Here is a 55,436-nt window from a genome sequence, read left to right as displayed (position 1 = left end):
TGATCGTCGAGGCCGAGTTCGCGCAGGGCGCCGATCTGGGCGGTGCCGAGAGCAGGGCGGGGGCGGGACAGCTCGGCGGCGGCGTCGATGATCGCGCTCCAGCGGTCATCGTGACCGTCGGCCAGCGGGGCGAGCTGCGCGGCGATCCAGTCGGCGTCGCGCGCGAGCGCGGCGGCGAGCAGGGAGTCGACGTCGGCTTCCCGCTTGGAGAAGCCGGCGGCCTTGCGCGCATGCACGGAGGCGCAGTAGATGCAGTCGTTGACCTTGCTGGTGACGGCTGCGGCGAGTTCGCGCTCGGCCTTGGGCAGGCCGTCTCGAGGCAGGAAGATCGCATTGTCGAGCTCGCTGCGGGCTCGCGTGATGCCGGGGGTCAGGGAGAGCATCCGGAAGTAGACGCTGTTCACGCTGGCCTTGGACGCGAAGGAGTCTCGCTGCTGATCCGTCAGCTCGTCCTCGGCGGGGACCTCGATCCACGGCTCCCACAGGAGCTGGTCGCGGGTGAAGGCGGCGGGGCGGGTGCGCCCGGTGGGGGTGGTGCCGCCCTGCGCGGCGGCCCGGCCGCGGGATCGCGGGGTGCGGGCCGGGGCATCGGCCGACGGGACGTCGATCCCCTGCAGCGCGGCGAGGCCGGCGACCAGCCGCTGGAGGTAGCTCTCGAAGGACACCAGCTGGCTGATCAGCACCACGGTGCGGGAGTCGTGGCCGACGGCCGCAAGCTGCTGCTGGTCGGCGAGGGTGGCGAGCGCTGGCGAGATCGAGAGCAGGTCCACCTGGTCACGCAGCGCGGCGAGCGCGGGATCGCTGGTGAGCGGGTCGGCGGCAGTCAGCTCCGGGGAGGCGCCCTGGGCCCGGTGCCAGTCGGCGAGCACACCGCTGCCCTGCCAGTCCGCGGCGACCGCGGCGAGCGCGTGCAGCACGGGAGCAGAGAGCACCTGGGGTTCGCGGTAGAGCGCGTCATAGGCGCCGCGGGTCTGGGAGAGGACCTCCGGGCGCAGCGACTCCAGCGCCCCGCTCGCCTCGGCGGCTCCGGTGAGGACCGCATCGAGGATCTGGTGGGCGTCGTAGGACTGCTGCTGCTCGGACATCCTGCCATCTTATGCGCCACCTAAGCTGACCTAAGGGTCCTGGTGGTGTGGAAGCAGTCACGCCCGAGGTCGCGCGGTATCCTCGCCGTGAGCTCGTGCGCCATGTGCACGGCGATCGAGGAGGACCATGGCGCCCACGATGAAGGAGGTCGCGGCGCGAGCAGGCGTGTCGACGAAGACCGTCTCCCGCGTCGTGAATGACCATCCGAGCATCAGCGATGCGGTGCGCGAACGGGTGCGTCGGGCCATCGACGAGCTCGACTGGACACCCAACGCCCATGCGCGCTCCCTGCGCACCGGACGCACCGGACTGATCGGTCTGTCCCTGGTGGATCTCAAGGCCCCGACCACGGCGGGTCTGGCCCAGGCACTGGTCGTCGAGGCCGAGCGGCAGGGGCTGCGCCTCTCGATCGAGCCCTCCCGTGGGCGGCCCGAGCGGATCGCGCAGACCTTCGCCTCCCGGGGCGCCCTCTTCGACGCAGTGCTCCACATCGGCCCTCTTCCCCTTGGCTGCGAGGCTCCGCCCTTCGACCCGGACCGGCCCATCATCGGCCTGTGCACGGCCTCGACCGCAGAGGCGGAGCATCCCGCCGCACTGGATGCGATCGACAGCGATGACGCGGGCGCGGCGCGCTCCCTCACCCGGCACCTGCAGCGGGTCCACCATCACGACGTGGTGCTGCTCGGTCGCGAGGCGGAGCTGCCCGATGCCTTCCTCGACGAGCTCATCCGCGCCTTCCCCGGCGCGCCCGTGCTCCGGCCCGAGATCCGCCCCGGTTCCCGCTCCACCCACCTCGCCGATCGCGCGGCCGGCCGGGAGCTGGCCGCGCGCGCCCTCGAGCGGCACCCCTGGGTGCGAGCGCTGATCTGCGCCGATGACGAGCTCGCGATCGGGGCGCTCTCGCTGCTGCGGGAGCGCGGCCTCGACATCCCGGCCCAGGTCGCGCTGACCGGCTACGGCAATATCGACGATGGGCACTTCTCCACCCCCTCACTTACCACGGTCGACCTCGATCTGCCGGAGATCGCCCGGCTCGCCGTCGAGCTGATCTCCCGGCGCACCAGCGGGGACCGCAGCTCCCCGCAGCGCATCGTGGTGCCGACCACCCTGATCCGTGCGGAGTCTACCCTCGGTGCGAGCACTGCTGAGCATCGGTGGCGGAGATGATGCGCGTGACCCTCGCGGATGTCGCCGCGGCCGCAGGGGTCTCCACGGCGACCGTCTCGCATGTGCTGCGCTCAGCCGAGCGCAACGACGGCACGATCCGGGTCTCCTCGAGCACCCGGGAGACGGTGCATCGCGTGGCCGGGGAGCTGGGATATGTCCCCTCGGCCGCAGGACGCGGACTGGCACTGGGTGCCGTCGAGCGCATCGCGATCATGGTGCCCAACCTGGTCCAGCCGTACTTCGCCAGGATGGCCGAGGCGCTGATCCTTGCACTCGAGGAGCGCGGCCTGAGCACCACCCTGCGGCTCGCCCGCGATGCGGAGGCGGAGCGGGATGCGCTGCTGGGTGTCACCACGCGGGACGTCGCCGGCCTGATCGTGTGCCCGCACTTCCTCTCCGAGGAGCTCCTCGACGGCGCCTCCCCGGCACTGCCGACGGTGCAGGTGGGAGGCCTGCCCACCCCGGGGATCGATGCCGTGGTCATGGGAGAACGGGAGGGCTTCCTCACGGCGACCAGGCATCTGCTGGACCTGGGCCGACGGCGGATCGCCTATGTGGCCGACCCCTGGCTGCCCTCCCATGAGGGGCCCCGCTATCGCGGATATCTCGAGGCCCATACCGAGCGGGGACTCGAGGTGGACCCCGCGCTGGCCATCCAGGGCACGGACTGGGACCGTCGCGAGACCGGGCTGGAGGCGATGGTCGGCCTGCTGCGCTCGGGCGCTCCGTTCGATGCGGTCATGTGCATCAACGACGCGGCGGCCGTCGGTGCGATGCGCGCCGCCTCGCTCGCGGGCCTGCGGATCCCGCAGGACGTCGCCTTCACCGGCTTCGACAACACCGAGGAGGCCGCCTACACCACGCCGCCTCTGACCTCGGTGGACCCGGGCGTGCCGGAGATGGCGCAGCGGGCCGTCGCGATGCTGATCGCACGGCTGGAGGGCGAGGATGGTCCCGCGCGGCGTGAGAGCGCACCGCTCGAGCTGATCGTCCGTTCCTCCACCGGCGGCTGACTCCGCTCCAGCACTCCTCGGCCGACGTCATGCGGCGGGACGGTATTTCCAACGTTGTGTCCTCTCTTGACATCGCTTAATCGAGCACTCAGGATGGCCTGCATCACATCTCGATGAGGAGTTTCTCTGTGCCTGCCCTTCCCTCGCGCTCCACCCGTCCGGCTCCGGCACTCCCCCGCGCCCAGCGCCAGCAGGGACTCCGCCCGCTGGACCTCTCCGAGGTCGTGCTGAACCCGCGAGGCAGCCTCGGCGCCTGGCAGGAGCTGAACGCCTCCGCGACCATCCCCCACTGCATCGCGCAGCTCGAGAGCTCCGGGGTGATCGACAACTTCCGGCGGCTGATCGGGGAATCCGGCGCGGAGCATCGCGGCTTCGTCTTCGCCGACTCGGACCTCTTTAAGGTCATCGAAGCCGTCGCCTGGGAGATCGGCCGCTCCGGCACCACCGCGCATGACATCTGGCTCGACGAGATGATCGCGCTGATCGCCCGCACCCAGGAGCCCAGCGGCTATCTGCACACCTGGATCCAGGGCGTGCACCCGGAGAAGAAGTTCGCGGAGCTGCACTGGACGCACGAGCTGTACGTGCTGGGCCATTGGCTGCAGGCGGGCATCGCCCTGGCCCGCACCGACGGGCGCACGGACCTGCTCGACCTCGCGGTGCGCTTCGTGGACCTGGTGGAGCGTCGCTTCGGACCCGGCCGGGAGGATGGCATCCCGGGTCACCCCGAGATCGAGACCGCCCTGGTCGAGCTGTTCCGCCACACCGGCGAGCAGCGCCATCTGGACCTCGCCCAGCACCTGGTGGACCAGCGCGGGCGCGACATCCTCCCCGGCGGGGGCTTCGGCTCCCACTACTTCCAGGACCATCTGCCGGTGCGCGAGGCCGCGGACCCCACCGGCCATGCGGTGCGTCAGCTGTACCTGAACGCCGGCGTGAGCGATCTCTTCCTCGAGACCGGCGAGGCCGCACTGGGACAGGTCATGGACGAGCAGTGGGATCGGGTCCACACCCGCAAGATGTACCTCTCGGGGGCCTTCGGCTCGCGTCATCGCGACGAGTCCTTCGGCAACGACCACGAGCTGCCCTCGGACCGCGCCTATGCGGAGACCTGCGCGACCATCGCTGACCTCCACTGGACCTGGCGGATGATGCTCGCCGGTGACGATCCCCGCCATGGGGACGTCATCGAACGGGAGATCCACAACGCGCTGGCCGCCTCGATCGATGCCACGGGGACCCGCTTCTTCTACTCGAACCCGCTGCAGCGCAGGCCGGACCGGTTCGACGAGGAGAACGCGCCGGCCGAACGCCAGGAGTGGTACTCCTGCGCCTGCTGCCCGCCGAACATCGCGCGCACCATCGCCCAGCTCGGCGCCTACGTCGCCGCCTGGCGGCCGGGAGCGGCGGGAGCGAGCCTCGAGCTGCTCCAGCTCACCGACATGTCCGTCTCGCTCCCTGCCGAGGTGGGCGTCGGGACCCTCCACGTCGAGACCGACTATCCCGCCTCCGGAGTCCTCCGCCTGCGCCTGTCGCCGCTGAGCGCCGCTGAGGGCGCGCGACTCGGGGTGCGGATCCCGGGCTGGGTGCGCAGCGGCTCGGTCACTGCGGCCGACGGCGCGGAGCGTCCGCTGAGCGATGGAGAGCTCTCGTCCCAGCGGCTCGAGCTCGCCCTCGAGGACGTCGACGGCACGGTGCTCATCCTCGACATGCCTCCGCGCTGGACGCATTCGCACCCCCGTGTGGATGCGACCCGCGGCTGCGTAGCCCTCGAGAGGGGACCGATCGTCCACTGCGTCGAGCAGATCGATCTGCCGAGCGGCGTCGAGGTCGACGACCTGCTCGTGCCCGCCGAGACGACGGCGAGCGCGAGGGACGACGGCGGCCTCGAGATCTCGCTGCTGCACCGCTGCGACGGCGGGGAGCTCTACCGCTCCGCCGACGGCGCGCACCGCTCGGACGACCGGATCACCGTCTCCACGACGCCCTTCTCCCGCTGGGGCAATCGCGGGCCCGGAGCCATGCGCATCTGGCTGCCGCGCGAGCACTGAGCTTCACGCACTTACCCCGGGGAGGCTGATGCCTCAGCTGGTGCGCTGGCACCTGGTGCTGGGAGAGCTGGCGCTGCGACTGTTCCTGCTGCAGCTGCTGTGGGTGCTCGGCGCTCTGGCCGGCGCCGTGGTGCTCGGGGTGCTGCCGGCGACGGCAGCGCTGTGCACCGTGCTGCGCGAGGACCGGCTCGAGCAGATTGCGGAGGAGACCGGCGACCTTCCTCGCGCCCGGCCCCGGCTCTGGACCGAGTTCTGGAGCGCATGGCGCGAGGAGTTCTGGCGGGCCCACCGCCTGGGCGGAGCGCTGCTGCTGGGATGGCTGCTGCTCGCCCTGGACCGGGCGGTGCTGACCGGTGTCTCCCTGGGGTCGATCGCTCCGTTGGTGAGCGGGCTGGTGGTGGTGCTGACTGTGGTGCTGGTGCTGCTGAGCTCGGTGGTGTGGCCGCTGGCCGCCCACTTCGACGATCCCGTCGGCCGACTGCTGCGGATGGGCCTGGTGCTGCTGCTGCGGCGGCCGACGGTCGCGCTGCTCATCGCCGTTGTGCTCGCCGCTGCGATCTGGGTGGCTCAGACCGTTCCCGGCCTGATGCCGGTGCTCGGCATCGCACTGCCGGCATGGGCGGTGACGACGTTGCTGTGGCGGTCCGGCGCGATGCCGCTGCGCGCGTGATCAGCCCTCGAGCCAGCGCGGCTCCACCAGGGTGATCCGGGGACCGGCGCCCTCGATCTGGAGCAGCCGCACCAGCTCCCCGACGGCGAGCTCGCTGATCTCCACCCGGCGGGGGTCGATCTGCGGCACCGCGGCCAGCAGCGGGCTGATGTCCACGAGGTCCTCGCCGCTGAGCCCGATGAGCAGCCGGGTCTCGTCCACCAGCGCGCCGGTCGCGGCCATCGCGAACAGCACCTGACGCACCCCCGTGATGCCGAACAGGGCGGTGCGCTGATTGGGGAGCGTGATCCGCAGCGCCCGATCCGGCACCTCGGCGAGCGCTCCCCCGTCGAGCACCACCTCGAGCTGCTCCCCCTCGGCGGCGGCCTCGACGCCGGAGAGGAAGCGGGCGACATCGTTGCGGGACCGTTTGCGGCCCGGAGCGCCGAACAGCAGCAGCCGGTCGCAGCCCTCCTCGAGGGTCCGCTCCACGACCATGCGGCCGAGCATCTCGAAATCGAGGTCGACCACGGAGCCCTGCGGGAACTCCTCGGGCTTGCCGATCGTCACGAAGGGCAGCCCGGACTCGATCACCGGGGCGACGCGCTCGTCATAGCGGTCCAGCTCCATCAGGATCAGACCCTCGCACACCCCGGTGCGGACCACCCGCCGGATCCCTGCCGCCCCCTCATGCGCGGTGACCAGCAGGATGTCGTAGCCGCGCAGGCGGGCCTCGCGGGCGATCGCAGCGATGAAGACCATCAGCACGCCGTCGTCGGAGCCGGTCTCGGGGACCATCAGGCCGATCACGCCGCTGCGCCGGGAGCGCAGGGTACGGGCGCCGGAGTTCGGGTGATATCCGAGCTTCGCGATCGCCTCCTCGACCCGGCCACGGGTCTCCTCGGAGATCGGCCGGGAGCCGGTGAGCACATAGCTCACGGTGGATTGGGAGACCCCGGCCAGCCGCGCGACGTCCTGGCTCGTCGGAGCCTTCTTCCTCGCCGCCATCTTCTTCACCGCCATGCCAGGTATCCCTCCCCGGCTGTGCTCACCCGATGCTCAGCCCCGAGGTGCCAGTGTTCCATGACTGCAGCGCCGAGCTGCGCCCGTCGGCGGAGTCCAGGATCCGCGCGGCGGCCAGGGCCTCTTCGAGCAGGTCCGCGAGCTGCACGCGCGTCCCGGTGTCGGCGGAGCGCACCGCCGCCTCGACGATCGCCTGGGTCCACACATTCGCACGCACCTCGGAGTCCGGCACCGACCCGCCCCGCAGCGCCGCGCAGAACCGGTCGAGGGAGTCCTCCAACTCCCAGCGCGCCTCCGGATCCGGAGTGCGGCCGACGACAGCCTCCGCGCCGGAACGGTGGGCAGTGGGCTCGGCCTCGCCGTCCCAGAGCACGCTCCCCTGCTCGCAGCTGATCCGCCAGTCACCGTTCCAGCTGGTCTCCGCGCCCGGAGCGGCCCAGGAACCGGCGAAGGTGTGCACGGCGCCGCTGTCATAGGTGATGGTGACCGTCGCAGCGGCGTCTCCGGCGTACCAGCTCCAGGAGGGGTTGTAGGAGGTGGCGGTGACGGCCAGCGGGCTGCCGTCGATCAGCACCCGCCCGGCGTCGAAGGCGTGGATCGCCATGTCCACGATCAGCGGGTGCGCCATCTCGTCGCGGAAGCCGCCGAAGCGGGGCGCCTTGTAGAAGCGGGTGTCCACGATCCCTGCGCCGCCGAGCTCGTCGGCCAGGCGCCGCGCCTCGTGCAGGTGGGGGTTGTTGCGCCGGGACTGGGAGACCATGAACAGCTTCCCGGTGGCCTCGGCGTGGCCGGCGAGGGAGACCGCCTCGGCGAGGGTCGCGGCGCAGGGCTTCTCCCCCAGCACCGGGTATCCGGCGTGCAGGGAGTCGGCGGTCACGGCGTGGTGGGCGGCGGGGATCGTCACGTCGATGACCGCCTCCGCGCCGGAGCGCCGGGCGACCTCGAGGGCGTCGGTCCCGGTGGCGATCCCCGCCCGCTGCTCCTCGGGCACCACCTCGGACACGGCTCGTTCCGCAGCGCCCTCGAGCACATCTGCCACCCCGACCAGCCGGGCCGCGTCACTGCGCAGCACGGTGCCGATCCAGGCCCGTCCCATGCCACCGGCTCCGATCACGACGACCGGCACAGGGGCCGGTGCTGCGGCGAGGGCGTTCGTGCTCATGCGCCCTTCCCTGCGGCTGCCGCATCGCCCACGCCCTGGCCGACGGCGCCGGTGGTGAACCATTCGGTCTCATACCGGTCCAGGAAGGGCACCTCACGGTCGGCGACCGCCGGCCGGGCCCACCGCACGCTGTTGGCGATGACGCGCCGGACATCCTGGTGCTGGTAGACGGGGTAGTCCTGATCGCCAGGGCTGAAGTAGAAGATCTTGCCCTTGCCGCGACGGAAGGTGCAGCCGGAGCGGAACACCTCTCCCCCGCTGAAGGAGGAGACGAAGACCAGCTCGTCGGGCACCGGGATGTCGAAGTGCTCGCCGTACATCTCCTGCTCGGGGATGACGATCGGATGCGGCACGCCCTCGGCGATCGGGTGCGAGGGGTTCACGGTCCACACCAGCTCGCGGTCGGCCTCGTTGCGCCAGCGCAGCGTGCAGGTGGTGCCCATCAGGCGGGTGAACGGCTTGGACCAGTGGCCGGAGTGCAGGACCACCAGTCCCATGCCGGCCAGCACGTGCTTCTGGACCCGCTCTGCGACCTCGTCGGAGACCTCGTCGTGGGCCATGTGCCCCCACCAGGTGAGCACGTCGGTCTGAGCGAGGACCTCTTCGCTGAGACCGTGCTCGGGATCGTCCAGCAGGGCGAAGCTGGTGGTCACCTCCTCGCCGAGGTTCTCGACGATCCCGTCGCGGATCGCGGAGTGCATCCCCTCGGGATAGAGCTCGCGCACGCGGGCGTCGCGCTGCTCGTGGCGGTTCTCGCCCCAGACGGTGACGCGCAGGGGGCTGGTGTTCATGGGCATAGGTGTCCTTCTGTGGGTGGAGCGGAGCGAGGGGTCATCACTTGACAGCCCCGCCGGTGGCACCGGCGGCGATGTATTTCTGGGCAGCGATCATCAGGACGACCGCGGGGACCGAGGCGATGACAGCGGTCGCCATCACGGAGCTCCAGTCGGTGTCGTTCGTCCCGATGTAGTTGTAGAGCCCGAGGGTCACCGGACGGATCGTTTGGCCTGTGGTGAGCGTCAGAGCCATCAGGAAGTCGCTCCAGGCGAACAGGAACGAGAAGATCCCGGCGGTGATCAGAGAGTTCACGCTCACCGGCAGCACGATGGACCAGAACGCCCGGACGTGACCGCAGCCGTCGATCTGCGCGGCTTCCACGATCTCTTTCGGGAAGGATTCCATGAACGCTCTGATGATGAGGATCGAGAACGGGATCCCGGCGGTGGCGTCGGCCAGCACCAGCCCGGTGAGCGTATTGAGCAGCCCGAGCGAGTTGTACGCGGTGTAGAGCGCGTTGGCGATGACGATACCGGGGATCATCTGCGCGATGAGCACCACGAACAGCAGCGTGTTGCTGCCACGGATTGGGAACTGCGCCAGGGCGTAGGCACAGGGCGTCGCGATCACCAGCGATAGCACGGCCGCCCCAATCGCGACGATCATGGAGGTCACGAGATTCTGGCCCTGATCGGCGAACGCTCGGACATATCCGCTCAGGTCCGGCTGCAGGGGCAACAGCTGGATGTTGAGGCTGTTGCCTCCGGGGGCCAGGGAGGCGTTCAGCATCCAATAGATGGGGAACAGCATGATCCCGACGAACACGATCCCGAAAAACGTGCGCAGACCACGCCGGGCGGAGGAGTTGCGGGAGAGCAGCGGTCGATGCCGCGTGGGCCCCGACGGACGACGAGCATTCAGAACGGAGGTCATGGCGTCATCCCCTCTTCGCGGCGCGGGCATTGGCACGCAGATAGACGATGGAGAACAGCAAGGCGATCACGATCAGCACGTTGCCGAGCGCCGCACCCTGCCCGAAGTCGAACTCGATGAAGCTCATCTCATAGCTGCGGGTGGCGATGGTCTGGGTGGCGTTGGCGGGCCCGCCCCCGGTCAGCCCGAGGATCAGATCGATCACCTTGATCGTGTAGATGACCCCGAGCAGGAGCACCACCAGCACCACGGGACGAAGCAAGGGCAGCGTGATGTGACGGAACGCTGCCCAGCCCGTGGCGCCATCGATCTCGCCGGCCTCGTAGAGCTCCTCCGGGATCGCCTGCAGCCCGCTGTACAGCAGCACCACGTTGAAGGGGATCCCGAGCCAGATGTTGACCATCACCACGGCGATGAGCGCGGTGTCCGAGCTGGTGAGCCATGGGATGGGAGAGGAGATCACCCCGATGGCCTCGAGGAACTGGTTGAGGATTCCGCTGTCCTGCTCGAGGATCCAGCGCCAGACAGCCGCCGAGACGATCATCGGCAGCAGCCACGGCAGCAGGAGCATGGAGCGCAGCACGGCGGAGAGGGGGAAGCTCTTGCGGAAGAAGAGCGCGAGCGCCATCCCGATCATGAACTGCCCGGCGATCGACACGATCGTGAAGATCGCAGTGTTCACGAGCGCCTTGGTGAAGATCGGATCGTCGAACACCGCGAGGTAGTTCGCGAGCCCGATGAAGGGAGCCTCCCCGCTGAAGAACGTCGCGGAGGTGTACTCCTGGAAGCTCATCGTGAAGTTCTTGACGATGGGATAGCCGAAGAACAGGAGCAGGTAGAGGGCAGCCGGAGCGATGAATCCGTAGCGGACCAGCGCGGACCCGCCGGCGCGCCGCCGACGGCCGGCTGCCGGGGACCGCGCTGGTTCCGCGGTGGCGGCGAGGGTGGTCATGTCGGTCAGCCCAACGACGCGGCGGCGTCAGCGAAGGCGGTCTCCGGATCCGTGCCGTCGACGAGGACCTGCTGATAGGCGGTGTAGATCGCCTTGGCGGTGGCGGGCCATTCGGTGCCGAGCTTGCCGGTCCGGGAGCGGGCGGTGGAGACCTGCTCGACGAAGGTGGCGAGCTCGGGATGCTCGCCGGCAAAGGTCTGGGCGGCCTCGGTGTCCGCGGGAATCGTGTTGCGTGCCGTTCCCATCTTCAGCTGGTTCTCGGCGCTGACGAACTTCTGGAGCACCTCGGCGGCCTTCTTCTGCTTCTCGGTGTCGCCGGTCTGCGGGATGGTCCAGACCTCACCGCCGAGCGGGGCGACGGAGTCCTCGCCCTCGGTCGGGACCGGAATGATCGCCACGTCCCATTCGAGGTCGGGCGCATCGGTCTGCAGGCCCACGATGTTCCAGGGCCCATTGACCGCCATCGCTGCCTTTCCTGCCTTGAACTGATCGATCACGTCGCCCTGACCCCAGTTGACCACGCCCTTGGAGGCGGAGCCGTCGGCGACGAGATCCGCCCACAGCTGGGCGGCGCCGGCGACCGCAGGGGTGGCAATGTCGGTCTCGTCGCCGCCGTTGGACCACATGAACGGCAGGAACTGCCAGGTGCCCTCGTAAGTGGCGATCGCGGAGAAAGCGACGCCATAGACGTCGTCATGGGTGAGCGCCTTGGCGGTGGACTTCAGCTCGTCCCAGGTGGTCGGCGGCTCGAGCCCGGATTCGGTGAGCAGCGCCGTGTTGTAGAACAGCGCGATGGTGTTGACGGTCGGTGCCAGGCCGTAGACCTTGCCCTCAAAGGTGCCGGCGTCGAGGATCTCCTGCTTGAAGCCGCTGGTGTCGATCCCGAAGTCTTCCAGCGGGACCAGTGCTCCGGAGCTCGCGATCTCCTGGAGGTCCGGGTTGTCGAGCATCAGCAGGTCCGGGAGGGTCTTCGAGGAGCTCATCTGCAGGACCTTCTGGATGAGCTGCTCCCCGGGGACCTTCTCCCGGTTGATCGTCACCCCGACCTCGGCGGCCACCGCGTCGAGAGTCTCCTGGATGACGACATCGTCGGCCGGGGTGTTGTAGTAGTCGACGACGCGGAGCACCGTCGCATCGCCCGAGGAGGAGTCACCTCCGGAACCGCCGCAGGCGGCCAGGGAGAGCAGACCGGGCACCGCGGCCAGGGCGCCGAGTGAGCGACGGGTGATCTGTGAGGTGGCCGTGCGGGGCAGGGGGCTGACGGAATGAGCTCGGGTGGGGTTAGACATCGTCGTCTCTTCTCTCAAGAACTCGTGTCGATTCGAATCGACACCAGGTGTGGTCCTGGAATGTGGAATTGCGGTGAGGGGGCGAAGGGTCCGGCGCACCAGCTGCGGCGCGTGCACGGGGTGTGGCGTAGCTCATCATGGCCGATTTCCCAGGACCGCGCAAGGCTCTCGCGGCGACACCGCCGACCGCCTGCCCCGGACCGGATGTCGATTCGTATCGCCCGCAGGTCTCCTTCGCGATGCGCGGCAGCGACCTGCCGAGTGACGCCCGATCGTGTGGCCATATCGAAGCGCCTCGCACCTTCGCCGTAGCAGGACGGTGCTAGCGTGCCGGGGTGACCGTTCCGGATGTTCGTCCCAGCTCCCCGTCCGCCGCCGCGATCGGCTTCGATCGCGAGAAGTACATCGAGCTGCAGTCGCGGCACATCCAGCAGCGCCGCCAGGAGATCGGCGGGAAGCTGTACCTGGAGATGGGCGGCAAGCTCTTCGACGACCACCACGCCGCGCGGGTGCTGCCGGGCTTCACCCCGGACAACAAGATCGCGATGCTGCATCGGCTGAAGGACGAGCTGGAGATCCTGGTGTGCCTGAACGCCAAGGACCTCGAGCGGCAGAAGGTCCGGGCAGATCTGGGCATCTCCTATGAGGACGACATGCTGCGCCTCATCGATGTGTTCCGCGAGCACGGCTTCCTGGTGGAGAACGTGGTGCTCACCCAGCTGGAGAACTCCAACCACGTCGCACACGCGTTCATCGAGCGGCTGCAGCGGCTGGGCCTGAACGTCGCCCGGCACACCGTGATCCCCGGCTACCCGCAGGACACCGAGCGGATCGTCTCCGCGCAGGGGCTCGGGGCGAACGAGTACTCGCACACCACCCGGGACCTGATCGTGGTGACCGCGCCCGGGCCGGGCTCCGGCAAGCTCGCCACCTGCCTCTCGCAGATCTATCACGATCATGAGCGCGGGATCAGCTCGGGCTATGCGAAGTTCGAGACCTTCCCGATCTGGAACCTGCCGCTCGAGCATCCGGTGAACCTCGCCTACGAATCGGCGACGGCCGATCTCGACGACCTGAACCTCATCGACCCCTTCCACCTCGCGACCTACGGCACGCAGGTCACCAGCTACAACCGGGACGTCGAGGTGTTCCCGCTGCTGCGCACTCTGCTGGACCGGCTCACGGGCGAATCCCCTTACGCCTCCCCCACCGACATGGGGGTGAACCTCGCCGGCGACTGCATCGTGGATGACGCGGTGTGCCGCGAGGCCTCGCGCCAGGAGATCATCCGCCGCTACTACAAGGCGCTCATGCACGAGCGGATCAATGACGAGGACGACGTCGTCTCCCAGCGGATCGGGATGATCATGTCCAAGGCGGGATGCTCGCTCCGCGACCGCGCCGTCGTGGAGCCGGCGCTCGCGGTCGAGTCCCGCACCGGGGAACCGGGCGCGGCGATCCAGCTGGCCGACGGCACGATCATCGCCGGCAAGACCTCACCCCTGCTCGGCTGCTCGGCGGCGATGCTGCTGAACGCACTCAAGCACCTGGCCGGCCTCGAGGACTCCGTCCAGCTGCTCTCCCCTTCTTCGATCGAGCCGATCCAGACCCTGAAGACGGAGCATCTGGGCTCCCGCAATCCGCGCCTGCACACCGACGAGGTGCTGATCGCGCTGTCGGTCTCCGCCTCGAGCGATGAGAACGCGCGACGCGCGATCGACCAGCTGCGCAGCCTGGCCGGCTGCGATGTGCACACCACCACGATCCTGGGCACGGTCGACGAGGACATCTTCCGCAACCTCGGGATCTCGGTGACCTCCGAGCCGCGCTTCCTGCACAAGGCGCTCTACCACAAGCGCTGAGCTGCCCTGCTCGTGGAGACGTTGATCCCCGCGCGCGCTGCGGTGATGTCGTCGTTGGTGAGGACCCAGTCGATGCGCTCAGCACCCTCGAGGGGGCGCCTGGTCATCTCGAGAGGTGGGCGGCGACCACCATCCTCCGCACCCGGCACCGCATGTGTCGACGTCCGGTGCACAGTGGATCAGCTTTCGACGAGTCAGTCCTCGACGCTGCGGAGCATCCGCGCCGGGGAGCCGACCATGAGCGCCCTTGCCGGGACGTCCGTGGTCACGACCGACGCCGCTGCGATCACCGCGTCATCCCCGATGGTGACGCCGGGCAGGATCGTGACGTTCGCACCGATCCAGACGTTCCTCCCGATCACCACCGCAGAGGGGTGCAGGTCTCCGCGGCGGCTGGGGGCGAGGTCATGGTTCAGAGTGGCGATCACGGTGTTGTGGCCGATGAGGCAGTCGTCGCCGATCTCGAGCCCGCCCTGGTCCTGGAAGCGGCAACCGGCGTTGAGGAACACCCGCCTGCCCAGGCGGATGTTCTTGCCGAAGTCCGAGGTGAAGGGCGGGAAGAGGGTGACGCTCTCGTCGATCTCGCTCCCGGTGAGCTCGGTGAGCAGCTCCCGCACCCGCGCCGGTTCGTGATAGCTGCCGTTGAGCTCCCCGGTGATCCGCAGCGCCTCCTGGCTCGTCTCATGCATCAGGGCGTGCAGTGGGGAGTTCGCGGGGATGGTCTCACCCGAGTCGAGCGCGCTGAGCAGGTCGGGAAGGGTCATGGATCCAGCGTACCCAGAGGGTGCGGGACGGTGGGTCGGGAGCCGCGCGCTGCACGTACTACCGTGCTCCCATGATGTCCGCCCGTTCGTCTCGCCGCTGGCTGCGGCGAGCCCTGGTCGCCGTGCTCGTGCTGGTGATGCTCGCGGTGGTGGGCATCGTGGCATGGAGCCGGATCGGAGTGATGTCCGCGGAGCCGGCGCCATGGCGCGCCGTCGTCGAGGACCCTCGCCTCTCGCTCGCCGAGACCGACGCCTCGCTGCTCCTGCAGCCGGCGGAGTCCGGCCCCGCCCGCACCGGGCTCGTCTTCTATCCCGGGGCGAAGGTCGAGCCTGAGGCCTATGCGGCGCGACTGGCGGGCCTGGTCATCGAGCAGGGCATGACCGTGGTGATCGTGAAGCCCACGCTGAACCTGGCCCTGCTGGATCGGCGCGACTTCGACCTCTTCACCGGCTCCGCCCCGGAGGTCCGGTCCTGGCTCGTGGGCGGCCACTCGCTGGGCGGGGTGCGTGCCTGCCAGCTCGCCCCCGAGGCCGACGCCCTGGTGCTGTTCGCGGCGTACTGCGCCGATGACCTCTCCACCTCGCAGCTGCCCGTGCTGAGCATCGCGGGCAGCGAGGACGGGCTGTCCACCCCGGCGGACATCGCCGCGCACCGTGACCGCCTGCCGAGCACAGCGACCATGGTCGAGATCGACGGCGCGAGCCATGCGAGCTTCGGCGACTACGGTGCGCAGCCCGGCGATGGGACGGCGGCCCTCTCCGACCCGGAGATGAATGCCGCAGTCAACACCGCGGTGGCCGAGCTCCTCGCGGCCCGCAGCTGAGCATCGGTCCCTGCACAGAAGGACCCCTTCACGGCACCGAACTCACGACTCGATCGAGCCCAGACCGCTCCGCCTCAGCGGACGGGGACTGCCGCCGACGGGATCGCCCCGAGGCGGCCCGGCGTGAGAGAATCTCCCGGTCTGCGCGCCGGATCGGGGATATCCGGCGCGCGGCCATCACCTGACCGGTCGCCCGCCCTCGGCACACCGTGCTCTACTGGGCAGATGACAACGGATCTCTCCCACCGCCGCCGGATGACCCGCACCGAAGCATTGGGCTGGAATCCTGACTGGTCGGTCGGGGACATCCGCCTGATCGGCGAGAACTTCGATCGGGTGGAGGCGGTGGGCTTCTACCGCACCGCATCCAACGGCAGCGTCACCGCCCAGGACGCCGAAGGTCGATCGGTGATGTACCTCTACCCGGGATATGTCGAGTTCCGCAAGGGGCTGGCGCCCGAGGACCGCCCCGAGCCGGACTGGCACGGGCTGGCGCTGTCCTCCTTCCGCCCGCGGTCAGCCACGGCGGCCAAGGGCGAGGAGCGGCTCAGCTTCTGCCCGAGCTGCTTCTACGCGCTGCCGGCGACCGGGGTCTGCGACACCTGCGACTGATTCACCTCGCGCAGGGGCGGCGCCCGAAGCGCTCTTCCTCCACCTGGGTCGATAGCCTGGCAGCAGCAGCGTCGTGACGAAGCGTACGAGGAGACCTCATGCCGATCCTGCATCCCGGGTCCCCCGACTTCGCCTCCCAGGCAGAGCGGGAGGTGTGGGAGCATCTGCGCGAGCAGCTGCCGGAGAATGCAGTGCTGATCGCGGGACAGCGGGTCACGGCCGGCGGTGAGGAGATCGAGGCGGATCTGCTGGTGCTGTGGCCGGGTTTCGGGGTCGCGGTCATCGAGGTCAAGGGCGGCCGGATCTCACTGCGCGAGGGGCGCTGGTACCAGGGTGATCGCACCGGCGAGCGGGAGTTGAAGAAGTCCCCCATCGCCCAGGCACAACAGGCCAAGCATCAGATCATCGACTATCTGGGCGCCACCTCGTCGCAGAACATCGGCCGCGCCGTGCACCTGGCCGTCTTCCCGTACACGCAGCTGCCCGGGGACTGGAACGTCCCCGACGCCCCGCGCAGCCTCACCCTCGATGCGAGCGACCTGCCCCGGCTGGCTGAGCGGATCGTCCGTGCCCTCGCCTCGCACACCCGCGAGGGGTTCGAGCCGCTCGATGAGAGGCAGTGCCGTCATGCGGTGAAGATGCTGCGCCGCACCCATCAGGCGATCGAGAACCATCAGCTGCTGGCGCGCGAGATCGCCGATGAGGGCAATGCCCTGACCCGTGAGCAGGAGCGGGCGATCGCCCTGCTGCGCTTCCAGCATCGCGCCCAGATCTTGGGCGGCGCCGGTTCGGGCAAGACCCACCTGGCGATGATCAAGGCGCGTGCCCTGGCCCGCGACGGTTTCCGCACAGCCCTGCTCTGCTATTCACGGGGGCTCGCCCGCCACTTCCAGCTGCTGGCGGCGACCTGGCCGGAGGAGGAGCGGCCCGCTTATGTGGGGCTCTTCCACGACCTTCCGGTGCACTGGGGCGCGGAGTCCGAGGACGAGTTCGACGGCGCTGCCGCCACGTACTACGAGAAGCACCTCCCCCGGCGTCTCGCCGAGCTCGCGTCCGCGCAGCTCGCCGACGAGCTCTTCGACGCGATCGTCGTCGACGAGGCGCAGGACTTCGCAGACATCTGGTGGGACTCCCTGCAGCCCTGCCTGCGCAGTCCCGAGGAAGGGGTGCTGTTCGTGTTCACGGACGAGCACCAGACGGTCTTCGACCGGGAGGGTCGCGCCCCGATCACCCTGAACCCTTTCCCGCTGGATGACAATCTGCGCAACACCCGCCGCATCGCCCATACCTTCGCCCCGCTGACTCCTCTGGAGCAGAACGCCCGCATGGCGGAGGGCGCGCCCGTGCGCTTCGTCGAGGCCGATGCGCAGGAGGCGGTGGCCGCCGCGGACGATGTGGTCGAGAAGCTCATGGACGAGGGGTGGGAGCCGGGACAGATCGCGCTGCTCACCACCCGCAGCCGCCACCCGGTGCAGAAGGAGCAGATCGACCTCTATGGCTTCGACGCCTATTGGGACGGATTCTTCGCCGCGACGGAGGTGTTCTACGGGCACGTGCTCAATTTCAAGGGTCTCGAACGCCCCGTCGTGGTGCTCGCGGTGAACGGTTTCGGCTCCGCCGAACGCGCCCCGCAGCTGCTCTACGTCGGGCTCTCGCGGGCGCGGTCGCTGCTGGTCGTGGTCGGTGACGGCGGCGATATCTGGGATGCCGGCGGTGGCGTGGTCTGGGAGCGGATCAGCGGGAAGGGCTGACGCTCACAGCGAGACGATCAGCAGCGTCCCTGCGTACACGATGCCGGAGGCGATGAGCACGATCGTGGTGTAGCCGAGGATGTCGCGCATCTTCAGCCCGGCGATGGCCAGCAGCGGGATCGCCCAGAACGGCTGGATCATGTTCGTCCACTGGTCGCCGTAGGAGACGGCCATGATGGTGATCGCCGGATCCACACCGAGCTCGGCGCCGGCGCTGAGCATGATCGGCCCCTGGACCGCGAACTGCCCGCCGCCGGAGGGGACGAAGAAGTTCACCAGGCCCGCTGCGAGGAAGGCGAACAGTCCGAAGGTGGTGCTGGTGGAGATCGACACGAAGGCGTCGGAGAAGACCTGCACCAGCCCGGAGCCGACCATCATCCCCAGGATTCCGGCGTAGAGCGGGAACTGCAGCAGGATCTCACCCACGTGGGAGGCGGCGTTCTTGGTGAGGTGGATCAGCTCGAAGGGGTTCTTCACCATCAGCAGGATCAGGGCCAGGAAGGACCAGTTCACGGTGTCCAGGGTCAAGGTGCCGCCGCGGGTGAAGTGCAGCACCAGATAGACCACCAGCGCGAGACCGGTCAGCCCGGTCACCAGGCGGCTGGCATCGAGCCGGTCGGCCGGGGTGACGATCTGCTCCTGGCCGTCCTCCGCCACGTCGCGCGCGTCGATCGACAGCTCCGTGATGGGGTCGCCCTTGCGTGGGGCGACCAGGAACAGGGCGACGGCGACGAAGAGGATCGTCACCACCGCAGCGATCATGTTCCATCCGGAGAAGACCGTCTCGGACATGGGGATTGTCTGCCCGCCGAGGGACTCCGCGAGGAACGAGCCCTCGGTCGCGGCGGTGAGCGGGCCGGAGGCCGAGTAGCCCATGTGCCAGACGACGAAACCGCCGAAGCCTGCGGCCACCAGCATCGGGAAGTGCAGCTTCAACCCGCGTTCACGGCCCTGGTAGGCCACTTCGCGTGCCAGCAGACCACCCACCACCAGCCCCAGACCCCAGGTGATGAGGGACGCCACGGCGGCCACCATGAAGACGAAGACGTAAGCGGTCAGCTCGGTCTTCGGGATCGAGGCGAGGAAAGCGAGGAGCTTCCGCACCGGCCCGGTGTTCGCCTGGATGTGGCCCTTGAGCAGGATCAAGGCCATTTGGGTCATGAACGCGAGCAGTCCGGACAGCCCATCGCCCCAGTGCACCGCCAGATCGGCCGGGCCGGTGTCGGCGAGGAGCGGTCCAAGGGCCGCGACGATGAAGGTCAGGACGATCGAGAACACGGGGGCGAAGGGGATGAGCCTCTCCACCACGTGGTTCAGAGAGGGCGCGTGGCGCGCGAGATCGCCGTGACCTCCTCCCGGACGGAGCGAGTTTCGGGCGCGCTGGACTTGCGACGGACTCCTCAGGATGGTCGGGCTCTCCCGCACGACTTCGTGTCGGGGACAGGGCTCACTACTGATGTGATTCCTGCCAGCCTACGATCGAAGGCTTTGTGACGTGGAGGAATGCGCGGCCGTGGTCATGGATGCGAAGCCGTCGAGGCGGGATCGCGCCGGGGCACGAATGGCCGTCTCCGGGCCCTACGACTGAGGCTGTCCGCTTGGCGGCCGCCTCGGTCCTTCTCGAGATCGAGGATCTGTTGCTCCACTCTGTGCAGCTGGCGCATGCGGTCCCCGAGCACGACCCGATCCGTGGTGAAGAACGGCGAGACTGCCTTCGAACTCGGAGAGACGTGTGCGCTCGGATCACCGTCCTCGGTCGTGCGTTGGGCGCGCCGCACCGCGACGTAGCGGCGGGCATGCCAGAGGATCTGCACTCCGTAGGCGATGGCGGCGACCACGAGCGAAGCGGACGCCCATCCCCCGGAGAGGAGGAACAGCTGAAGACTCAGGGCGGACCACAGCACTTGGGAGAGGACGGCGATGCACCACCACCAGATCATGAAGGCCTTCTCAGACCACCCCTCGAGCACGTCGGTCATCCACGGCGTCATCACGGTGATCAGCGCAAGGAGAGTCGTGAGGAACAAGAAGATCAGATAGTGCGTGAGCATCTCCTCCGTGGCGCCCAGAAGGACTGCACTCTCGGCAAGAATCAGGGTCGGCACCAGGAGGAGCACGAGCGTTTCGGCGACGATGAGGCGGACCGCTGCCAATGGACTCGATGCTTCCTCCATCGGTGCGATGCGCCGTCTCAGTTGGTAGCAGCGCATCGTCAGCACTGCCCGGGTTCTTCTCAGCTCACTGAGCTGCGTTTCGACATCGGAGACGAAAGCGCCGATGCGCGCGGCGAGGAGAAGTCCACCCGCCATCACCGGGACGACGATGGCTGCCCGTCCGGCGCCGTTCTCGCTGCCGGTCGCGGTTCCATAAACGACGTGGACCATGATCAGCACGCATGCGAAAGCGAGGTAGAGCCCACAGAATGTGCCGATACGGCCGACGATGCGGAGCGAGAGCCGCCGATCCGTTCCGCCCTTCAAGAGCCCTGCATGGGTCTTCACCGCTGTGTCCTGGAATTCCACCGGCGTGAACGTCCCCCGGCCGGCGAGTGCGACCGCGACGAGAACCGTCGCGAAGACGCCCAGGAGCGACCAGGCGTCCTCGAGAAGCGTCGCACCCACGGCATCCGCAACAGCGAGAGCCGGCTGCCATTCCCAGGTAGGCTCTTCCCAGCCGTTCTGCAGCCCACCCATCACAAGTACTGTGAGCACGATGAAGGTGGCCGAGGAGATCAGCGCGACCGCCAGCTCGCCGAGAACCATCCGTCCGGTGCTGACATAGAGCATCTCGCCGTGCGAGAGACGGAGCTGATCACCGCTGGCCATGCATCGATCTTATGCATGCGTACACACCGCCGGCCGCACCGCACCGATGTTCGGCGCATGGCTCGTGCGGATTCCACCTCGGAGGAACGGCATCTGTGAGGCGAGATACGGGAGCCAACAGATGCATCGCCCCGGCGGCCTCGGCATCCTCGAAGCGGGCGGGGCGCAGTCGAACCTCCGGCGCGGACACGCGTATCTCCTATGTCGAACGGCTTGCTCGAGGCGAATCGCCGAGTCGGGTTCCAGGGGGATCGGAGTGTTGGTGATGGCCCGTTGCTGGGGGGTTCGGGTGAGGGTCCGCCAGATGCGTCGAGCGATCTGGTTCTTCATGCAGCGCAGGACTTCCAGCACGGTCTTTCCTTGTTCGCGGAGTCGTTCGTAGTAGCCCTTGCCCGGTCCCTCAATACGGGCCTGGGTGATGGCGACGCGGTGGATTGCACAGTTCAGCTGAAGATTCCCGCCCCTGATCAGACGGGCTCCGCCTTCTGTCTCGCCTGACGAGACCGGGATCGGAGCGCGGCCGGCGAAAATCGCGTACTTCCCCTCGTTCGCGAACCGTTCGATCCCGGCGGTCTCGGCCATGATCTTCGCGGCCGACAACTACGCGCACCCGGGGATCGCCGGCAGTACCGGCTCCGCCTCGCGGACCATGGCACACAGCCGCGCATCGAGCTCGCTGATCGAGTGGCAGCCGTTCAAGATCGGCAAGGACCATGCCCGCGATCTCCGCGACGATCCCCTCGCTCGCCTCGATCAGGTCCCCCACCTGTTCCTGGGCTGGTCGATGGATCAAACCACGTGGTGCTGGGTCGACCTCGGGATCGAGCTCGTGCAGGTGCCAGCGCAGGCGGTTGATCACCCGGGTCCGCTCCGCGACCAGGTCCTCACGACGGGCCAGGACCAGCTTGATCTCTCGTGCTTATTCGTCAGTGAAAACGGCCGGCAGATCCCCTTCACGGGCCATCGCCCGCGCGACGGCGAGGGCATCGATCGGGTCGAACTTCCGGCGGGTGCGCGCTGCTGCGCGTTGGCGAGCCATCAGCTTCGCCGGCACTTCGACCACGGGCTCTCCGTGGGCGAGGAGGTTGCGTTCGAGGAGACCGGTGAGGTGGCGACAGTCTTCCAGCCCCCACCTACGGTCCTGCTCGATGAAGGACTTCCTGGCTGATCGGTAGGCCTTTTCGTGACCGCTATGAGTCGCGCGGACAGTGATCTGCCCGATCTGCTTGCCCGCCGCGTCGACCGCGACGAAGGTGTGCGAGCTCTTATGGACGTCCGCGCCGATCAAGATCACCATGGTGACTGGCTCCCCTGTATTCGAGTGGGGGTCGAACGGTCGGGCCGGTCGGCGGACAAACCTCAGTGGGGCAGCTGCATGCTCCTATCAAGTCACGCCGGCCGGTCCTTCCCATCCGGGGACGGCAATACGCATGCAGGCCAGCTCAACGCGGAACGGCAGTCAGCGTAGAAGCTAATCACCGGATGGAAAGGATCCAACCACCGGGGGCACTCGCGGCACCACCAAGCCTCAACCTGAGGTCATCGTAGGGTCCGCACGCGGCCCGGCCCCCTCGTCCACATCACCGACACCCCGCTGGCGGCCCGTCCCCCCGCCCGCCTACAGTGGCCACCATGACCTCCTCGACTGCCGCCGATCCGATCTCCGCTCTCCGCGAGGGTGACGCCGGGCAGGTGGACGCTGCGCTGGAGATCCTCTCGCGCGTCTTCGGCTACGACTCCTTCCGCGGCGATCAGGCCGCGATCATCGAGCAGGTCGCCCGCGGCGGCGACGCGGTGGTGCTGATGCCCACCGGCGGCGGCAAGTCGCTGTGCTACCAGATCCCCTCGCTGCTGCGCGAGGGCACCGGCATCGTGGTCTCCCCGCTGATCGCCCTGATGAGCGACCAGGTCGCGGCGCTCGAAGCCGTCGGCCTCCGCGCCGCCTACCTGAACTCGACCCTCGACTTCCACGAGGCACAGGCGGTCGAGCAGCAGCTGCTGGCCGGGGAGCTGGACCTGCTGTACATGGCGCCCGAGCGACTGGTCCTCCCCCGCACCCAGGAGCTGCTGCGCCGCGCCCGGCTGGCCCTGTTCGCGATCGACGAGGCGCACTGCGTCTCCCAGTGGGGTCACGACTTCCGTCCCGACTACCTGGGTCTGTCGGTGCTCGCCGAGGCCTTCCCCGCCGTGCCGCGGATCGCGCTGACCGCGACCGCCACCGAGGCCACCCACCGCGAGCTCACCGAGCGGCTGCAGATGCAGGACGCGGAGCACTTCGTCTCCAGCTTCGACCGTCCCAACATCCAGTACCGCATCGAGCCCAAGGCCTCCCCCCGTGAGCAGCTGCTGCGGCTGATCACCACCGAGCACGAGGGCGAGTCGGGCATCGTCTACTGCCTCTCCCGCAAGAGCGTGGAGCAGACCGCCGAGGCGCTGGTCGCGCGGGGCATCCCGGCTCTGCCCTATCACGCAGGTCTCGATGCGGCGGTGCGTCAGGACCATCAGGAGCGGTTCCTGCGCGCCGACGGTCTGATCATCGTGGCGACCATCGCCTTCGGGATGGGGATCGACAAGCCCGACGTCCGCTTCGTCGCCCATCTCGACCTGCCCAAGTCCATCGAGGGCTACTACCAGGAGACCGGCCGCGCGGGCCGTGATGGGCAGCCCTCGACTGCCTGGATGGCCTACGGCCTGGGGGACGTGGTCAGTCAGCGCAAGTTCATCGACACCGGGGAGAGCAGCGAGCTTTTCAAGCGCAATGCCCGCTCGCACCTGGATGCGATGCTGGCCCTGTGCGAGACGGTCTCCTGCCGCCGGGTGCAGCTGCTGAGCTACTTCGGTCAGGAGTCGGAGTTCGAGAACTGCGGGAACTGCGACACCTGCCTGAACCCGCCGCAGACCTGGGATGCGACCGTCGCCGCGCAGAAGCTGCTCTCGGCGCTGATCCGACTGGACCGGGAACGGGGCCAGAAGTTCGGCTCCGGGCAGGTCATCGAGGTGCTCCTGGGCAGGGAGAACGAGCGCTCCAGCCAGTCCCGTCATCAGGAGCTGAGCGTCTGGGGCATCGGCAGCGAGCTCAGCGAGAAGGAATGGCGCACTGCGATCCGCCAGCTCCTGGCGCGCGGCATCGTGGATGCCGAGGGTGACTACGGAGTGCTGGTGCCCGGTTCGCAGGCCGGGCCGGTGCTGCGCAGCGAGGCCACCGTCGAGCTCGCCGTGGACCGCGCCCCGACGCGTCCCGCACGCGGAGGCAGCCGACGAGCCTCGGGCGCCTCCCGTGCGGCCGAGAGCCTCGAGCCCGCACTGCGGGAGCGCTTCGAGGCTCTGCGTGCCTGGCGCACCAGCGTCGCGAAGGAGAAGCAGATCCCGCCGTACATGGTGTTCTCCGACGCCACTCTGGTGGGGATCGTCGAAGCCCGTCCGTCGTCGGTCGCGCAGCTCGGAGCGGTCAGCGGCGTCGGCGCGAAGAAGCTCGCCGAGTACGGAGAGGATGTGCTCGAGGCGCTGCCCTCCTCGTGACGCTCGACCGCGACTCGGTATCATCGGTCCCACGGCTCCGGTGATCATCGGCGAGCGGTCGACGACTGCCTGGCATCGACCGCGCTCGAGGGCGGCTGCGGCATGGGGGCAGTGCCGGAGACCAGCTCCGATGGTTGGACCATGGTCGAGGGCATGGTGAAGCGCTCGATCTCAGAGGACACCCAGCGCACCCTCGACACGATGGAGGCCGCGCCCTCCTACGACGAGCCCACCGATGTCCAGGGCAGCAGCGTCGGCTCGGTGGAGACCACCATCGACTGCACCAAGGACGGCCAGAACGGCGTGTGCGAGATGTGGCTCGGCGGCGGGATGAGCATCCCCCACGTCGACATGGCCGATCCCTAGCGGCCTGTCACCTGGAGCTGAACGGGAGGCTCGTCCGTCCCACCCCTCGTGGACACTGGGCCCATGAGCTTCGAATGGGTGCGAGGCACCTGCCCCCGCTGCGGCGCTGACCAGGTGCTGCACCACGTGATCGGGATGCCCGTGAGGGAGGTGTATAACTCCTCCCCTGCGTGGGTGCTGTGGGAGGGATGCACCGGTCCCGGCCCGGATCGTGAGTGCCTGGGCTGCGCCCACTCCTGGTGGAGTCACGACGTCGGCTTCGCCGAGGAGGAGGACGATGAGTACCTGCCGCCCCTGCGCGTGGTCGGTGCGGTGATCATCGACCGCGACCGGACCCTCGCCGCGCGTCGTGCGCCGGGCAAGAGCGCGGCAGGGCTCTGGGAGTTCCCCGGCGGCAAGATCGAGCAGGGCGAGTCTCCGCAGCAGGCTCTGATCCGAGAGCTGCGGGAGGAGCTGGGCGTCGAGGTCGAGGTGGGCTGGCTGATCGGCCGCGGCATCGGCACGGCCGGGGACCACGAGCTGCACCTGGACTGCTACTGGGCTCGGCTGCGCGGCGCGCCGCCGACCGCGAGCACCGACCATGACGCCCTCGAGTGGCTCGCCCGCGAGCAGCTCGCCGGGCGGGAATGGGCGGAGCCTGACGTCCCGATCCTCGAGGAGATCCTGGACGGCGCCGAGCCCCGCTTCACGCCGGCCTGAGCGACCCCGTTCCTCGGCTCACGCCCTGGTGGAGCGTCCCCACTCTGCGGCGAAGGCGACGCGCCGCTTCTCCTGCTCGATCGGATCCGGCACCGGCAGCGAGGCGATGAGCTTGCGCGTGTACTCATGGGTGGGTCGCTGCAGCACGTCCGGTCCGTGGCCGTCCTCGACCAGGTCGCCGCGGAAGAGCACCCCGATGCGATGGGCGAGGGAGTCCACGACCGCCAGGTCGTGGCTGATGAACAGGGCTGCGAAGCCCAGTCGCGTCTGCAGCTCGCGGAACAGGTCCAGCACCGTCGCCTGCACCGAGACGTCCAGCGCGCTGGTCGGCTCGTCGGCGATCAGCAGCTCGGGCTCGAGCACCAGGGCGCGGGCCAGCGAGATGCGCTGGCGCTGGCCACCGGAGAGCTCATGCGGGTATCGCTCGGCGTAGGTGCCGGGCAGCTCGACCGCCTCCAGCAGGGAGCGCACCCGCTTCCCGCGCTCGACGGGGCCCAGCTGCTGCTCATGCACGATCAGCGGTTCGGCGATGCACTGCTCGATGGTCAGGTGCGGGTTGAAGGAGGTCGCCGGATCCTGGAAGACGAACCCGATCCGTCGGCGCAGGGGCTTGAAGGCCTTCTCCCGCATCCCGTTCATCTCATGCCCCAGCACGCTCAGGCTGCCGCCGGTGGTGCGCTCGAGGCCCGCGATCGCGCGGCCGATGGTGGTCTTGCCGGAGCCGGACTCCCCCACCAGCCCGTACACCTCGCCGGCGCGGATCTGGAAGTCCACCCCCTTGACCGCCCGGAATGCGGGCTTGCCCATCCGGCCCGGATACTCGATGACGAGGTCCTTCGCCACCACCACCGGCTCCGCAGCGTCGATCGCCTGCTGCTGCGCGGGCTCGAGCGCGGTCCAGGCCGAGTTCCGGCCCAGGTGCGGCACCGCGGCGAGCAGCTTCTGCGTGTACTCCTCACGAGGGCTCGCGAACAGCTCCCGCACCCCGGCCCGCTCGATGATCCGCCCGTGGTACATCACGGCGACGGAGTCGGCGAGGTCCGCGACCACGCCCATGTTGTGGGTGATCACGATGATCGAGGTGCCGTGGCTCTCCCGGATCTCTCGCAGCAGACCGAGGATCTCGGCCTGCACGGTGACGTCCAACGCAGTGGTGGGCTCGTCGGCGACGATCAGCTCGGCGCCGAGCGCGAGCGCCATCGCGATCATGATGCGCTGCTTCTGCCCGCCGGAGAACTCGTGAGGATAGCGATCGATCCGCTCGGCGGCGTCAGGGATCCCCACCGATTCGAGCGCACGGACCGCCTCGGCGCGGATCTCCTTCTTGGTGATCTTCGGGCGGTGCGCACGCAGCCCCTCGCCGAGCTGCCACCAGATGGGGAAGACCGGGTTCAGGGCGCTGCTGGGCTCCTGGAAGATCATCGAGACGTCCTCGCCGCGCAGGGCGCGCATGCGCGCGGCGGACAGCCCCACCAGATCGGTGCCCGAGACGATCACGGCGCCGGAGGACTCCGCCGTCTCCGGGAGCAGCCCCAGCACGGCGCGCGCCGTCACGGACTTCCCCGACCCGGACTCGCCGACGATCGCGAGGATCTCCCCGGGGGCGACCTCGAGGCTCACCCCGTCGACCGCGTGGACGTCCCCGGCGTCGGTCGCGAAACTGACGTCGAGACCCTGGATCGCCAGGCGCGGAGCCTGGTTCTGCGTGGCGGTCATGCCCTCACCTGCTTCTGCGCAGTCCTGCGCGGCGTGCGGCGCCGACGGCGGGTGCGCAGGCGCGGGTCGTTGAGGTCGTTGATGGACTCGCCCACGAGGGTCACACCGAGCACAGCCAGCGCGATCGCGATGCCCGGGAACATCCCGGTCCACCAGATCCCGCTGGTCGCATCGGCCATCGCACGGTTGAGGTCGTAGCCCCACTCGGAGGCGCTGGTGGGCTCGATCCCGAAGCCCAGGAACCCCAGCGCCGCCAGGGTGAGGATCGACTCCGAGGCGTTGAGCGTGAAGATCAGCGGCAGGGTGCGGGTGGCGTTGCGCAGCAGGTGCGTGCCCATGATGCGGTGATGCCCGGTGCCCACCACCTTCGCGGCCTCGACGAACGGCTCGGCCTTCAGCCGCACCACCTCGGCGCGGATCACCCGGAAGTACTGCGGGATGAACACCACGGTGATCGAGATCGCGGCGGCCGCGATCCCGCCCCAGGCGTTGGACTGCCCGCCGGAGATCACGATGGACATGACGATCGCCAGCAGCAGGGAGGGGAACGCGTAGACCGCATCGGCCACCATCACCAGCAGCCGGTCCAGCCAGCCTCCGACATATCCGGAGAGCAGCCCCAGAGCGACCCCAAGGAACAAGGAGGCGGCGACCGCGCAGGCCATCACCGCGACCGCGGTGCGGGTCCCCCAGATCACCCTCGAGAGCACATCGAAACCGGTGACGGTGGTGCCCAGCGGATGCGCGGCCGACGGCGGCTGCTGGGTGCCGAAGCGGGTCCCGTCGACTCCCGTCTCGGCGAAGCCGTAGGGCGCGAGCACCGGGGCGAACAGGGCGGTCAACAGCAGGATGCCGACCAGCACGGTGCCGGTGAGCAGCATGCCGCGCTGCAGGCCGACGCTGCTGCGCAGGTGACTGATGATCGGCAGGCGCAGGTACCAGGGGGTGCCCCGTCGGGCGGCGACGGCGCCTGCCTCAGCGGACAGGGCGGTCGCGCCGGGATCGCCCTCGCCGACGGGTTCGGGGTTCGAGAGTGTCATCGCAGTTCCTCACTCATCTCAGTACCTCACTCGTGGGTCGATGAGCGCGGCGATCACATCGACCACGAAGTTCGAGACCGCGACGATCACGGCGAGCAGCATGACGATGCCCTGTACGGCCACGTAGTCGCGGGCCTTCATGTACTCGGCAAGCATGTAGCCCAGGCCGTTCCACTCGAAGGTGGTCTCGGTGAGCACCGCACCGCCGAGCATCAGCGCGACCTGCATGCCCATCACGGTGATGATCGGGATCAGCGCCGGTCGCAGCGCATGCCGGGTGGTCAGCCGGCTCTCGGCCACGCCGCGGGAGCGCGCCGATTCGATGTACTGCATCTCCAGCGTGCCGATCATGTTCGTGCGCACCAGACGCAGGAAGATGCCGCCGGTGAGGATGCCGAGCGCCACGGCCGGCAGGATCGCGTGCCTGACCACGTCGCCCAGCAGCTCCATGTCGCCCAGCCGCAGCGCGTCGAGCAGGTAGAACGGGGTGGGGTTCAGGATCTTGCTCATGGTGATCTGCCCGCCGGTGGACAGCCTCCCCGCGACCGGCAGCCAGCCCAGGCCCACCGAGAACACGAGCTTCAGCAGCAGACCCACGAAGAACACGGGAGTGGCGTACCCGAGGATCGCGATGATCCGCAGCACCGCATCGGGCCAGCGGTCGCGGGTGCGGGCTGCGATCATCCCCAGCGGCACGCCCAGCAGCAGCGCGACCACGAGGGCGTAGACGACCAGCTCGAAGGTGGCCGCGCCATAGGTGGTCAGCACCTCGGAGACCGGCGTGTTGTCCGAGTAGGTGGTGCCGAAGTCTCCGCGCAGCACCCCGCCGAGGTAGTCGAAGTACTGCACGATGAGCGGCCGGTCATAGCCGGCGGCAGCTCGTCGCTCGGCGAGCTCTGCGGGCGTGAGACGGCCGCCGAGAGCCGCCGTGAGCGGATCCCCGGTGATCCTCATCAGGAAGAACACCATCGTCATCAGGATGAAGATGGTGGGGATGATGAGGAGGAAGCGGACCAGTATGTAGCGGCCGAGCCCGCCCCCCGACCCTCGCCTGCGCGGGCGTCGGGGGGCCTCTTCGACCTCGGGTTCGAGGGCGGTGCTCACTTCGAGATCGGCGAGATGCGGAACTTGAAGGAGGAGTCCAGGGTGACGCCCTGGACCGTTGCGGTCGAGACCGAGATCTGCGCGCCCTGCAGCAGCGGCAGGGTCGAGATCTCCTCGGCCACGAGGTCCTGGATCTCCACGAACAATGCTTCGCGCTCCGCCGGGTCCTGGGCGCCGCGCTGGGTCGAGATGAGCTCGTCGACCTTCGGGTTCGAGTAGTGGTTGACCAGGAAGTTCTCCGTGGCGAAGAACGGCGAGAGATAGTTGTCCGCATCCGAGTAGTCCGGGAACCAGCCCAGCTGGTACGCCGGGTAGACGTCGGTGGTGCGGTCCTTGGAGTACTGGACCCATTCCGTGGACTGGAGGTCGACGGCGAACAGGCCGTCGGCCTCGAGCTGGCTCTTCACCGCGGCGTACTCGTCACCGGAGGAGGCGCCGTAGTGGTCCGGGTTGTACTGGAGGCTGAGCTGCACCGGGATCTCGACGCCCGCATCCTCGAGCCGCTTCCGGGCGCGCTCGGCGTCGGGGCCGCCCGCGCCGTCACCGTAGAGGTCCTGGAACTGGGTGCCGGAGCCCGGCAGCCCCTCGGGGATGTAGGAGTACAGCGGGGTGTAGGTGCCGTTGTAGACGGTCTCCGAGATCGCGGTGCGGTCCAGCAGATCCGCGACGGCCTGGCGCACCGCCTTCGCCTTGGCCGGGTCCGGATCCTCGGTCGCCTCGCCATAGGGGTTGGTCTTGAAGTTGAACACGATGTAGCGGATCTCGCCGCCGGGGCCCTCATGGACGGTGACCCCGTCATCGGTCTGGAGGTCAGCGATGTCGGTGGCGGACAGCGAGCGCCACACGCAGTCGATGTTGCCCTCCTGGATGTCCAGCTTCATGTTGTTCTGGTCCGCGTAGTAGGACATCACCACGCTCGAGGTGGAGGGCGTGCCGAACAGGCCCTTGTAGTCGGCGAAGGCCTCGAAGGTGACCAGCTCGTTGATCTTCCAGCTGGTGATCTTGTACGGGCCGGAGAAGGCGTCGGCGGCGACGATCTCGTTGTCCGGCAGCACGGCGTCGGCGGGGAACACCTCGGCGTCGACGATCGGTCCCACGGGGCTGGTCAGCACATACGGGAAGGTCTGATCATTGGGCTCCTTGAGGTGGAACTCGACGGTGAGGTCGTCGATGATCTCGACCTTCTCGAGGTTGCCCAGCAGGCTCGAGGGTCCGTTGGGGTCCGCGATCGCGAGCTGACGGTCGAAGGTGTGCTTGACGTCCTCGGTGGTCAGCTCGTTGCCGTTGGCGAAGGTGAGGCCCTCCTGGAGAGTCACGGTGAAGACCGTGTCGCTCGTGAACTCCGCGGACTCGGCGAGATCGGGTTCCGGCCGCCCGTCCTCCGAGCCGATCGAGGTGTTCAGCAGGTAGGAGTAGCACTGGGTCCATACGGTGGAGGAGCCGTTGTCATAGGCCGCCGCGGGATCCAGGGCGGTGACCTTGTCGGTGGTGCCGACGGTCAGCTCCCCGCCGCCGCCGCCGCCTGCGTCGGAGCCGCCGGAGCCGCCGCCGTCCTCGGTGGTCTGGGCACAGGCGGTCAGCAGCACGGGCACACCGGCCATCGACAGCAGCACAGCGCGGCGCCTGGGGGTGAATGCGGCATCGAACATCGGATCCTCCTGGGGATGAGGGAGGCGCCGCGGGGGTCACGGCGTCGTGGACGGGGCCCACACATGTGACGTGGGGCACCGCTGGTTCTCTGCAACCTAACAGCGTCGCGTCGCGACACCTATGTCCCCTACCGGCATGGCGTCTCCCGTGACTGAACCGTGACCGGACCGCTCAGGCCTCGTTCCACCACCGCAGCACGCGCAGCCCCTGCAGGGTCAGCCAGGGCGAGGGATCGCCGACGGGCACGTCGACCTCGAACCAGACTGCTCCCGGGAGGACATGCTGCTGCAGCCAGGTGCAGTCGCTCTGCTGGGCGCTCCGGACCAGCTCGACCGCTTCCTGCATCCGTGGATCGCGCCGCCCGGCGAGCCGGAAGTGCTCCAGGGCGCGCAGGGCGGAGTAGATGTGTCGCGGCGGGTACAGGAAATGGTCCACCCACGGGCCGACGAGCTCACCCGTGGTGCGCCGCCGGGTCAGGTTCCGCTCGAGCAGGTACTCCTCCCCGGCCGCCCGCGCCGCGCGAGCGGCCTCGGTGCCGCCCGTGGCCTGCTCGTGGAGCAGCAGGGCCCGCAGCGCGTTGAGAGTGGAGTGGAAGCTCGCGCGTCGCGAGCCGTTCTCCCACTCGCAGTTCCATCCACCCTCCTCCCTCTGATGGGAGACGAACCAGCTCACGAGCGGCTCGACCTCGGCACCGAGCCAGAGACCGTTGGCGAGGGTCATCGCGTTGATGCAGACGTCCACCTCCCCGTCCCAATACGGCAGGGAGGCGTCGTACTCCCAGCGGGCGTGCTCGGCGAGCCGCGCCGCGGTGCCCCGCGCACGCAGCGGCGCGGCGTCCATGCCCCATTCGCGCAGGGTGGTGAGCGACCAGGTGGTCGCGGTCCACGGCTGGCCGGGTAGATCCTGGTTCGCGGGGTCCTCGAAGAAGCCGGCGGGGAAGAACGCGCCGCCGGCCCACATCCCGGTGGCCGGGTCCTGGTGGGCGAGCAGCGCGGCGCCGAACCCCTCCTGGGAGATGCGGTCGCGGGTGGACCTCCAGGTCTCCTCCGGGGCATCGAGCAGATCGCGCTCGACCTGCCAGCGCAGAGCGGGGTCGGTGTCCAGCAGCCAGGGGATGACGTCATCGGGGGTCATCACCCGATCCTCCTCGCGAACAGCCGCGCGGACAACTCCGCGCCCGGCCTAGGGTGCGCCCATGCTCCGTCCTCTCACCGCCGGGATCGTCTCCGGTCTGGTCGCCTTCACCAGTTCCTTCGTCGTGGTGCTGACCGGGTTGCACGGGGTGGGCGCCTCGGCGGAGCAGGCGGCCAGCGGGCTGCTCGCGGTGAGCGTCGGGATGGGTCTGGCCTCGATCCTGCTCGCCTCATGGACCAGGCTTCCGATCACGATCGCCTGGTCCACCCCGGGGGCCGCCCTGCTGGCGACCACCGGCGCGGTCGAGGGCGGCTGGCCCGTCGCCGTCGGCGCCTTCCTCCTGGTGGGCGCGCTGGTCGTGCTCACCGGGCTGGTGCGTCCGCTGGGACGGCTGATGGCCCGCATCCCCACCTCGATCGCACAGGCGATGCTCGCCGGGGTGCTGCTGCAGCTGTGCCTCGGCCCGGTGCTCGGGGTGGCGGCGAATCCGCTCGCGGTGGCGCCGGTGATCCTCGTGTGGGCGCTCGCCCAGCGGTTCGCCCCGCTCTGGGCCTCTCCGCTCGCCTTCGTCTCCGCTGCCGTGGTGATCGGGGCGGAGATGACGACCTCCGGTGCGAGCCTCGCGTCGATCCCGCTCCAGCCGGTGCTCGAGCTGACTGCGCCGGCGCTCACTCTCGGCGCGGTGCTGGGAATCGCGCTGCCGCTGTACCTGGTCACGATGGCCTCGCAGAACGTGCCCGGGGTCGCAGTGATGAAAGGCCTGGGCTACGAGGTGCCCTGGCGTCGCACGATGGTGGCGACCGGGCTGGGGAGCCTCGCGGCGGCCCCGGCAGGAGGCCACGGGATCAACCTGGCCGCGATCACCGCGGCGCTGGCCGCCGGTCCGGAGGCGGGCGAGGACCGGGACCGACGCTGGATCGCGAGCGTCACCTCGGGAGTGCTGCTGGTCCTGCTCGGACTCGCGGCCGCCGCCTGCGCGCAGCTGATCGCCCTGGCACCCGTGGGCGTGATCCCTGCGGTCGCGGGCCTGGCCCTGATCGCGACCTTCGTGGTCTCGCTGCGAGCCGCCCTCGAGGAGCGCTCCGAACAGCTGCCGGCCGGGGTGACGGTGCTGATCGCGGCGTCGGGCATCTCGGTGGCCGGGATCAGCGCGGCGTTCTGGGCGCTGCTGGTGGGGCTCGCGCTGCGGGCCCTGCTGCGCCCGCGCGGCCGCCGACGGCACGGCTGAGCGACGCAGCGGTCACAGCGGGTACGGGCCGAATCGCGACCAGGCCACGAACACCGAGCAGAGGGCGAGCACGATCGAGGGCAGCGCGGCACGAGGACCGTCCCCGCGGCGGATGTGCACGAGTGCGGCGAAGACCATCGTGATCGCCAGGCCCGCTGCCGCGAGCGGGACCAGCACCGTGGCGATCCCGGTCAGCGCCGGGATGATCAGCCCCAGTGCCCCGAGGATCTCGAGCACTCCGATGCCGCGGATCACGATCTGCGGGAAGTCCTCGACATAGGGCGTGCGGTTGATCTGCTGATCGCGCGTGCCGACCAGCTTCGCGATGCCCGCGCCGATGAACACCGCGGCGAGCGCGAAAGCAAGGATCCACAGGAGCAGGTTCATGGGAAGACCCTCCTTCGTCGGGGACCCTCAGTATCGCCCTGCGGCGTGTCGCGTGTCACGGTGTCGCCGCAGCGGAGGGTTCCGCGGCGGGTTCAGTCCTTCGCCCGGACCAGTCGCTCATGCCCGCTCTCCTCGAGCTCGGCGATCTCCGCATTGCCTTTGAGGAAGTCGTTGAAGGACCTGAATCCGATCGCCTTCTCGCTGAAGGAGGAGTCCATCCGACGCATGTGGGACTTCACCGCAGAAGCGTGCAGCCAGTCGCTGTCCCCGCGATCGCCGAGCTGCAGCGCGCGCTGGAGCAGCTGGGTGGCGGCCTCGCGGGGATCCTCACCCACCTCCTCGTCCTCGGCCTCTTCGGCGGCTTCAGCGGCCTCCTCCGCGGCGGCCTCGGCGGCGCGCGCCTTGGCGTCGGCGTCGGCGGAGCGCCGGGAGCGGGTGCGCTGGTTACCGCCCTCGCCACCGGCGGTGCTGGTGCTGGTGCTGTCACCGGAGCTCTGTGCAGCGGCGATCCCGCCGCCGCGCCGCGACCGCGACCGCTGCGGTGCGACGGGGCGCTCCACGCCGGGCAGGTTCTCGTAGGACTCGAACTCGTCGCAGGCGGCAGCCAGGGACTTCGCGGTGGAACCGGCCACGCCCATCGCGATCACGTAGCGGCCCAGGCGCCGGCAGCGCTGCGCGAGGGGGACGTAATCGGAGTCGCCGGCGACGATCACCACATGGGTGAGGTCCGGCATCAGGTAGAGGTCCTCGACCGTGTCCACCGCCAGGCGGATGTCCGCGCCGTTCTTCGCATAGGCCGCGGCGGGGAACAGCTGCACGAGGTCCACGGCACGGGCCACCAGCTGGCTGCGATAGATCGCGTTGACCGGGGAGGACCAGTCCGCATAGGCGCGGGTGAGCATGAGCGAGCCGAACGATGCCGCGTAGTCGATCACGGCGCCGACGTCGACCGTCGCCTTCGCGAGCCGCTCGGCGATCTCGGGCTCGGTGGGATCCTCGGCGATGCGCTGACGGTCGCGGCTGTACGCCTGCCGTCCATGCACTCGGTCGTACCAGGACATGACGATGTTGTCGAAGTCCAGATAGACGGCAACGCGGGAATCCAGAGAATCTGCCATGGGTCCAGTCTGCCCTCTGTGGCGGGGTGCCTACGACCTCAGGTGGAGCCCGGGCGGCTCTGGATGCGCAGCCCCTGCCGCCGACGGTGGACGGTCAGGTATTCCAGTCCGTCCTCGCCGGCGCGGAAGCCGCGCACCGTGTGCCGGGGCAGCAGCGCCACGTCGCCCGGTCGCAGAGACGTCTCCCCCTCCTCGGTGAGCAGGGTGCCGCCGCCGCGCACCACATGGATGAGCGTGTCCACCTCGGCTCCGAGATGGGAGGGGATGCTGTCGCCGGCGGGCAGGCGGATCAGGTTCGAGTCCAGTTCCCGCTCCGGCTCGGCGATGGACCAGACGGGGCCGCGCCGGGGCTCGTCGGGCTGCTCGGCGGTGTTGGTGAGGATCGGCATGCCTCGAACCTACCCGCGCACTCAGCGATCCGCGCGCGCGGGGGCGGCGGCGACCGCGACCAGCTCCGCGGCCGGTCCGCTGAGCCGACGGGGACCGCTCCACACCGCTGTGAGCAGGCGATGCAGTCGCATGTCCGCCACGGGCACCCGGTGCAGCTGTCCGGCCTCGAGGGAGGAGCGCACTGCGAGCATGCTCAGCACCGCCGGCCCCGCCCCGGAGGCCACCGCGATCCGCACCGCGGCATTGCTGCCGAGCTCCTGCACCGGCGGGGTCCGGGCCGCCTCCGGCAGCAGCTCCTCGAAGGCGTCCCGGGTGCCGGAGCCTCCCTCGCGCACCACCAGCGGGGTCCGGGCGAGCTCGGCAGGCTCCAGCGGTTCTGCGCCGAGCGCCCAGGGATGCCCGGGCGCGACGACCACCACCAGCTCGTCCTCACGCAGTGCCTTCGCGTTCACGCCGCGCGGCACGTGAGGGGTCTCCACGAAGCCCAGCTGCAGGTGACCGTCGTGGACGCCGGCGAGCACCTGGGTGGAGTTCAGCACCTCCAGGTCCACCCGCACGCGCGGGCTCAGGCGCCGCAGCTCGGTGAGCCAGGCCGGCATCAGGTGCTCGGCGATCGTCATGCTCACCCCCACGCGGAGCTCCCGGGCGTCCTCGTCACGGCTGTGGCGGAGCCAGGCGGAGAACTCCTCTGCCGCCTCGAGCAGCTCGCGGGCGTGGGCCGCGTAGAGCAGTCCGGCCGAGGTGGGTCGGGAGCCGCGTGGGCCGCGGTCCAGCAGCGCGGTGCCGGCCTGCGTCTCGAGCTGGGCGATCATGCGGCTGGCGTTGGGCTGGTGCAGGTTCAGCCTCCGAGCGCCCGCCCCGAGCCCGCCCTCGTCGACGACGGCGAGGAACAGCGCGAGGGCCTGCAGGTTCGGGAGGGCATCAGGCATATCAGAATCATATGCCGGGGTCGCGAACTGCCCTCTACCGGGCGGTGACGCGGGATGGGACGGTTCAGCTCATGTCCCTCAGCACCGCCGCCGCTCCCCCGGTCCCCCGTCTCTCCGTCTGGCCGGGGATCGTGCTCTCCCTCGCAGTGGCGGCGGTGTCGATCCTGGCCTCGACGGTGCTGCCGGGCGTGAGCGCACTGGTCATCGCGATCGCCGTCGGGATCCTCACCGCGAATCTCACCACCCTGCCGCGTGCCCTCACCCCGGGGCTGTCCGTCGCGGCGAAGAAGCTGCTGCGGGCGGGGATCGTGCTGCTGGGCCTGCAGGTGGTGCTCGGCGATCTGCTCGCCCTCGGCGTCCCGATGCTCCTGGTCGTGGTGGTCGTGGTCGCCGGCGGGATCCTCGGGACCGTCCTGATCGGTCGGGCGCTCGGGGTCGAGAAGGGCCTGACGATCCTGGTGGCCTGCGGCTTCTCGATCTGCGGGGCCGCTGCGGTGGCGGCCGCCGCGGGCGTCACCGATCCCGAGGAGGAGCATGAGGAGCGCACGATCACCGCGATCGCCCTCGTGGTGCTGTGCGGCACCCTGATGATCGCCGCGGTGCCTGCCGTCGCGGCGCTGCTGCGGCTGGAGCCCGAGACCGCCGGCCTCTGGGCGGGCGCGTCGATCCATGAGGTCGCACAGGTGGTCGCTGCCGGCGGGGCGCTGGGCGGTGCGGCGCTGAGCGTCGCGGTGATCGTCAAGCTCGCCCGGGTGCTGATGCTCGCCCCGGTGATGGCTGTGCTGAGCCTTCAGCAGCGGCGCGAGGGGGCGGCCGATGGGAAGCGTCCCCCGCTGGTGCCCCTGTTCGTGCTCGGGTTCCTGGCGATGGTGCTCGTGCGATCCTTCGTCCCGCCGCCCGGGAGCGTCCTCGAGGTGGGCGCGCTGCTGCAGACGAGCCTGCTCGCCGGGGCGATGTTCGCGCTCGGCACCGGTGTGAAGATTCGGAACCTGGTCCAGGTGGGCCCCCGCCCGCTCGCCCTCGCCGCGCTGTCCACCCTGCTGGTCGCCGCCCTCGCGCTGGCCGGGGTGCTGCTCGCCGCCTGAGGCCTGAAGTTCCCGCATGTGCGGCTGTATCATCCACTCCATGACGCAGATGCGAGTTCGTGAGGCCGCAACCTTCCTCGGGGTCAGCGAGGACACCGTCCGGCGCTGGATCGAGAAGGGGAACCTCGCGGCGGGTTCCGATGACGCGGGCCGGAAGATCCTCGAAGGCACCGAGGTCGCGCGGCTCGCCCGCGAGCTGGCGGTGACCCCGGAGCTGCACGGAGCGACGGCCTCCTCCGCCCGCAATCGCTTCGTGGGCCTGGTGACGAAGGTCGTCATGGACACCGTCATGGCGCAGGTCGAGCTGCAGTGCGGCCCCTTCCGCGTGGTCTCCCTGATGAGCAGCGAAGCCGCCCGCGAGCTGGGTCTCGAGCCCGGCAAGGTCGCCACCGCCGTCGTGAAGGCCACCCAGGTCGTGGTGGAGGCGCCATGATCAGGCACGCCCGACTGATCGCCGCTGCGGCCGGGATCACCCTGCTGGCCACGGGCTGCGGAGCTGCCGAGGAGGCTGGGCGGCCCGTCACCCTGCACCTCTTCGCCGCCGCGTCCCTCCAGGAGCCCTTCGAAGAGCTCGGCGAGCAGTTCGAGTCCGAGCACGAGGGGGTCGACGTGGAGTTCAACTTCGCCGGTTCCTCCACCCTGGTCGAGCAGATCCGGCAGGGCGCCCCGGCGGACGTCTTCGCCTCGGCGAACACCAGCACCATGGACACGCTCGTCGAGGCCGGGCTCCAGGGCGCGGATCCGGTGGATTTCGCCGCCAACACGCTCATGATCGCGGTGCCGCGCGGCAACCCCGCCGATGTCGCCGATCTGCAGTCCTTGACCGCCGAGGACCTGAACCTCGTCGTCTGCGCGGCCGAGGTCCCCTGCGGCGCGGCGACCGAGACCGTCGAGGAGGCGACCGGGCTCGAGTTCGCCCCGGTCAGCGAAGAGCAGTCCGTCACCGATGTGCTGAACAAGGTCACCAGCGGTGAGGCGGATGCGGGTCTGGTCTACGTCACCGACGTGCGGACGGCGGGGGACGCCGTGGAGGGCATCGAGTTCGCCGAGGCCGCGAGCGCCGTGAACACCTACCCGATCACCACGGTGGGAGATGCCGCGAACGCGGAGCTCGGCCAGGAGTTCGTGGAGCTCGTCACCGGGAAGACCGGGCAGGAGATCCTCGCCGGTCACGGGTTCGACGCACCATGAGCTCCCTGCCCCGCTGGGTGCTGATCCCGGCCCTGCTGGGCGGGCTGTTCGTGCTGCTGCCGCTGATGGCGATGGCGCTGCGCGTCCATTGGACGCACTTCGGAGAGCTGATCACCAGCGAGTCCTCGCTCGCGGCGCTGCGGCTGAGCCTGCAGACCTCTGCGGCCAGCGCCGCGCTCTGCGTGCTGTGCGGCGTGCCGATGTCGCTGCTGCTGGCCCGCTCCGAGTTCCGCGGCCTCTCGCTGCTGCGCTCGCTGGTGCTGATCCCGCTGGTCCTGCCCCCGGTGGTGGGCGGCATCGCGCTGCTGTACACCTTCGGCCGGCAGGGCCTGCTGGGTGGGCATCTCGAGGTGCTGGGCCTGCAGATCGCCTTCTCCACGACGGCGGTGGTGCTCGCCCAGACCTTCGTGGCGCTGCCCTTCCTGGTGATCAGCCTCGAGGGTGCGCTGCGCACCGCCGGCACGCGCTATGAGGCCGCGGCGGCCTCGCTCGGGGCCCGGCCCTCCCGCGTCCTGCTGCGGGTGACGCTGCCGCTGGTGATGCCGGCCCTGCTCTCCGGGACGGTGCTCTCCTTCGCCCGCGCGCTCGGCGAGTTCGGGGCGACGATCACCTTCGCGGGCTCTCTGCAGGGCACCACGCGCACGCTGCCGCTGGAGATCTATCTGCAGCGCGAGAGCGACCCCGAGGCTGCTGTCGCGCTGTCCTTCGTGCTGATGATCGTCGCGGTCGCGGTGATCGCCGTGGCCCGCCGGAGGGTGCCCTCATGAGCCTGTCCCTCCGGGCCGTCGTCCCCGAGCGCGGGCTCGACCTCGAGCTGACCGTCGCCGGCGGCGAGACCCTCGCCGTGATCGGCCCCAACGGCGCCGGGAAGTCCACCGTGCTGTCGCTGATCTCCGGGGCCCTGCACCCCGCGAGCGGGCGGATCGTGCTGGACGACCGGGTGCTGACCGGCGAGCGCCGCTGGGTCCCTCCGCATGAGCGGAAGGTCACCACCCTCTCCCAGGATCCGGTGCTGTTCCCCCATCTCACCGCGCTCGGGAACATCATGTTCGCCCTGCGCGCCCAGGGCGCAGGCAGGGCTCGCGCGCGGCAGGAGGCCGAGCGCTGGCTCGCGGAGCTCGGCATCCCGGAGCTCGCAGCTCGTCGACCCTCCCAGCTCTCCGGCGGGCAGGCGCAGCGGGTGGCGATCGCCCGGGCGCTCGCCGCACGGCCGCGCCTGCTGCTGCTGGATGAGCCGATGGCGGCGCTCGACATCGATGTCGCTCCTGCCCTGCGGGAGCAGCTGCGGTGCTTCCTGGCCGAGCGCACGGCGATCATCGTCACCCATGATGTGCTCGATGCGCTGACCCTCGCGGATCGGATCGCGGTGCTCGAGGCCGGTCGGCTGATCGAACAGGGGCCGACGCAGGAGCTGCTGCGCCGCCCTCGCACCGCCTTCACCGCCCGCTTCGCAGGGCTCAACCTCGTCAGCGGCCGCTGGGACGGCCGAGCCGTGGTCCTGGCAGACGGTGCCTGCCTGCCGGCTCATGCCGCGCACGGCGCAGGCGAGGTGGTTCATGCCGCCTTCCGTCCTGCGAAGGTGGCGCTGGTGGGCTCCGGGGGCATCCCCCGCACGGTGCGCTCCCTCGCACCCAGCGGAGATCTGGTGCGCCTGCGCACCGAGGACCTCTCCGCGGATCTGCCGCCCCAGGAGGTCGCCGCGCGGCGGCTCGAGCCCGGATCCCCGGTGCGTCTTCAGGTGCCGCCCGAGGCTGTGACAACCTATCGGGCATGATCGATCTGCGAGCCCTGCACCGCGAGCTGCGTGACCGGCACGGCCCGCAGGGCTGGTGGTGGCCCGGCGAGGAGCCTTTCGAGATCGCTGTCGGCGCGGTGCTGGTCCAGCGCAGCCGCTGGGAGCAGGCCGCCTCCGCGCTCACGGCGCTGCGCAGGGCGGGGCTCCTGGATGCCGCGCCGCTCGCCGCAGCCGACGAGGAGAGGGTGCGGGAGCTGGTCCGGCCCGCAGGCTTCCCCCGTACCAAGCCACGCCGCGTCCAGTCGCTCGCCCGCTGGTGGGCGGAGCGGGCCGAGGCGGCCGGGACGCTGAGCGACGAGCAGCTGCGCAGTGAGCTGCTCGGGGTCGAGGGCGTCGGCGAGGAGACGGCCGACGCGCTCTCGATGTACTGCTTCGGGCGGCCCACGTTCCTCTGCGATGAGTACGCCCGGCGAGTGCTGGGCGACCGCGGCGCGACGGTGCCCGGCAGCTATCGCGCCTTCCGGCGAGCGCTGGCACCGGCGCTCTCCACTGCGGGATTCGAGGTCTCCGAGCTGGCTGAGCTGCATGGGCTCATCGTCGAGGAGGGCAAGGCGAGGGGACGAAAGGCCGCCGCTCAGGTGGTCGAGCGCACCGCCAGCTCGGGGCTGAGCACCACGGACTGATCAGTCTCCCGGCCGGCGATCAGGTCCAGCAGCAGCGTGGCCCCGAGCTCGGCCAGGCGTCGGCCCGGGTTCACGACGGTGGTCAGCGAGATCGTGTCATCCGCCGCGGAGGCGATGTCGTCGAAGCCGATCACGGCGACGTCCTCCGGCACCCGCACGCCCTGTCCCTCGAGCTTCTTCAGGGCACCGAGGGCCATCAGGTCGCTGCTGGCGAAGAGCGCGTCGAAAGGCGTCTCCGACTCCAGCAGCGCCGCGGTCTCCCGTTCCCCGGAGGCGAGGGTGAAGTCTCCGAAGGAGAGCCAGGCGGGTGCGAGGCCCGCGTCGGCCAGCTCCTTCTCGAAGCCCATGCGCCGGTCGACCGCCGCGGGCATGTCCTGCGGACCGCAGATCATCGCGATCCGGCGCCGGCCCCGCTCGATCAGATGGCGCGCGGCCAGGCGCCCGCCCTCGATGTTGTCGAGGTCGACGTAGGGGGCGCGCAGGCCCTCGGGAGGGCGGCCGATGAACACCACCGGCACCGCCGCCTCCGTCAGCACCTCGACCGAGAGGTCGCCCTCGTGGTGGGAGACCACCAGCAGTCCGTCGGCGTGCCCACCGCGCAGGAAGCGCCGGGTGCGTGCGTGGTCCTGTGGGCTGGAGAGGACCAGAAGCAGCTGCTTGTCGCTCTCCTCCAGTCCGGCGGTGACCCCGGAGATGGCGCTGACGAAGAAGGGATCGGTGAAGACCCGCGATTCGTGCTCGGGCACGATCAGGGCGATCGCGCCGGTCTGTCGGCTGGCCAGGCTGCGGGCGGCGTTGTTGGGGACATAGCCCAGCTCCCGCACCGCCTCCTGGACCTTGGCGACCTTGTCCCGCCGCACCTGCACGTCACCGCGCACCACCCGCGAGACGGTCGCGCGGGAGACTCCCGCCAGCAGAGCCACATCCTCCAGGGTCGGGCCGCGGCCGTTGACCGGGGCCTCCTCCTCGAGTCCATCGAGCATCTCCATGGTGCGCTCCCCTCTCAGCCCTTGACCGCGCCCTGCATGATGCCCTGGACCAGCTGACGGCCCGCCAGGAGGAACAGCAGCAGCAGCGGGATCACGGAGATCACCACTCCGGACATGATCAATGAGTAGTCCTTGAAGTAGGAGGCCTGCAGCTGCTGCAGCGCCACCGGGAGGGTGAGGCTGTCGCCGCGCAGGATGATGAAGGGCCAGAAGAAGTTCGTCCACGAGCCCACGAAGGTGAACAGGAACAGCATCGCACCGGCCCCCCGGGCTGCGGGGAGTGCGACATGCCAGTAGGTGCGCATCAGGCTGCAGCCGTCCATCCGAGCCGCCTCGATGAGCTCGAACGGCAGGGCGTCCTCGAGGTACTGGGTCATCCAGAAGACGCCGAAGGCGGTGACCAGGCCGGGGATGATGACGGCTTTGAGATCGCCCACCCAGCCGAGCTTCGCCATGATGATGAACAGCGGGATCACGCCGAGCTGGACCGGCACGGCCATCGTGGCGATGACGAAGACCAGCAGTGCCCGCCGCCCCCGGAAGCGCAGCTTGGAGAAGGCGTACCCGGCCAGGGTCGCGAAGAACACGACGGACAGCGAGGTCACGGTGGCGACGAAGACCGAGTTGAGCATCGCCGACCAGAAGTTGATGTCGGAGGCGATCACCTCGCGCATGTTCGCCAGCAGGTTCCCCTGCGGCAGCAGCGAGGGCAGCGGATTGCGGGCGATGGAGCCCGCGTCCGAAGAGGCCAGCAGCAGTGCGTAGTAGAGAGGGAAGAACGAGATCACCAGGACGACGCCCAGGAGGACGTAGTTCCACCAGTGCGGGCGGGCGTCGGCGCCTCCCCCGCCCTTGAGGCGACGGCGGGCGGCCGCCCGGGCCGCACCCTTGCCGGCGAACTGTTCGATGGCAGCGGTCGATTGCATGGTCCGTGCTCCTTACCGCGAGCTCTTGGCGGGGCCGCCGGCATTCGCGATGCGGCGGGTGATCAGGAAGTTGAGGATGCCGAAGGCGAGGATGATGAGGAAGAGCAGCCACGCCACGGCCGAGGCGCGTCCGAAGGCGACCTGCGGGCCCCAGCCGAGCTCGTAGAGGTACATCGTCAGCGTCATCCACTGGCGCGAGGCACCGCCCTGGCCGCCGGTGTCGAACATGCGCGGCTCGTCGAAGATCTGCAGTCCTCCGATGGTGGAGGTGATGACGACGAAGACGATGGTGGGGCGGAGCATAGGCACGGTGACGTGCCAGAAGCGCTTCATCCGCCCGGTGCCGTCGATGATCGCGGCTTCGTAGATCTCCCGTGGGACCGCCTGCATGGCGGCCAGGAAGATCAGGGCGTTGTAGCCGGTCCAGCGGAAGTTGACCATGGTGGCGATCGCGACGTGCGAGGCGAGCGCGTCCGAGTGCCAGCCGACGGCGGGCAGGTCGATCGCGGTCAGCACACCGTTGACGATCCCGGAGCTGTCAGCGAAGATCTTCGCGAAGATCAGCGAGACGGCGACGGGGGCGACCACGAACGGCACGAGCACCCCCATGCGCCAGAACGTCTTCGCGCGCAGGTTCGCATCGAGCACGTAGGCGATGAGGATCGCCGCGATCACCTGCGGCACGGAGGACAGGAGGAAGATCGAGAAGGTGTTGCGCAGCGCCTTGTAGAAGCTGTCGGTGCCGAGCACGAACTGGAAGTTCGCCAGTCCCACGAAGTCGCCCTGGCCGCGGATCAGATCCCAGTCGTGCAGCGACACCCATGCGGTGTACAGCATGGGGAACAGTCCGGTGAGGAGGAACAGCACGAAGAACGGGCTGATGAACAGGAACGGCGTGAACCGCATGTCCAGCCGCGACAGGGCGGAGCGCCAGGCGGGCCGCGGTCGACGCGGGGCAGGGCCCGCGCCCGGGGGTGGGCCGGCCGAGTCGGAGCTCGTCTCGGGCCGAGGGGTCGGGCGGGTCGAAGTGGTCACCGGGTTCCTTTCTGCAGGACCGCGCGACGGCGGCGGCTCCTTCGGGAGCGAGCCGCCGCCGTCGTCTGCGGTCAGCGGGTGGGGCTGAGTCAGAGACCCAGCTCGTCGTAGGCGGTCAGCGCCTGCTCCCAGGACTCCGCGGGATCCATGCCGTCGACGTCCCAGCGGGTGATCGCATCGGCGAGCACCGTGTTGATGACGAAGAAGTTCGGGCCCATGAACGGCTGCACGTCGATCGCGGTCGCGCGCTCGGAGTAGATCTCACCGACGGGTGCGCTGTTGAAGAACTCGTTGACCGCACTGGTCACGCCCTCGTCGGCGAGCGCATCGACCTGGCTGGGGAAGGCACCGACGGCCTGGAATGCGACCACCTGCTGCTCGGGCGCGGTGAGCCACGCAGCGAGCTTCTTGGCCTCCTCGACGTTCTCCCCCTGCGCCGGGACGGCGAGATAGGAGCCGCCCCAGTTGCCGCCGCCGCCGGGGAAGACATCAGCGATGTCCCAGCCCTCGACGTCGTCGGCGTTGCCGGCCAGCGGGCCCATCATCCACGGCGGGCAGAGCATGGTGGCGAAGCCGTCGGACTGGAATGCTGCGGTCCAGTCCTCCTCCCACTGCTTGAATCCGGCGGAGATGTCCTTGAACTCCACCAGGAGGTCGTAGATCGCCTTGACGTCGGTGTTCTCCGCGAGCGGGACGGGCGTGCCGTCAGCGGTCTCGTAGGGGTGGGTGAGCTGCTGGACCATGCCGTTGAAGGTCCCGCCGGCGCCGTCGAACCACGGGATGCCGGTCTCCTCCACGAACTGCCGACCAGCCTCGAAGTAGGTGCGCCAGTCGCCGGTGAGCGTCTCCGCGAGCTCGGTGCGGTCGCTGGGCAGCTCGCTCTTGCCGACCAGGTCGGCGCGGTAGGCCAGAGCCTCGGGGCCGATGTCGGTGCCGTAGCCGATGAGCTTGCCGTCGATCGTGGCAGCTTCGGCCTTCCAGTCCAGCCAGCGGCCCTCGACCGCTGGATCGGCGAGGTCCTCGAAGATGTCGGCGTACTGGGCGAGCTCGGCCCACCAGCCGACCTCGACGCCTTCGACGTCCGCCAGACCCGACCCGGCGGCGAGCCCGGTCATGAGGTTCGCGCGAGCGTCATCACTGGTGGCAGCCTTCTTGTGGGTGATCTTGACGCCCGGGTTCGCCTCCTCGTACTTCGCGAAGAGGTCCTCGTAGCCGAACTCGTTGAAGGTCGCGACGGACAGCTCGATGTCACCACCCTCGCCGCCACCTCCTCCGCCGGAATTGGTGCTGCAGCCGACGACGGCTGCGGTCGCAGCGGTGGCAGCCGAGGCGGCCAGCGCGGTTCTGCGAGTGATCTTCATGGTGAACTCCTTCGTCCAGTCCTGCGGTCATATTCTGAGAGCGCTCTCACGCTGCAGATTTCTGAGAGCGCTCTCAGCGGGGGTGTGCGCCACAGTACACGAGGTTCGCGGGGAAGGAAGGGGGTGGAGGTCTCGATCCGGTCTCGCCGGAAACGCGCCCAGCAGCATGCCCAGAAACGCAGAAGGACCCCACCTCGCGGTGGGGCCCTTCTGACGAGTCACTGTCTCAAGAGTTTCTCGAGTGGAGCTAAGGGGATTCGAACCCCTGACCTCTTCCATGCCATGGAAGCGCGCTACCAACTGCGCCATAGCCCCGAATCGGGTGCCGCCCGCAGGCGACTCGTCGATATTACCCCGCTGTGCACCTCAGATGAAATCGGGGGGCAGGTTGTGTGACACCAACCTCATCAGGCCGTTCGCCGGCTCCCCGACGAGCAGCTCGAGGACGGAGCGGTGGCAGTTCTCGAGCCCCGAGAGGCCTCGGAATCCGTTCGTGTCCAGGCCCAGCAGTGCGGTGATGCCCAGTGTGATCGCCGCGCCATGGGCGACCACCATCACGGTGCCGCCGGCATGCTGCGCCACCAGCTCACGGCAGGCCGCAGCCACTCGCTCCCCCACCACGGGCCGGTCCTCGACCTCGAGCCCGAGGACCGGACGGTGCGCCCGCCAGTCCGCGTGCTCCTCGGGCCACCGTCGCCTGATCTCGTCCCCGCGCAGCCCCTCCCAGCGGCCGAAGCCGCGTTCGAGGAAGGCCTCGTCGGTGGCGACGTCCAGTCCGCTGCCGCGGGAGATGATGCGGGCGGTCTCCAGCGCACGGTCGAGCGGCGAGGCGATGATGACGTCCGGAGGATTCTTCGCGACCGACGCGGTGAGCGACTCCGCCTGGCGCACGCCGGTCGAGTTCAGCGGGATGTCGACCTGGCCCTGCAGGCGCCCCTCACGGTTGTAGTCCGTCTGTCCGTGGCGCACCAGGACCAGACGCGTACGGGCGGACCTCACTCCGGGCGGCCCTCGGCGATCTGCAGGTCCAGCACGGGGGCGTCGCGCCACAGCCGTTCGAGCGCGTAGAACGCGCGGTCCTCGGAATGCTGGACGTGCACCACGATGTCGCCGTAGTCCAGCAGCACCCAACGGGCGTCGCGCTCGCCCTCACGGCGCAGCGGCTTGCGGCGACGCTCCTTCAGCAGCGCCTCCTCGATGCCGTTGACGATGGCGGACACCTGCCGCTCGGAGTCGCCGCTGCAGACGAGGAAGACGTCGGTGATGACCACCAGCTCGGAGACGTCGAGACCGATGACCTCCTCGGCGAGCTTGTCGGCGGCGGCCTGGCCGGCCACCTGAGCGAGGTCGAGAGATTCTTCAGGGGCGCTCACGCGGAAATGTCCTCCGAGACGGAATGGGTGTGGAACGGGTCGAGCAGAGCGGTCTCCGGGGCGGAGGCCACGCCGGGGCCGATGACCCCGGTCAGCATCAGGGCGAGCAGCACGAGGAAGGCGATGGCGATGAGGGCCCACACCAACCAGACCAGGGCACGCCCCGCGGAACGTTCCGGCCGATGGAGCACCTTGCCGTCGAAGCGCGGCGCAGGGCGCGGTTCCGGGGCGTCGAGGACGGAGAGCTCACCGAGCTCCACCCCGTCGTGGTCATGGGTGGCGGTGCTCGCGGACGCTCCCTCCGCGGAGGTGCCGACGGCAGGACTCGCGGCGAGGGCCGGGCCGGGGTCCTCGCTGAGCTCGATGATGCGGGCGCGGCGGCCGAACTTGCGCAGAGCGGGCACGGCGGATCCGGCGGGCGGCGGCGCGACGGCGCCACGGATTCCGGGCGCCGCCTGCGGCTGTGCGGGTTCCATCGCGGCACGGGCCTCCAGGGCAGCGCTCTCCTCGGGGGTCAGCTCCCGGGCGCGGCGTCCGCGCCGTGGAGTGGTCTCCGGCTCGGTCATCGACCGTCACCTCCTGTGTAGAGGGCGTACTTGTTGATGTATTGGACGACGCCGTCGGGCACCAGATACCAGACCGGTGCGCCCGCGGCGACCCGGGTGCGGCAGTCGGTGGAGCTGATCGCCATCGCGGGGACCTCGATCAGGGTGACGCCGTCCTCCGGCAGCCCGGAGGTGTCGAGCTCATGGCCGGGCCTGGTCACGCCGACGAAGTGGGCGAGATCGAAGATCTCCTCGGTGTCCTTCCAGGTCAAGATGTTCTGGAGGGCATCCGCGCCGGTGATGAAGAAGAGATCTGCCTCGGGCTGCTCTCGATGCAGGTCCCGCAGGGTGTCGATCGTGTAGGTGGCCCCGGGCCGATCGATGTCGACGCGGGAGACGGTGAACACGGGGTTCGCCGCCGTCGCCACCACCGTCATCAGGTAACGGTCCTCGGGACCCGAGATCTCTCGATCCGCCTTCTGCCACGGCCTGCCGGTCGGCACGAAGATGACCTCGTCGAGCGCGAAGACGCTCTGGACCTCGCTGGCGGCGACGAGGTGGCCGTGATGGATGGGATCGAAGGTCCCGCCCATCACGCCGATCCGTCGTCGCTGCAGCTCCACGGGGTCAGTCGTCGGAACCGGGGGTGTTCTTCTTGTCCAGGCTGCGCTGATGCGCACCGCCGACGAGCCAGGTGAGGCCCAGCAGCGCCATCAGGATGATGAACATCCCGATGCCGACGGCGGGGGCGGGAAGCCCCTCGCTGGCAAGGACGCCGGACTCGGCGAGGATCATGAGCTGATCAGTCATGTTCTTGATGACCTTTCCACGGGTGACCGGGCCATCATCCCACAGCAACGCGCAGGCTCATGCCCCGGCGCGCGCGATGCGAGTGGGGTCACGGCCGCACCTGCCCCTGTCCCACCACCAGCCATTTGCTCGCCGTGATCTCCCGCAGCCCCATCGGTCCGCGGGCATGGAGCTTCTGGGTCGAGATGCCGATCTCCGCGCCGAAGCCGAACTCCCCGCCGTCGGAGAAACGGGTGGAGGCGTTCGCCATCACCACCGCGGAGTCCACCTCGCCCAGGAAGCGCTGCTGGGAGGGCGCGTCGCGGGTGAGGATGGATTCCGTGTGGCCGGTGGAATGCGCCCGGATATGGGCGAGCGCCTCGTCGAGGTCGTCGACCACCTTCACCGCGAGCTCGAGCGCCAGGTATTCGGTGTCCCAGTCCTCGGCGACTGCCTCGATCACCTCAGCCCCCGTGCCCGCCGCAGCGAGGATCGCGGAGGCCCTCTCCTCGGCATGCAGGCGCACCCCGGCCTCCGCGAGCGGTGCGGCGAGGAGGGGCAGTGCTTCCTCGGCGATGTCCTGGTGGACCAGCAGGGTCTCGAGCGCATTGCACACCCCGACCCGCTGCGTCTTGGCGTTGACGACGATCCGCACCGCCTGATCGAGGTCCGCGGAGGCATCGATCAGCACGTGCGTCTTCCCGGTACCGGTCTCGATCACCGGCACCAGGGAGTTCTCCACCACCCTGCGGATCAGGCCGGCGCCGCCGCGCGGGATCAGCACGTCCACCAGGCCGCGGGCGCGCATGAGCACGTCCACACCCTCGCGGCCGTGCTCGTCGATCCCGACGATCAGGTCCTCGGGGAGGTCGTGGGCGGCCAGCACCGAGCGCAGCACCGCGATCAGGGCGGTGTTGGAGTGCAGTGCCGCCGAGCCTCCGCGCAGCACCACCGCGCTGCCCGCCTTGAGCGCCAGGCCCGCAGCGTCGACGGTGACATTCGGGCGTGCCTCGTAGACCATGCCGATCACGCCCATCGGCACCCGCACCTCACGCAGCTCGAGTCCGTTCTCGAGCACGGAGCCGCGCACCACCTCGCCGATCGGGTCGGGCAGGGCCGCCGCGTCCCGCAGCTGCTGGGCGATCGCCGCGACCCGCTGAGCGTCCAGGGCGAGCCGGTCGCGGAGCCCCGGGGCGATCCCGGAGGCGTCGGCCGCCGCGAGATCCCGCGCGTTCGCGTCGACGATCTCCGCGGCCCGCTCCACGAGCGCCTCGGCCATGGCCAGCAGCACCCGGTCCTTGGTCCCGCGGTGCAGGCGGGCCAGAGCCGGCTGCGCGTCCTTCGCGGCGCGGGCGGCGGCGAGGACTGCGGTGGTCACAGGAGTTTCCATGCCTGGAGTCTACGAGAGCGGCATTCAGGTGCTCACGCGCGTCCGCCCAGCAGATGTCCGGGGTCGCCGCGGAGTCGGTGCTGCCGGTCCTCCCCGGCAAGACGGTGATCATCACCGCGGGCGCCTCACCTCCGGGATGATCCGCTCTCCCCGTCCGACGTTCCTCGCCTACGCGCTGCTGGCAGCCGTGGCCTGGTCGCTCCACGACATCGGGATCGGGATGGCCGGCGGTGACCTGTTCCGCGAACAGCCGCTGCTGGGCGTGGTCATCGGCGTGGGACTCGCGCTGCTGATCAGCACGATCATCGAGCGGGTGCGGGTGGCACGGGAGCGCCGCACGGTGGCCGGATCGCGCACGGCGCGGAGGGCCTTCGCCACGCACTGAGCTCTCAGAGCATCACCAGCTGATCGCGGTGGATCGCGGGACGGCGGAACCTCTCGCCCAGCTGCTCCCGCGCCTCGTCGGTGCCCAGGCCGGCCATCACCCGCAGCTCGTCGCTGCTGAAGGAGGCGATCCCGCGGGCGATCACCGCACCGTCCGGGGCGACGACGTCGACCGGGACCCCGGCCGGGAAGATGCCCTCGACCCGCGAGATGCCGACGGCCAGCAGCGAACGACGGCGGCTGCGCACGGCATCGGCCGCGCCCTCGTCCAGATGCAGGCTGCCCGCCCCTCGCGTCGCGAACCGCAGCCAGACCAGCCGGGAACGGCGACGGCCGTGGTGGGCGGGGAAGAAGGTGCCCACGTCCTGACCTTCGATCGCTGCGGAGAACTGCTCGGCTGAGGTCATCAGGGCAGCGGTCCCGGTGGTCGCGGCGAGCTGCGCCGCCGAGAGCTTCGTGACCATCCCCCCGGTGCCGACCTTCGAACCGACCGGGCCGATGTTCACCCCGGCCAGCCGCGCCACATCGTCGACCTGGCCGATGCGCTCGGCACCGGGCTCCCGCGGCGGCGCGGTGTACAGGGCGTCGACGTCGGTGAGCAGGATCAGGGCGTCGGCGCCCAGCAGCTGGGCGACCAGCGCCGCGAGGCGGTCATTGTCCCCGAAGCGGATCTCGTGGGTGGCGGTGGTGTCGTTCTCGTTGACGACCGGCACCGCCCCCAGGTCCAGCAGCGACTCGAGGGCGCTGCGCACGTTGCGGTAGGTCTGCGGCCGGATCACATCGGACTCGGTGAGCAGCACCTGCCCGGTGATCAGATGGTGGGCGGCGAAAGCACCGGACCAGGCGCTCGCCAGCAGCGCCTGGCCCACGCTCGCGGCGGCCTGCTGCAGCTCGACCGCGGCAGGGCGCGCGGACATCCCCAGCGGTCCCAGCGCCGCCGCGATGGCGCCCGAGGAGACGATCACCAGCTCGGTGCCCCGGCCGGCCAGGGCCGCGGCGGTGTCCGCGATCTGCTGGATGCGGAGATGGTCGAGGCGGCCGCGCTCATCGGTCAGGCTCGAGGACCCGATCTTGACGACGATGCGGCGGGCCGTCGCGAGCGTCTCGCGAGAGGTGAGCCGCTCCGGTTGGCGCAGCTCGGTGGCGCTCACCGGGCCTCGTCCTCCGAGGCGGGGTCGGCCCAGTGACCGGCCCGTCGCTCCTCCTCCATCGCGGAGATCCGCTGCATCCGAGCCTCGGTGCGGGTGCGCTGCAGCTCCCGCTTCGCCTCCCGCGTGGGTCGCGAGTGATCCTCGAACCGCTCATCGGTGCCACGGCGGCCCAGCATCTCCGCGCCGCCGACCATCGTCGGCTCCCAGTCGAAGACCACCGCGTCCTCGCCCGGACCGATCAGCACCGTCGAGCCCGCGACGGCGCCTGCGGCGTACAGCTGATCCTCGACGCCGAGCTTCGCGAGCCGGTCGGCGAGATAGCCGACAGCCTCGTCGTTGGTGAAGTCGGTCTGGCGCACCCAGCGTTCGGGCTTGTCTCCCTTGATGCGGAAGGCGGTGTGCCCGTCGTACTGCTCGGTGACCACCGCGAAGCCCTTGTCGTCGACCGCCCTGGGGGTCAGCACGATGGGGGCGGCCTCCGGCTCGGGCAGCTGCGCCCGCGCCTTCTCGACCAGGTCGCCGAGCACGAAGGACAGCTCGCGCAGCCCCTTGCGGGAGACGGCGGAGACGTCCAGGATCGGGACCTCGCGCTCGCCGAGCTGTGCGCGGACCATGTCGGCCATGTCCGCCCCATCGGGCAGATCTGTCTTGTTCAGCACCACCACGGTGGGCCGCTCCATGAGCGGCACCCGGCTGCCCGCCTCCTCGTCGAGGCTCGCCGCATAGGTGGCCAGCTCGTGCTCGATGGTCGCGAGGTCCCCCACCGGGTCGCGATCCGATTCGAGCGCCGCCGCGTCCAGCACGTGCACGATGACGTGGCAGCGCTCGATGTGGCGCAGGAAGTCCAGGCCGAGGCCCTTGCCCTGACTGGCACCGGGGATGAGGCCCGGGACGTCGGCGATCGTATAGCGGTGCTCCCCCGCCTCGACCACGCCGAGGTTCGGCACGAGGGTGGTGAAGGGGTAGTCGGCGATCTTCGGCCGGGCGGCGCTCATCGCGGCGATCAGGGAGGATTTCCCGGCGCTGGGGTATCCCACCAGTGCGACGTCCGCGACCGTCTTCAGCTCGAGCACCAGAGTGCGCTCCTGCCCGGGCTCGCCGAGCAGGGCGAAGCCGGGGGCCACGCGCTGAGCGGTGGCCAGCGCCGCGTTGCCGAGGCCGCCGCTGCCGCCGCGGGCGGCGACGAAGCGGGTGCCGATGCCGACCATGTCGATCAGGACCGTGCCGTCCTCGTCGGTGACCACGGTGCCGTCGGGGACCGGGAGGACGAGGTCCTCACCGCCGGCGCCATGTCGCAGGTCACCCTTGCCGAAACCGCCGCTGGTCGCCTTCTGATGAGGCTTGTGGTGGTACGCCAGGAGCGTGGTGGTCGACCCGTCGACCTCGAGGATCACGTCGCCGCCGCGGCCGCCGTTGGCGCCATCGGGACCGGCCAGGGGCTTGAACTTCTCGCGACGGATCGAGGCGGTGCCGTTTCCGCCCGATCCCCCGGCGACCTGAAGCTGGACGCGGTCGACGAATGTGGCCATGGGTGCACTCCGATGATGGTGAGAAAAAGCATCGAGGGGCGGAGCGTTCGGCTCCGCCCCTCGAAGGACGCTGTGTGCCCCGGGATCCGGGGCAAGCGGTCAGACCGTCTCGACGATGCTGACCACGCGACGGTCGCGCTTGCGACCGAATTCGACGGTGCCCGCGGTGAGCGCGAACAAGGTGTCGTCGTTGCCGCGACCCACACCGTCGCCGGGGTGGATCTTGGTGCCGCGCTGGCGCACGATGATCTCGCCTGCGCCGACGTTCTGGCCGCCGAAACGCTTGACGCCGAGGCGCTGGGAGTTGGAATCGCGCCCGTTCTTGGAGGAGCTGACGCCCTTCTTAGATGCCATCTGGGATCAATCCTTGTCTGTTCGGGGGATCGCTCAGGCGATTCCGGTGATCTTCAGCCGGGTCAGCTCCTGGCGGTGGCCCTGGCGCTTCTTGTAGCCCGTCTTGTTCTTGTAGCGGAGGATGCGGATCTTCTCGCCGCGGAGGTCTTCGACCTTCTCGGCGGTGACCTTCACCTTGGCAAGCTCGTTCTGTGCGGAGGTGACCGTGTCACCGTCGACCAGCAGCACGGGAGCGAGATCGATGCTGTCGCCCGCCTCGCCTGCCACACGGTTGATCACGATGGTGTCACCGACCGACACCTTCTCCTGACGACCGCCTGCGCGGACGATTGCGTACACCACGTCAATGCTCCATCTTGTGAATCGAATTCGAGACATGCTCCCTGCCGGGTGTCATCGCGGACCTGCGACCGTCAACCGGACCTGAGCCCTGTACGAACAGGGTCAGGCGGGAGATGCGGTCGCGCGATGCCCACCGGGAGCACGACTGTGGCACGTTTTGCGCCAGGGAACAGCTTACGATCCCGACACCCGCCGGTCAACCACCGGACACGGTCCGACCTGCGAGAACGCGGTCACACCCTGTGGAACGCATCACCCCTGACCGGGTGCGTCCTGCTCCCAGGTCGATGTCGAGTGCTCTGCTGCGTCCTCGGCTGCGTCCGCAGCGGCGTGCACGACCTGGCCATCGACGGTCACCTCGGGCTGCGCATGCGCCCCGGAGGCCGCCGCGATGGAGGCGATGGTGGCGCGAGCGAGGGCACGGCTGTCGGCATCGTCCTCGAGACGATGCACATCGGCCTGCGACTCCTCGGACCCGGCGTCACCGTTCTCGCCCTCCTCCTTGGCGCCGCCGCGGGTCCGGCGCCCGCGGCGTCGCGAGGACTTCGAGGAGTCATCCCCGCCGTTCTCGCCGTGGCTGCTGCCATTGCCGCCGCCGTGGCTGTGGGTGCCGTCGACGTCGACCACCAGGCCGCGCCCGTTGCAGTGCTCGCAGGTGCTGGAGAAGGTCTCCACCAGACCCTGGCCCACGCGCTTGCGGGTCATCTGCACCAGGCCCAGCGAGGTGACCTCGGCGACCTGGTGCTTGGTGCGGTCACGGCCCAGGCACTCGACCAGGCGCCGGAGCACCAGATCCCGGTTGGACTCGAGCACCATGTCGATGAAGTCGATGACGATGATGCCGCCGATGTCGCGCAGCCGCAGCTGACGCACGATCTCCTCGGCGGATTCGAGGTTGTTCTTGGTGACGGTCTCCTCGAGGGAGCCGCCGGTGCCGGTGAACTTGCCGGTGTTCACATCGACCACGGTCATCGCCTCGGTGCGATCGATCACCAGGGAGCCGCCGGAGGGCAGGTAGACCTTGCGGTCCATCGCCTTGAGCAGCTGCTCGTCGATGCGGTGCTTCGCGAAGACGTCCTTGTCGCCGACGTGGCGGGTGAGACGCTCCAGCAGATCCGGGGCCACATCGCTGATATAGGCGTGGACGTCCTGGTGGACTCGGTCACCCTCGACGATCAGGGAGGTGAAGTCCTCGTTGAAGACGTCACGCACCACCTTGATGGCGATGTCCGGCTCCTGCGAGAGGGCGACCGGAGCAGCCTTGCTCTTCTGCGACTTCTCGATCTTCTCCCACTGGGCGCGCAGGCGCTCGACGTCGTGCGTCAGCTCCTGCTCGCTCGCCCCCTCGGCCGCGGTGCGCACGATGACGCCCGCATCCTCGGGGATGATCTCGCGCATGATCTTCTTCAGCCGTGCGCGCTCGGTGTCGGGCAGCTTGCGGGAGATGCCGGTCATGGACCCGCCGGGCACGAACACCACGTAGCGACCGGGCAGGGAGATCTGGCTGGTCAGCCGCGCGCCCTTGTGGCCGATCGGGTCCTTGGTGACCTGGACCAGCACCGGGTCGCCGCTCTTCAGCGCGAGCTCGATGCGGCGCGGCTGGCCCTCGAGGCCCACGGCGTCCCAGTTGACCTCGCCGGCGTAGAGCACCGCATTGCGGCCCTTGCCGATGTCCACGAAGGCCGCCTCCATCGAGGGCAGCACGTTCTGGACCTTGCCCATGTAGACGTTGCCGACCATCGACGTCTGCGTCTTCTGCGCCACGTAGTGCTCGACCAGCACATCGTCCTCGAGCACTGCGATCTGCGTGCGGCCGGCGCGCTCGCGCACCACCATCGAACGCTTCACGGACTCACGGCGGGCCAGGAACTCCGACTCGGTGATGACGTTGCGGCGGCGACCGGCGTCACGGCCCTCGCGGCGGCGCTGGCGCTTGGCCTCGAGCCGGGTCGAGCCCTTGACGGCCTTGACCTCATCACGGGCATCGCGCACCTTGACCACGGTGTTCGGCGGATCATCGGGCGAGGTCGGCTCGTCCCCGCTGCTGCCGGAACGGCGACGACGCCGACGCCGACGGGAGCTGGAGGAGTTCCCGGCACCTGACTCGCTCCCCTCGCCGCTGTGGTCCTCATCCTCGGAGCCGTCCTGCGAGGAGTCCTCCGCGCCGTCGTCGTCGCGGCTGTCCTCCCCCTCCCCTGCGCCATCCTCGGTGCCCGAGCCGTCGTCGTCGCCGCGACCGCGGCCGCGTCGGCCCCGACCGCCACGACGGCGCCGGCGGCGTGAGTTCGAGCTCGAGCTGTCGGAGGAGGAGTCCTCGTCGCTGTCCTGATCGCTGTCGCTGTCGTCCTCGCCGGACCCGGAGTCCTCTGCGGCGTCGGACTCCGCCGCACCGGCGGTGCGCTGGGAGGAGCGACGCGACCGGCTGCGCCGGGAGCGGGAGGGCTGCTCCTCCTCGGTCTCGGAGTCCTGCTCCTCGCCCTCGTCCTCGGATCCCGCGGCGAAGGAGAGGTCAGCGCTGCCGACCGGGGCGTCCTGGGAGCCGACAGTGGTGCGG

General features: G+C 69.6%; 56 protein-coding genes and 1 tRNA gene (2 of these 57 running past the window's edge). 19 read left to right on the top strand and 38 right to left on the bottom strand.

Annotated elements, in window-relative coordinates; translation table 11 throughout:
- On the bottom strand, positions 1-1,085 hold the 5' portion of the coding sequence (locus Q0937_RS12040; protein ID WP_299303913.1) for a peroxidase-related enzyme. The gene continues 97 nt to the left of window position 1, outside the view; only the first 1,085 of its 1,182 coding nucleotides appear in the window; its start codon is at positions 1,083-1,085; the stop codon falls past the left edge of the window.
- A gap of 127 nt (positions 1,086-1,212) precedes the next feature.
- On the opposite strand from Q0937_RS12040, the gene Q0937_RS12035 reads away from it, so the two are divergent.
- From Q0937_RS12035 to Q0937_RS12020, 4 genes are all read left to right on the top strand, one after another.
- Entirely contained in the window at positions 1,213-2,253 is a 1,041-nt protein-coding gene (locus Q0937_RS12035) for a LacI family DNA-binding transcriptional regulator (protein ID WP_299303911.1), read from the top strand.
- Positions 2,250-3,266: a LacI family DNA-binding transcriptional regulator gene (locus Q0937_RS12030; RefSeq protein WP_299303910.1), complete on the top strand. Its 1,017-nt coding sequence runs from the start codon at positions 2,250-2,252 to the stop codon at positions 3,264-3,266. The genes Q0937_RS12035 and Q0937_RS12030 overlap by 4 nt, the downstream gene beginning before the upstream one ends.
- A 128-nt stretch (positions 3,267-3,394) precedes the next feature.
- The gene (locus Q0937_RS12025) at positions 3,395-5,317 is read left to right on the top strand and encodes a glycoside hydrolase family 127 protein (RefSeq protein ID WP_299303908.1); all 1,923 of its coding nucleotides are present in this window, start codon (positions 3,395-3,397) and stop codon (positions 5,315-5,317) included.
- Between the two features lie 28 nt (positions 5,318-5,345).
- Positions 5,346-5,987 carry a DUF624 domain-containing protein gene (locus Q0937_RS12020; protein WP_299303906.1) on the top strand — a complete coding sequence of 214 codons (642 nt, stop codon included), beginning with the start codon at positions 5,346-5,348 and terminating at the stop codon, positions 5,985-5,987.
- On the opposite strand, the gene Q0937_RS12015 is transcribed toward Q0937_RS12020, so the two are convergent.
- The 6 genes from Q0937_RS12015 to Q0937_RS11990 form a co-directional block, all read right to left on the bottom strand.
- Entirely contained in the window at positions 5,988-6,989 is a 1,002-nt protein-coding gene (locus tag Q0937_RS12015; RefSeq protein WP_299303904.1) for a LacI family DNA-binding transcriptional regulator, read from the bottom strand.
- A 25-nt stretch (positions 6,990-7,014) separates the two neighbouring features.
- Entirely contained in the window at positions 7,015-8,151 is a 1,137-nt protein-coding gene (locus Q0937_RS12010) for a Gfo/Idh/MocA family protein (protein WP_299303902.1), read from the bottom strand.
- The gene (locus Q0937_RS12005; RefSeq protein ID WP_299303900.1) at positions 8,148-8,948 is read right to left on the bottom strand and encodes a ThuA domain-containing protein; all 801 of its coding nucleotides are present in this window, start codon (positions 8,946-8,948) and stop codon (positions 8,148-8,150) included. The genes Q0937_RS12010 and Q0937_RS12005 overlap by 4 nt, the downstream gene beginning before the upstream one ends.
- 37 nt (positions 8,949-8,985) lie before the next feature.
- Positions 8,986-9,738: a carbohydrate ABC transporter permease gene (locus tag Q0937_RS12000; RefSeq protein WP_299304065.1), complete on the bottom strand. Its 753-nt coding sequence runs from the start codon at positions 9,736-9,738 to the stop codon at positions 8,986-8,988.
- A gap of 127 nt (positions 9,739-9,865) precedes the next feature.
- Entirely contained in the window at positions 9,866-10,813 is a 948-nt protein-coding gene (locus tag Q0937_RS11995; protein ID WP_299303898.1) for a carbohydrate ABC transporter permease, read from the bottom strand.
- A 5-nt stretch (positions 10,814-10,818) separates the two neighbouring features.
- A complete protein-coding gene (locus Q0937_RS11990; protein ID WP_299303896.1) occupies positions 10,819-12,102 on the bottom strand; it encodes a sugar ABC transporter substrate-binding protein in 1,284 nt (427 codons plus the stop codon).
- A gap of 335 nt (positions 12,103-12,437) precedes the next feature.
- Here Q0937_RS11990 and Q0937_RS11985 point away from each other — a divergent pair, with 335 nt between their 5' ends.
- The gene (locus tag Q0937_RS11985) at positions 12,438-13,964 is read left to right on the top strand and encodes a DUF1846 domain-containing protein (protein WP_299303893.1); all 1,527 of its coding nucleotides are present in this window, start codon (positions 12,438-12,440) and stop codon (positions 13,962-13,964) included.
- Here Q0937_RS11985 and Q0937_RS11980 read toward each other — a convergent pair.
- Positions 13,949-14,071 carry a hypothetical protein gene (locus tag Q0937_RS11980; protein WP_299303892.1) on the bottom strand — a complete coding sequence of 41 codons (123 nt, stop codon included), beginning with the start codon at positions 14,069-14,071 and terminating at the stop codon, positions 13,949-13,951. The two genes, Q0937_RS11985 and Q0937_RS11980, sit on opposite strands and share 16 nt — an antisense overlap.
- An 87-nt stretch (positions 14,072-14,158) precedes the next feature.
- On the bottom strand, positions 14,159-14,728 hold the full coding sequence (locus Q0937_RS11975) for a DapH/DapD/GlmU-related protein (RefSeq protein WP_299303890.1): 570 nt from the start codon (positions 14,726-14,728) through the stop codon (positions 14,159-14,161).
- 71 nt (positions 14,729-14,799) lie between these two features.
- On the opposite strand from Q0937_RS11975, the gene Q0937_RS11970 reads away from it, so the two are divergent.
- The 3 genes from Q0937_RS11970 (at position 14,800) to Q0937_RS11960 (ending at position 17,915) form a co-directional block, all read left to right on the top strand.
- Positions 14,800-15,552: an alpha/beta hydrolase gene (locus Q0937_RS11970; RefSeq protein WP_299303888.1), complete on the top strand. Its 753-nt coding sequence runs from the start codon at positions 14,800-14,802 to the stop codon at positions 15,550-15,552.
- A gap of 225 nt (positions 15,553-15,777) precedes the next feature.
- Positions 15,778-16,164, top strand: coding sequence for a hypothetical protein (locus Q0937_RS11965; RefSeq protein ID WP_299303886.1), 387 nt, complete (start codon positions 15,778-15,780; stop codon positions 16,162-16,164).
- A gap of 98 nt (positions 16,165-16,262) precedes the next feature.
- Entirely contained in the window at positions 16,263-17,915 is a 1,653-nt protein-coding gene (locus Q0937_RS11960) for an NERD domain-containing protein (RefSeq protein WP_299303884.1), read from the top strand.
- A 3-nt stretch (positions 17,916-17,918) separates the two neighbouring features.
- On the opposite strand, the gene Q0937_RS11955 is transcribed toward Q0937_RS11960, so the two are convergent.
- The 4 genes from Q0937_RS11955 to Q0937_RS11940 all read right to left on the bottom strand — a co-directional run bounded on the left by Q0937_RS11955 (position 17,919) and on the right by Q0937_RS11940 (position 22,037).
- Positions 17,919-19,232 (bottom strand): short-chain fatty acid transporter, encoded by a 1,314-nt coding sequence (locus tag Q0937_RS11955; RefSeq protein WP_299304064.1) that lies wholly within the window; start codon positions 19,230-19,232, stop codon positions 17,919-17,921.
- Between the two features lie 200 nt (positions 19,233-19,432).
- On the bottom strand, positions 19,433-20,740 hold the full coding sequence (locus Q0937_RS11950; RefSeq protein ID WP_299303882.1) for a hypothetical protein: 1,308 nt from the start codon (positions 20,738-20,740) through the stop codon (positions 19,433-19,435).
- A gap of 9 nt (positions 20,741-20,749) precedes the next feature.
- On the bottom strand, positions 20,750-21,322 hold the full coding sequence (locus tag Q0937_RS11945; protein WP_299303880.1) for a transposase: 573 nt from the start codon (positions 21,320-21,322) through the stop codon (positions 20,750-20,752).
- A gap of 337 nt (positions 21,323-21,659) precedes the next feature.
- Positions 21,660-22,037, bottom strand: a complete 378-nt coding sequence (locus Q0937_RS11940; protein ID WP_299303879.1) for a transposase — start codon at positions 22,035-22,037, stop codon at positions 21,660-21,662.
- Between the two features lie 335 nt (positions 22,038-22,372).
- Between Q0937_RS11940 and recQ the strand changes: the two genes are divergently transcribed.
- From recQ to Q0937_RS11925, 3 genes are all read left to right on the top strand, one after another.
- Positions 22,373-24,259: a DNA helicase RecQ gene (gene recQ, locus Q0937_RS11935; protein WP_299303877.1), complete on the top strand. Its 1,887-nt coding sequence runs from the start codon at positions 22,373-22,375 to the stop codon at positions 24,257-24,259.
- A gap of 102 nt (positions 24,260-24,361) precedes the next feature.
- Positions 24,362-24,625, top strand: coding sequence for a hypothetical protein (locus Q0937_RS11930; RefSeq protein WP_299303875.1), 264 nt, complete (start codon positions 24,362-24,364; stop codon positions 24,623-24,625).
- 63 nt (positions 24,626-24,688) lie between these two features.
- The gene (locus Q0937_RS11925; RefSeq protein WP_299303873.1) at positions 24,689-25,324 is read left to right on the top strand and encodes a (deoxy)nucleoside triphosphate pyrophosphohydrolase; all 636 of its coding nucleotides are present in this window, start codon (positions 24,689-24,691) and stop codon (positions 25,322-25,324) included.
- A gap of 18 nt (positions 25,325-25,342) precedes the next feature.
- On the opposite strand, the gene Q0937_RS11920 is transcribed toward Q0937_RS11925, so the two are convergent.
- The 5 genes from Q0937_RS11920 to Q0937_RS11900 form a co-directional block, all read right to left on the bottom strand.
- Positions 25,343-27,040 (bottom strand): ABC transporter ATP-binding protein, encoded by a 1,698-nt coding sequence (locus Q0937_RS11920; RefSeq protein WP_299303871.1) that lies wholly within the window; start codon positions 27,038-27,040, stop codon positions 25,343-25,345.
- The gene (locus Q0937_RS11915; RefSeq protein WP_299303869.1) at positions 27,037-28,080 is read right to left on the bottom strand and encodes an ABC transporter permease; all 1,044 of its coding nucleotides are present in this window, start codon (positions 28,078-28,080) and stop codon (positions 27,037-27,039) included. Before Q0937_RS11915 ends, Q0937_RS11920 begins: the two co-directional genes overlap by 4 nt.
- Before the next feature lie 18 nt (positions 28,081-28,098).
- On the bottom strand, positions 28,099-29,184 hold the full coding sequence (locus tag Q0937_RS11910; protein ID WP_299303867.1) for an ABC transporter permease: 1,086 nt from the start codon (positions 29,182-29,184) through the stop codon (positions 28,099-28,101).
- Positions 29,181-30,833 (bottom strand): ABC transporter substrate-binding protein, encoded by a 1,653-nt coding sequence (locus Q0937_RS11905; protein WP_299303865.1) that lies wholly within the window; start codon positions 30,831-30,833, stop codon positions 29,181-29,183. Before Q0937_RS11905 ends, Q0937_RS11910 begins: the two co-directional genes overlap by 4 nt.
- Positions 30,834-31,005: 172 nt before the next feature.
- A complete protein-coding gene (locus Q0937_RS11900; protein ID WP_299303863.1) occupies positions 31,006-31,968 on the bottom strand; it encodes a squalene cyclase in 963 nt (320 codons plus the stop codon).
- Positions 31,969-32,029: 61 nt separating this feature from the next.
- Here Q0937_RS11900 and Q0937_RS11895 point away from each other — a divergent pair, with 61 nt between their 5' ends.
- A complete protein-coding gene (locus tag Q0937_RS11895) occupies positions 32,030-33,196 on the top strand; it encodes a benzoate/H(+) symporter BenE family transporter (RefSeq protein ID WP_299303862.1) in 1,167 nt (388 codons plus the stop codon).
- Between the two features lie 12 nt (positions 33,197-33,208).
- Here the strand turns inward: Q0937_RS11895 and Q0937_RS11890 are convergent, their stop codons facing one another.
- The 4 genes from Q0937_RS11890 to Q0937_RS11875 form a co-directional block, all read right to left on the bottom strand.
- A complete protein-coding gene (locus Q0937_RS11890; RefSeq protein ID WP_299303860.1) occupies positions 33,209-33,583 on the bottom strand; it encodes a DoxX family protein in 375 nt (124 codons plus the stop codon).
- A gap of 92 nt (positions 33,584-33,675) precedes the next feature.
- On the bottom strand, positions 33,676-34,701 hold the full coding sequence (locus tag Q0937_RS11885) for an NYN domain-containing protein (protein ID WP_299303858.1): 1,026 nt from the start codon (positions 34,699-34,701) through the stop codon (positions 33,676-33,678).
- 38 nt (positions 34,702-34,739) lie between these two features.
- Positions 34,740-35,090 carry a cupin domain-containing protein gene (locus tag Q0937_RS11880; protein ID WP_299303856.1) on the bottom strand — a complete coding sequence of 117 codons (351 nt, stop codon included), beginning with the start codon at positions 35,088-35,090 and terminating at the stop codon, positions 34,740-34,742.
- A 21-nt stretch (positions 35,091-35,111) separates the two neighbouring features.
- The gene (locus Q0937_RS11875; protein WP_299303854.1) at positions 35,112-36,020 is read right to left on the bottom strand and encodes a LysR family transcriptional regulator; all 909 of its coding nucleotides are present in this window, start codon (positions 36,018-36,020) and stop codon (positions 35,112-35,114) included.
- A 71-nt stretch (positions 36,021-36,091) separates the two neighbouring features.
- Here Q0937_RS11875 and Q0937_RS11870 point away from each other — a divergent pair, with 71 nt between their 5' ends.
- Genes Q0937_RS11870 through Q0937_RS11845 form a run of 6 tightly spaced genes read left to right on the top strand, consistent with a single transcriptional unit; the run spans position 36,092 to position 40,714 of the window.
- Entirely contained in the window at positions 36,092-37,105 is a 1,014-nt protein-coding gene (locus tag Q0937_RS11870) for a YeiH family protein (RefSeq protein WP_299303852.1), read from the top strand.
- Between the two features lie 40 nt (positions 37,106-37,145).
- A complete protein-coding gene (locus Q0937_RS11865) occupies positions 37,146-37,538 on the top strand; it encodes a molybdopterin-binding protein (protein ID WP_299303850.1) in 393 nt (130 codons plus the stop codon).
- Positions 37,535-38,296, top strand: a complete 762-nt coding sequence (modA, locus tag Q0937_RS11860; protein WP_299303848.1) for a molybdate ABC transporter substrate-binding protein — start codon at positions 37,535-37,537, stop codon at positions 38,294-38,296. Before Q0937_RS11865 ends, modA begins: the two co-directional genes overlap by 4 nt.
- The gene (locus Q0937_RS11855; protein ID WP_299303846.1) at positions 38,293-39,063 is read left to right on the top strand and encodes an ABC transporter permease; all 771 of its coding nucleotides are present in this window, start codon (positions 38,293-38,295) and stop codon (positions 39,061-39,063) included. The genes modA and Q0937_RS11855 overlap by 4 nt, the downstream gene beginning before the upstream one ends.
- On the top strand, positions 39,060-40,070 hold the full coding sequence (locus tag Q0937_RS11850; protein ID WP_299303844.1) for a sulfate/molybdate ABC transporter ATP-binding protein: 1,011 nt from the start codon (positions 39,060-39,062) through the stop codon (positions 40,068-40,070). Before Q0937_RS11855 ends, Q0937_RS11850 begins: the two co-directional genes overlap by 4 nt.
- Entirely contained in the window at positions 40,067-40,714 is a 648-nt protein-coding gene (locus Q0937_RS11845) for an endonuclease III domain-containing protein (protein ID WP_299303842.1), read from the top strand. Before Q0937_RS11850 ends, Q0937_RS11845 begins: the two co-directional genes overlap by 4 nt.
- On the opposite strand, the gene Q0937_RS11840 is transcribed toward Q0937_RS11845, so the two are convergent.
- From Q0937_RS11840 to Q0937_RS11790, 11 genes are all read right to left on the bottom strand, one after another.
- The gene (locus Q0937_RS11840; protein WP_299303840.1) at positions 40,666-41,703 is read right to left on the bottom strand and encodes a LacI family DNA-binding transcriptional regulator; all 1,038 of its coding nucleotides are present in this window, start codon (positions 41,701-41,703) and stop codon (positions 40,666-40,668) included. The genes Q0937_RS11845 and Q0937_RS11840 overlap by 49 nt on opposite strands.
- A gap of 14 nt (positions 41,704-41,717) precedes the next feature.
- The gene (locus Q0937_RS11835) at positions 41,718-42,629 is read right to left on the bottom strand and encodes a carbohydrate ABC transporter permease (protein WP_299303838.1); all 912 of its coding nucleotides are present in this window, start codon (positions 42,627-42,629) and stop codon (positions 41,718-41,720) included.
- 12 nt (positions 42,630-42,641) lie between these two features.
- Complete coding sequence (locus Q0937_RS11830) at positions 42,642-43,664, bottom strand: carbohydrate ABC transporter permease (RefSeq protein WP_299303836.1); 1,023 nt, start codon at positions 43,662-43,664, stop codon at positions 42,642-42,644.
- An 89-nt stretch (positions 43,665-43,753) separates the two neighbouring features.
- On the bottom strand, positions 43,754-45,025 hold the full coding sequence (locus tag Q0937_RS11825; RefSeq protein WP_299303834.1) for an ABC transporter substrate-binding protein: 1,272 nt from the start codon (positions 45,023-45,025) through the stop codon (positions 43,754-43,756).
- A gap of 242 nt (positions 45,026-45,267) precedes the next feature.
- Positions 45,268-45,340 (bottom strand) — tRNA-Ala (locus Q0937_RS11820).
- A gap of 51 nt (positions 45,341-45,391) precedes the next feature.
- A complete protein-coding gene (locus Q0937_RS11815) occupies positions 45,392-46,024 on the bottom strand; it encodes a histidine phosphatase family protein (RefSeq protein ID WP_299303832.1) in 633 nt (210 codons plus the stop codon).
- On the bottom strand, positions 46,021-46,398 hold the full coding sequence (rsfS, locus tag Q0937_RS11810; protein ID WP_299303830.1) for a ribosome silencing factor: 378 nt from the start codon (positions 46,396-46,398) through the stop codon (positions 46,021-46,023). Before rsfS ends, Q0937_RS11815 begins: the two co-directional genes overlap by 4 nt.
- On the bottom strand, positions 46,395-46,964 hold the full coding sequence (locus Q0937_RS11805) for a hypothetical protein (RefSeq protein ID WP_299303828.1): 570 nt from the start codon (positions 46,962-46,964) through the stop codon (positions 46,395-46,397). The genes rsfS and Q0937_RS11805 overlap by 4 nt, the downstream gene beginning before the upstream one ends.
- Positions 46,961-47,566: a nicotinate-nucleotide adenylyltransferase gene (gene nadD, locus Q0937_RS11800; RefSeq protein WP_299303826.1), complete on the bottom strand. Its 606-nt coding sequence runs from the start codon at positions 47,564-47,566 to the stop codon at positions 46,961-46,963. Before nadD ends, Q0937_RS11805 begins: the two co-directional genes overlap by 4 nt.
- A gap of 4 nt (positions 47,567-47,570) precedes the next feature.
- The gene (locus tag Q0937_RS11795; protein ID WP_299303824.1) at positions 47,571-47,753 is read right to left on the bottom strand and encodes a hypothetical protein; all 183 of its coding nucleotides are present in this window, start codon (positions 47,751-47,753) and stop codon (positions 47,571-47,573) included.
- An 88-nt stretch (positions 47,754-47,841) separates the two neighbouring features.
- Positions 47,842-49,122 carry a glutamate-5-semialdehyde dehydrogenase gene (locus Q0937_RS11790; protein WP_299303822.1) on the bottom strand — a complete coding sequence of 427 codons (1,281 nt, stop codon included), beginning with the start codon at positions 49,120-49,122 and terminating at the stop codon, positions 47,842-47,844.
- Between the two features lie 136 nt (positions 49,123-49,258).
- Here Q0937_RS11790 and Q0937_RS11785 point away from each other — a divergent pair, with 136 nt between their 5' ends.
- Positions 49,259-49,507 carry a hypothetical protein gene (locus Q0937_RS11785; protein ID WP_299303819.1) on the top strand — a complete coding sequence of 83 codons (249 nt, stop codon included), beginning with the start codon at positions 49,259-49,261 and terminating at the stop codon, positions 49,505-49,507.
- 4 nt (positions 49,508-49,511) lie between these two features.
- On the opposite strand, the gene proB is transcribed toward Q0937_RS11785, so the two are convergent.
- The 5 genes from proB to Q0937_RS11760 form a co-directional block, all read right to left on the bottom strand.
- On the bottom strand, positions 49,512-50,657 hold the full coding sequence (gene proB, locus Q0937_RS11780) for a glutamate 5-kinase (RefSeq protein ID WP_299303817.1): 1,146 nt from the start codon (positions 50,655-50,657) through the stop codon (positions 49,512-49,514).
- Positions 50,654-52,186: a GTPase ObgE gene (gene obgE, locus Q0937_RS11775; protein WP_299303815.1), complete on the bottom strand. Its 1,533-nt coding sequence runs from the start codon at positions 52,184-52,186 to the stop codon at positions 50,654-50,656. Before obgE ends, proB begins: the two co-directional genes overlap by 4 nt.
- 99 nt (positions 52,187-52,285) lie before the next feature.
- Complete coding sequence (rpmA, locus tag Q0937_RS11770) at positions 52,286-52,540, bottom strand: 50S ribosomal protein L27 (RefSeq protein WP_299303813.1); 255 nt, start codon at positions 52,538-52,540, stop codon at positions 52,286-52,288.
- A gap of 33 nt (positions 52,541-52,573) precedes the next feature.
- Positions 52,574-52,882 (bottom strand): 50S ribosomal protein L21, encoded by a 309-nt coding sequence (rplU, locus tag Q0937_RS11765; protein WP_299303811.1) that lies wholly within the window; start codon positions 52,880-52,882, stop codon positions 52,574-52,576.
- A gap of 252 nt (positions 52,883-53,134) precedes the next feature.
- On the bottom strand, positions 53,135-55,436 hold the 3' portion of the coding sequence (locus tag Q0937_RS11760) for an Rne/Rng family ribonuclease (RefSeq protein ID WP_299303809.1). Its footprint extends 524 nt past the window's final position; only the last 2,302 of its 2,826 coding nucleotides appear in the window; its start codon lies beyond the right edge, outside the window; the stop codon is at positions 53,135-53,137.

It is taken from the genome of uncultured Brachybacterium sp. (assembly GCF_947500705.1).
In the GTDB taxonomy this organism is placed as follows: Bacteria; Actinomycetota; Actinomycetes; order Actinomycetales; family Dermabacteraceae; genus Brachybacterium.
Note: the sequence above shows the minus strand (reverse complement) of the source record. Positions and strands in the feature narration are given on the sequence as shown.

Coding starts and splice junctions, on each gene's coding strand:
- Q0937_RS12035 (WP_299303911.1), top strand. CDS start 1,213: ATGGCGCCCACGATGAAGGAGGTCGCGGCGCGAGCAGGCGTGTCGACG.
- Q0937_RS12030 (WP_299303910.1), top strand. CDS start 2,250: ATGATGCGCGTGACCCTCGCGGATGTCGCCGCGGCCGCAGGGGTCTCC.
- Q0937_RS12020 (WP_299303906.1), top strand. CDS start 5,346: ATGCCTCAGCTGGTGCGCTGGCACCTGGTGCTGGGAGAGCTGGCGCTG.
- Q0937_RS12015 (WP_299303904.1), bottom strand. CDS start 6,989: ATGGCGGTGAAGAAGATGGCGGCGAGGAAGAAGGCTCCGACGAGCCAG.
- Q0937_RS12010 (WP_299303902.1), bottom strand. CDS start 8,151: ATGAGCACGAACGCCCTCGCCGCAGCACCGGCCCCTGTGCCGGTCGTC.
- Q0937_RS12005 (WP_299303900.1), bottom strand. CDS start 8,948: ATGCCCATGAACACCAGCCCCCTGCGCGTCACCGTCTGGGGCGAGAAC.
- Q0937_RS12000 (WP_299304065.1), bottom strand. CDS start 9,738: ATGCTGTTCCCCATCTATTGGATGCTGAACGCCTCCCTGGCCCCCGGA.
- Q0937_RS11995 (WP_299303898.1), bottom strand. CDS start 10,813: ATGACCACCCTCGCCGCCACCGCGGAACCAGCGCGGTCCCCGGCAGCC.
- Q0937_RS11990 (WP_299303896.1), bottom strand. CDS start 12,102: ATGTCTAACCCCACCCGAGCTCATTCCGTCAGCCCCCTGCCCCGCACG.
- Q0937_RS11980 (WP_299303892.1), bottom strand. CDS start 14,071: ATGACCAGGCGCCCCCTCGAGGGTGCTGAGCGCATCGACTGGGTCCTC.
- Q0937_RS11975 (WP_299303890.1), bottom strand. CDS start 14,728: ATGACCCTTCCCGACCTGCTCAGCGCGCTCGACTCGGGTGAGACCATC.
- Q0937_RS11970 (WP_299303888.1), top strand. CDS start 14,800: ATGATGTCCGCCCGTTCGTCTCGCCGCTGGCTGCGGCGAGCCCTGGTC.
- Q0937_RS11965 (WP_299303886.1), top strand. CDS start 15,778: ATGACAACGGATCTCTCCCACCGCCGCCGGATGACCCGCACCGAAGCA.
- Q0937_RS11960 (WP_299303884.1), top strand. CDS start 16,263: ATGCCGATCCTGCATCCCGGGTCCCCCGACTTCGCCTCCCAGGCAGAG.
- Q0937_RS11950 (WP_299303882.1), bottom strand. CDS start 20,740: ATGGCCAGCGGTGATCAGCTCCGTCTCTCGCACGGCGAGATGCTCTAT.
- Q0937_RS11945 (WP_299303880.1), bottom strand. CDS start 21,322: ATGGCCGAGACCGCCGGGATCGAACGGTTCGCGAACGAGGGGAAGTAC.
- Q0937_RS11940 (WP_299303879.1), bottom strand. CDS start 22,037: ATGGTGATCTTGATCGGCGCGGACGTCCATAAGAGCTCGCACACCTTC.
- recQ (WP_299303877.1), top strand. CDS start 22,373: ATGACCTCCTCGACTGCCGCCGATCCGATCTCCGCTCTCCGCGAGGGT.
- Q0937_RS11930 (WP_299303875.1), top strand. CDS start 24,362: ATGGGGGCAGTGCCGGAGACCAGCTCCGATGGTTGGACCATGGTCGAG.
- Q0937_RS11925 (WP_299303873.1), top strand. CDS start 24,689: ATGAGCTTCGAATGGGTGCGAGGCACCTGCCCCCGCTGCGGCGCTGAC.
- Q0937_RS11920 (WP_299303871.1), bottom strand. CDS start 27,040: ATGACCGCCACGCAGAACCAGGCTCCGCGCCTGGCGATCCAGGGTCTC.
- Q0937_RS11915 (WP_299303869.1), bottom strand. CDS start 28,080: ATGACACTCTCGAACCCCGAACCCGTCGGCGAGGGCGATCCCGGCGCG.
- Q0937_RS11905 (WP_299303865.1), bottom strand. CDS start 30,833: ATGTTCGATGCCGCATTCACCCCCAGGCGCCGCGCTGTGCTGCTGTCG.
- Q0937_RS11900 (WP_299303863.1), bottom strand. CDS start 31,968: ATGACCCCCGATGACGTCATCCCCTGGCTGCTGGACACCGACCCCGCT.
- Q0937_RS11895 (WP_299303862.1), top strand. CDS start 32,030: ATGCTCCGTCCTCTCACCGCCGGGATCGTCTCCGGTCTGGTCGCCTTC.
- Q0937_RS11890 (WP_299303860.1), bottom strand. CDS start 33,583: ATGAACCTGCTCCTGTGGATCCTTGCTTTCGCGCTCGCCGCGGTGTTC.
- Q0937_RS11885 (WP_299303858.1), bottom strand. CDS start 34,701: ATGGCAGATTCTCTGGATTCCCGCGTTGCCGTCTATCTGGACTTCGAC.
- Q0937_RS11880 (WP_299303856.1), bottom strand. CDS start 35,090: ATGCCGATCCTCACCAACACCGCCGAGCAGCCCGACGAGCCCCGGCGC.
- Q0937_RS11875 (WP_299303854.1), bottom strand. CDS start 36,020: ATGCCTGATGCCCTCCCGAACCTGCAGGCCCTCGCGCTGTTCCTCGCC.
- Q0937_RS11870 (WP_299303852.1), top strand. CDS start 36,092: ATGTCCCTCAGCACCGCCGCCGCTCCCCCGGTCCCCCGTCTCTCCGTC.
- Q0937_RS11865 (WP_299303850.1), top strand. CDS start 37,146: ATGACGCAGATGCGAGTTCGTGAGGCCGCAACCTTCCTCGGGGTCAGC.
- modA (WP_299303848.1), top strand. CDS start 37,535: ATGATCAGGCACGCCCGACTGATCGCCGCTGCGGCCGGGATCACCCTG.
- Q0937_RS11855 (WP_299303846.1), top strand. CDS start 38,293: ATGAGCTCCCTGCCCCGCTGGGTGCTGATCCCGGCCCTGCTGGGCGGG.
- Q0937_RS11850 (WP_299303844.1), top strand. CDS start 39,060: ATGAGCCTGTCCCTCCGGGCCGTCGTCCCCGAGCGCGGGCTCGACCTC.
- Q0937_RS11845 (WP_299303842.1), top strand. CDS start 40,067: ATGATCGATCTGCGAGCCCTGCACCGCGAGCTGCGTGACCGGCACGGC.
- Q0937_RS11840 (WP_299303840.1), bottom strand. CDS start 41,703: ATGGAGATGCTCGATGGACTCGAGGAGGAGGCCCCGGTCAACGGCCGC.
- Q0937_RS11835 (WP_299303838.1), bottom strand. CDS start 42,629: ATGCAATCGACCGCTGCCATCGAACAGTTCGCCGGCAAGGGTGCGGCC.
- Q0937_RS11825 (WP_299303834.1), bottom strand. CDS start 45,025: ATGAAGATCACTCGCAGAACCGCGCTGGCCGCCTCGGCTGCCACCGCT.
- Q0937_RS11805 (WP_299303828.1), bottom strand. CDS start 46,964: ATGACCGAGCCGGAGACCACTCCACGGCGCGGACGCCGCGCCCGGGAG.
- Q0937_RS11795 (WP_299303824.1), bottom strand. CDS start 47,753: ATGACTGATCAGCTCATGATCCTCGCCGAGTCCGGCGTCCTTGCCAGC.
- Q0937_RS11790 (WP_299303822.1), bottom strand. CDS start 49,122: ATGGAAACTCCTGTGACCACCGCAGTCCTCGCCGCCGCCCGCGCCGCG.
- Q0937_RS11785 (WP_299303819.1), top strand. CDS start 49,259: ATGATCCGCTCTCCCCGTCCGACGTTCCTCGCCTACGCGCTGCTGGCA.
- obgE (WP_299303815.1), bottom strand. CDS start 52,186: ATGGCCACATTCGTCGACCGCGTCCAGCTTCAGGTCGCCGGGGGATCG.
- rpmA (WP_299303813.1), bottom strand. CDS start 52,540: ATGGCATCTAAGAAGGGCGTCAGCTCCTCCAAGAACGGGCGCGATTCC.